The organism is Streptomyces sp. 5-10 (assembly GCF_014712245.1).
Lineage (GTDB): Bacteria > Actinomycetota > Actinomycetes > Streptomycetales > Streptomycetaceae > Streptomyces > Streptomyces violaceusniger.
Genome location: NZ_JACVYG010000021.1, coordinates 1 through 57,671, shown reverse-complemented (window position 1 = coordinate 57,671; position 57,671 = coordinate 1). Strand labels below are relative to the sequence as shown.

Genomic DNA, 57,671 nt, shown 5'->3' with positions numbered 1-57,671 from the left:
TGGGGGAGCGGCGGACAGAGCGCCTACGCGGCCGCCAACGCCTACCTGGACGCGCTCGCCGAGCACCGCGAGGCCCGCGGCCTCCCCGCCACCTCGGTGGCCTGGGGCCCCTGGGCCGACCACGGCATGATCGAGCACGGCGAGGTGGCGGATCACCTCAGCCGCCGTGGACTGCCCGCGATGGCACCGGAGTTGGCGGTGACCGCGCTGAGCGAGGCGCTGCACACCGGCGAGACCTCCCTCGTCCTCGCCGATGTGCGCTGGGACCGCTTCGTCCCCGGCTTCACCGCCGCGCGCCCCCGGCCGCTGATCGGCGAGCTGCCGGAGGTGCGCGACACCCTCGCCACCACGGCGGCCCCCGACGCCACCGGGCCGGACGACGCGGCGGACACCTTCCTGGCGAGCCTGGCGGACCTGACGGGCGAGGACCTGGACCGTGCCCTGCGGGACCTGGTGCACGCCCAGGCGGCGGCCGTACTCGGCCACTCCTCGTCCGACGCGGTCGCCGGCGGCCGCCCGTTCAAGGAGCTGGGCTTCGACTCGCTCACCGCCGTCGAACTGCGCAACCGGCTGGCCGCGGTCACCGGACTCGACCTGCCCGCCACCCTCGTCTTCGACTACCCGGCGCCCGCGCCACTGGCCGACTACCTCCGCGGCGAGCTGCCGTCGGCCCGCCCGGCGGACGCGCGCACCCTCTTCGACGACCTGGACCGGTGGGAGTCCGCGCTGCCGGAGCTGATGGCCGACGACGGGGTGCGGGAGCGGTTGACGGGGCGTCTGAACGACCTCATGGCGAAGTTGGGCGGCACACCCGGGGAACACACCGGCGGGCCGTCCCCCGACACCGACCTCCTCGCCGCTACCGCCGACGAGGTCTTCGACTTCATCGACAACGAATTCGGGGCTTCCTGATGGCGAACGAGAACGAAGAGAAACTCCTCACCTACCTCAAGCGGGTCTCCTCCGACCTCAAGCAGGCCCGTGACCGGCTGGAGCGGATCGAGGCCGACGAGCGGGAGCCGATCGCCATCGTCTCGATGGGCTGCCGCTTCCCCGGCGGTGTCCGCTCGCCGGAGGACCTGTGGCGGCTGGTGGCCGAGGGCCGCGACGCGATCTCGGAGTTCCCCGCCAACCGGGGCTGGGACGTCGATGGGCTCTACGACCCCGACCCGGGCCGGTCCGGCACCTGCAACACCCGCGAGGGCGGCTTCGTCCACGACGCCGACCAGTTCGACCCGGCCTTCTTCGGCATCTCCCCGCGCGAGGCGCTGGCCATGGACCCGCAGCAGCGGCTGCTGCTGGAGGTGTCCTGGGAGGCGATCGAACGCGCGGGCATCGACCCGCTCTCGCTGAAGGGCACCAGGGCCGGGGTCTATGTGGGGCTCGCCTCGTTCCAGTACGGCGGGGACCCGCAGTACGCCCCGCAGAGCGTCGAGGGCCATCTGCTCATCGGCAACGTCTCCAGCGTGGCCTCCGGCCGGATCTCCTACACCCTCGGCCTGGAGGGACCGGCCATCACCCTGGACACCGCATGCTCCTCGTCGCTGGTGACCATGCATCTGGCGGCCCAGGCGCTGCGCCGCGGCGAGTGCTCGCTGGCGCTGGCCGGAGGGGTGGCGGTCATGGCCACCCCGGGTGTCTTCGTCGAGTTCAGCCATCAGCGCGGGCTGGCCGCCAACGGCCGCTGCAAGTCCTTCGCCGCGGGCGCCGACGGCACCGGCTGGGGCGAGGGCGCGGGCATGGTGCTGCTGGAGCGGCTGTCCGACGCCCGCCGCAACCGCCACCCGGTCCTCGCCGTGCTGCGCTCCAGCGCCATGAACCAGGACGGCGCCAGCAACGGCCTCGCCGCGCCCAACGGCCCCGCCCAGCGCCGGGTCATCGAGGCGGCGCTGACCGCCGCCGGGCTCACGGTGGACGACGTCGACGCCGTCGAGGCCCATGGCACGGGCACCGCGCTCGGCGATCCCATCGAGGCGGGCGCGCTGCTCGCCACGTACGGCAAGGGCCGCACCTCCGGCCATCCGCTGTGGCTCGGCTCGCTCAAGTCCAACATCGGCCACACCCAGGCGGCGGCCGGGGTCGGCGGCGTCATCAAGACGGTGATGGCGCTGCGCCACGGGACGCTGCCCAAGACACTCCACGTCGAGCAGGCGTCCCCGGCCGTCAACTGGTCCTCCGGCGCGGTCGAGCTGCTGACCGAGGCCCGGGAGTGGCCCGAGCGTGGACGTCCGCGCCGCGCCGGGGTGTCCGCGTTCGGCGTGAGCGGCACCAACGCCCATGTCATCCTCGAACAGGCCCCACCCGCCGGGGAGGACGAGGAAGACGAGGCCCCCGCCCTCGACGGGACCGCGCTCGGTGGCTCCGCGATCCCCTGGGTGCTCTCCGGCAGGAGCGAAGCGGCCCTGCGGGCGCAGGCGGAGCGGCTGCTGGCGCATCTGAACGAGCGCCCCGAGGTGTCCCCGGCCGACGTCGGCCACTCGCTCGCCATCGGACGGTCGGCCTTCGAATACCGCGCCGCGGTGGTGGGCGTGGACCGCCCCCAACTGCTGGGCCGCCTGGAGGCGTTGGCCTCCGGAGGGGCGTCCGCGGGCGTGGTGCGCGGCGAGGGCGCGGCGGTGCCGGAGGCCCGTCCGGTGTTCGTGTTCCCGGGGCAGGGGTCGCAGTGGGTGGGGATGGCGGTGGAGTTGCTGGATGCTTCGCCGGTGTTCGCTGGGCGGATCGCGGAGTGTGAGGCGGCGCTTGCAGCGTTCGTCGACTGGTCGCTGACTGAGGTGTTGCGGGGTGAGGGTCCGGGGTTGGAGCGGGTGGATGTGGTGCAGCCGGCGTTGTGGGCGGTGATGGTGTCGCTGGCGGAGGTGTGGCGGGCGTGTGGTGTGACTCCCGCCGCCGTGGTGGGGCATTCACAGGGGGAGATCGCGGCGGCGGTGGTGGCGGGTGCGCTGTCGCTGGGGGACGGGGCCCGGGTGGTGGCCCTCCGCTCGCAGGCCATCGCCCGTGGCCTGGCCGGACACGGCGGCATGATGTCCGTGTCGCTCCCGGTCGAGGAGGTGCGGGAGCGGATCGCCGCGTGGGAGGGCCGTATCTCCGTGGCGGCGGTCAACGGTCCGGGCTCGATCGTGGTGTCCGGCGATCCGGAGGCGCTGCGGGAACTCCAGACGGAGTGCGAGTCGGAGAACGTCCGGGCGAAGCTGATCCCGGTGGACTACGCCTCGCACTCCGCCCAGGTGGAGCAGATCCACGACGAACTGCTGCGGATCCTCGCCCCCATCCGGCCGCGCGCCTCGCGGATCGTCTTCCACTCCACCGTCACCGGTGAACCCCTGGACACGGCTGGGCTCGATGCCGCCTACTGGGCGCGCAACCTGCGGGAGACCGTGCAGCTCGAAGCGGCCACCCGGGCGTTGCTCACCAGTGGCCACCGGCTGTTCGTGGAGGTGAGCCCACACCCCGTGCTGGCCGCCGCCATCGAGGCCACCGTCGAGGCCGCCGAGGGCTCGGCCGCCGTCATCGGCACCCTGCGCCGCGAGGAGGGCGGCCCCGAGCGGCTGTTGCTCTCGCTCGCCCAGGGCTACGTCCACGGCGCGGAGGTGGACTGGCGGGGGCTGTTCGCAGGGCGGGGCGCCAGGCGTGTCGACCTTCCCACGTACGCGTTCCAGCGCGCCCGCTACTGGGTCGAGCCCCAGGCCGGCCCCGTCGCCGAGGCGGCCACCGGCCCGGCGGAGGCGGAGTTCTGGACCGCGGTCGAGAAGGCCGACCTGGACACGCTGACGGCCACACTGGGCGCGGCCGCCGACGCACCGCTCAGCGAGGTGCTTCCGCTGCTCTCCTCATGGCGGTCCCGGCTGAGCGACCAGGCGGTGCTCGACTCGTGGCGCTACCGCATCGGCTGGCAACCGCTCGACGGCCGGCGGACCCCCACGCTCCCGGGCCGCCTGCTGGTGGCGGTGCCCGCCGAGGCATGGGCGACTGATGCCGAGGCCGTCACCGCCGGGCTCGCCGCGCTCGGCGTCGAGGTCGTCGCCGTACGCGTGGGACCGGACGACACCGACCGCGCCCGGCTCGCCGCCCGTATCACCGATTCCCTGGCGGACGCCGGGGCACCCGGCGGCGTGATGTCCCTCCTCGCTCTCGACGAGACACCGCACCCGGAACACCCCGGCGTCCCCACCGGGTTCGCCACCACCCTCGACCTGGTGCGGGCGCTGGGCGAGGCGGGCGTCGACGCGCCCCTGTGGTGTGTCACCCGCGGCGCCGTCTCGACCAGCGGCGCCGACCGGCTCGACGCCCCGGCGCAGGCCCTCGTCTGGGGCCTGGGCGGTGCGGTCGCCCTGGAACACCCCCAGCGCTGGGGCGGTCTGGTCGATCTGCCCGGGACGCTCGACGAGGGTTCCCTCCGGGCCCTCGCCAGCGCCCTGACCGGCCAGGACGGCGAGGACCAGCTGGCCATCCGCGCCTCGGGCACCTTCGCCCGGCGGCTCCGGCGGGCCGGGGCCGGCCGCTCCGCTGAGCGCTGGCAGCCTCGCGGCACCGTACTCATCACCGGTGGCACCGGAGGCATCGGCGCCCAGATCGCCCGCGGGCTGGTCGACGAGGGCGCCGCACACGTGGTGCTGGTCAGCCGCCGGGGGCCCCGGGCCCCGGGCGCGGCCGAGCTGGAGGCCGAACTGACCGAGCGCGGCGCCCGGGTGACCCTCGCCGCCTGCGATGTGGCCGACCGCGAGGCCGTGGCCCACCTGCTGGACCAGGTCACGGACAACGGCGCGGACCATCCGCTCACCGCCGTGGTGCACGCCGCGGGCGCGCTGGACGACGCCACCGTGGACGCGCTCACGCCCGAGCGGGTCGAGGCCGTGCTGCGGCCCAAGGTGGCGGGCGCGCGCCATCTGCACGAGCTCACCCGGGACGTGGACCTGGACCTCGACGCGTTCGTCCTGATCTCCTCGATCGCCGGCACCGTGGGCGCGGCGGGTCAGGGCAACTACGCGGCGGCCAGCGCGTATCTCGACGCGCTCGCCCAGCTGCGCCGCGCGGACGGCCTGCCCGCCACCTCGGTGGCCTGGAGCGCCTGGGCGGGCGGCGGAATGATCGACGGCGAGGTGGCGGACCAGCTGCGACGGCGTGGCGCGCCGCCCATCGACGGCGCACGGGCGCTGGAGCTGCTGCGGCAGACGGTGGCGCAGGGCGATGGCGTCCTCGTCGCGGCCGACATCGACTGGGGCCGTTTCGCCCCCGCCCTGTCCGCCACCCGGCCGCTGCCACTGCTCGCCGACCTCCCCGAGGCGGGCGGCACCGGGCAGGACCCGGCCGGAGCGGAGCGGGAGGAGGCCGGTGGCGGCGCCGCGCTGCGCGCGCGGCTCGCGGAGCTCGGCCCGGCCGACCGCCACACCGCCCTGGTGGAGCTGGTGAGCGAGCAGGCGGCCGCGGCCCTCGGCTACGCCGACGCGGGCGCGGTCGAGACCGGACGGGCCTTCAAGGAGCTGGGCTTCGACTCGCTCACCGCCGTCGATCTGCGCAACCGGCTGAACGCCGCCACCGGGCTGCGGCTGCCGGTCACCCTCGTCTTCGACTACCCCACCGCCGACGACCTCGCCGTGCTGCTGCGGGAGGAACTGCTGCCATCGGGCGGGGAGTCCGTGGACACCGTGGCGCTCGCCGAGCTCGACCGCGTCCAGTCCACCCTCGCCGCCCTGGAGCTGGACGACATCGAGTCGGCCACGGACGACGAGATGTTCGCGCTGCTCGACGGGGTGTTCGAGCTGCTGGGCCGGGATCTGACGGCCCCGTGAACCGCCGCGCCACCGCCCCGGCCGCCACCGACGTTCCGGCCCTCTTGAGGAGCTGACGACCATGGACAACGAGAAGAAGCTGCGCGACTACCTCAAGCGGGCCACCGGCCACCTCCGCGCCGCACACCGCCGGATCCAGGAGCTGCAGGCCCCCGAGCCCATCGCCATCGTGGCGATGAACTGCCGCTACGCGGGCGATATCCGGTCCCCCGAGGACCTGTGGCGGGCCGTGGCCGAAGGCCGGGACGGCATGGGCGACTTCCCGGCCGACCGGGGCTGGGACCTGCCGAACCTCTTCGACCCGGACCCCGACCGCGAGGGCCGCACCTACGCCCGCCAGGGCGGATTCCTCCAGGACGTGGACCAGTTCGACCCGGCGTTCTTCGGCATCTCGCCGCGCGAGGCCCTTACCATGGACCCGCAGCAGCGGCTGCTGCTGGAAGTGGTCTGGGAGACCTTCGAACGGGCCGGAATCGACCCGGGCACCCTGCGCGGCAGCGACACCGGCATCTTCATGGGCGCCACCGACTTCGACTACGCCCGCGATCTGACCGAGCTTCCCGAGGGGCTCGAAGGCCAGATGTCCATGGGCGCATCGGGCGCCATCCTCTCCGGCCGGGTCGCCTACACCCTGGGCCTGGAGGGACCGGCCGTCACGGTCGACACCATGTGCTCGTCCTCGCTGGTGGCCCTGCACATGGCGTGCCAGGCGCTGCGCCAGGGCGACTGCTCGATGGCGCTCACCGGCGGCACCACGGTGATGTCCACGCCGAGCGGGTTCATCGAGTTCAGCCGCCAGCGGGCGCTGTCCGCGTCCTCCCGCTGCCAGGCGTTCTCGTCGACGGCCGACGGCACCGCCTGGGGCGAGGGCGTCGGAGTGCTGCTGCTGGAACGGCTCTCGGACGCCCGCCGCAACGGTCACACCGTGCTCGCGGTGGTCCGCTCCAGCGCCATCAACCAGGACGGCGCCAGCAACGGCCTCACCGCGCCCAACGGCCGTGCCCAGCAGCGGGTGATCCGCCAGGCGCTGGCCAACGCCACCCTGTCCGGGACCGATGTCGATGCGGTCGAGGCACACGGCACGGGGACGTCGCTGGGCGACCCCATCGAGGCGAACGCCCTGCTGGCCACGTACGGCAGGAACCGCCCGGCCGACCGGCCGCTGTGGCTCGGCTCGCTGAAGTCCAACATCGGCCACACGGCCGCCGCCGCCGGGGTCGGCGGTGTGATCAAGATGGTGCAGGCGATCCGCCACGGCATGCTGCCCAGGACCCTGCACATCCAGGAGCCGTCGCCCAACGTGGACTGGTCCTCGGGCGCCGTCGAACTGCTCACCGAGGCCCGGCCGTGGCCGGAGACCGGGCGGGTCCGCCGCGCCGGGGTGTCCGCCTTCGGCGCCAGCGGCACCAACGCCCACGCCATCATCGAGCAGGCCCCCGAGGCCACCGGGCCCGCGGACACGTCAACCGAGGGCGTGGCGCCGGTGGGCGGCGCGGCGGTGCCGTGGGTGCTGTCGGCCAAGACCGAGTCGGGTCTGCGGGGCCAGGCGGAGCGGCTGCTGGCGCGCCTCGCGGAGGGTCCGGAGCCGTCCCCGGCGGATGTGGGCTTCTCGCTGGCCACCACCCGCGCCCGCTTCGACCACCGCGCGGTGGTGGTCGGTGGCGGCGCCGAGGACTTCCGCGCCGGGCTGACGGCGCTCGCCCGGGCCGAGCCCGGTGGCCGCGTGGCCCAGGGCGTGGCGGGCCACGCCGGGAAGCCGGTGTTCGTGTTCCCGGGGCAGGGGTCGCAGTGGGTGGGGATGGCGGTGGAGTTGCTGGATGCTTCGCCGGTGTTCGCGGGGCGGATCGCGGAGTGTGAGGCGGCGCTTGCAGCGTTCGTCGACTGGTCGTTGACCGGGGTGTTGCGGGGTGAGGGTCCGGGGTTGGAGCGGGTGGATGTGGTGCAGCCGGCGTTGTGGGCGGTGATGGTGTCGCTGGCGGAGGTGTGGCGGGCGTGTGGTGTGACTCCCGCCGCCGTGGTGGGGCATTCGCAGGGGGAGATCGCGGCGGCGGTGGTGGCGGGTGCGCTCTCGCTGGAGGACGGGGCGCGGGTCGTCGCACTCCGCTCGCAGGCCATCGCCCGTGGACTGGCGGGCCGTGGCGGCATGATGTCCGTCTCGGAGGGCGCCGACCGGGTGCGTGAGCGCATCACCGCGTGGGACGGGCGTATCTCCGTGGCGGCGGTCAACGGTCCGGGTTCGATCGTGGTGTCCGGCGATCCGGAGGCGCTGCGGGAACTCCAGGCCGAGTGTGAGGCCGAGGACGTACGGGCGAAGCTGATCCCGGTGGACTACGCGTCCCACTCGGCCCATGTGGAAGCGCTCCGCGAGGAGCTGCTCGACCTGCTCGCCCCGATCCGCCCGCGCACCTCGGACATCACCTTCCACTCCACCGTCACGGGCACACCCCTGGACACCGCGGGCTTGGACGCCGGGTACTGGTACACCAATCTGCGGGAGACGGTCGAGCTGGAGTCGGCGGTGCGGGCTCTCTCGGCCGCCGGGTTCGGCACGTTCCTGGAGACGTCCCCGCATCCGGTGCTGACGATGCCGCTCNCGCCGAGGACGCCGTGGTGGTGGGGTCGCTGCGCCGCGACGAGGGCGGTCCCGAGCGGTTCCTGGCCTCGCTGGGCGAGGCGTTCGTCCGGGGCGTGGCCGTCGACTGGGCGGCGGTGTTCGCCGGGCTGGGCGCGTCCGTGGTGCAGCTGCCCACGTACGCCTTCCAGCGGCAGCGCTACTGGCTGGAGCGGCCCACGGCGCAGGCGGCCGCCACCGGGGGCGACCCGGTGGACGCCGAGTTCTGGGACGCCGTGGAGCGCGAGGACCTGGCCGCGCTGACCGCCGCGCTGGAGGTGGACGCCGACGAGGAGCGGTCGTCGCTGCGGACCGTGCTCCCGGCGCTGTCCTCCTGGCGGCGCGGCCGCCGCGAGCGGTCCGTACTCGACTCCTGGCGCTACCACGTCACCTGGAACCGGGTGCCGGACCCGGCCTCGGCGGCCCTGACCGGCACCTGGCTGCTCGCGGTCCCGGCCGCACACCTCGTCGGACACCCCGCCGGACACCCCGCCGGACACCCCGGCACCGAGCTCATCGACGCCGTACGCGACGGTCTGGAAACCCACGGCGCCACAGTGGTCACGGTCGAGGTGGCCGAGGCCGACCGCGCCGCGGTCGCCGCGCGGCTCGCCGAGGCCACCGCCGGGGCCACCCCGGCCGGAGTGCTCTCGCTGCTCGGGCTCCCCGACGCACCGCACCCCGCACACGCGGGCGTGCCCATGGGCCTCGCCCTCACCCTCGCCCTCGTCCAGGCGCTCGGCGACACCGGGCTGGACGCCCCGCTGTGGCTGGCCACCCGTGGTGGCGTGTCCACCGGCGGCACCGACGCCCTCGACAGCCCCGCCCAGGCGGCCGTATGGGGGCTGGGCCGGGTCGCCGCCCTCGAACACCCCCAGCGGTGGGGCGGCATGGTCGACCTGCCGGACACCGTGGACGGCCGGGTGACCACCCGGCTGTGCGGCGCGCTCGCGGGCCGCCTCGACGACGAGGACCAGCTGGCCCTGCGGCCCTCCGGGGTGTTCGTCCGGCGGCTGGTACGGGCCGCGGAGCACCGGGGGAGCGGCCCCGCCTGGACGCCCGAGGGCACCGTGCTGCTCACCGGCGGCACCGGTGGCGTCGGAGCCCAGATCGCCCGCCGGCTGGCCCAGGCCGGTGCCGAACACCTGGTGCTCACCAGCCGCCGTGGCCCCGAGGCGCCCGGCGCGGACAAGCTCAGGGCCGAACTGACCGAGCTCGGCGCCAAGGTCACCGTGGCCGCGTGCGACGTGGCCGATCGCGCCGTGCTGGAGGCGCTCGTGCGGCAGGTGGAGGCCGAGGGCCCGCCGATCCGTTCCGTCCTGCACATCGCCGGTGCCGGTGTGCTCGTCCCGCTCGCCGACACCGATCTGGACGAGTTCGCCGACACGGCGGAGGCCAAGGTCGCGGGCGCCGCGAACCTGGACGCCCTCTTCGACCGCGACACGCTCGACTCCTTCGTGCTCTTCTCCTCCATCTCGGCCGTCTGGGGCAGCGGCGAACACGGCGCGTACGCCGCCGCCAACGCCTACCTCGACGGGCTCGCCGAACACCGCCGGGCCCGCGGCCTCACCGCCACCTCGGTGGTGTGGGGCATCTGGAGCCCCGAGGAGGGCGGGATGGCCGCGGGCCTCGCCGAGGAGCAACTGCGCGGCCGGGGTATCCCGTTCATGCCCCCCCGGCTCGCCATCGACGCCTTCTGGCAGGTGATGGAGCGGGACGAGACCGTGGTCGTGGTCGCCGACGTGGACTGGGAGCGGTTCGTCCCCGTCTTCACCTCGGCCCGGCCCAGCCCGCTCATCGGCCAGGTGCCCGACGTGGCGCGGATCCTCGCGGCCGACGCCGGCACCCGGGCGGACGCGACCGGCGAGTCCTCCTCGCTGCGCGACCGGCTGGCCGAGTTGGCCCCGGCGGACCGGCAGGCGGCCGTGGTGTCGCTGGTGCGCTCGCAGATCGCCACCGTACTCGGCTACCCCGGCCCCGAGGCCGTCGACGCCACGCGCGCCTTCCGCGAGCTGGGCTTCGACTCCCTCAGCGCCGTCGACCTGCGCAACCGCCTGGGCACCGCCACCGGGCTCCGCTTCCCCGTCACCGTCGTCTTCGACTACCCCAGCGCGCAGGAGCTCGCCGGGCACATCGGCGCCGAACTCTTCCCCGACGACACCGCCGCCACCGCCCTCGACCCCGAAGAGGCCGACGTCCGCCGGGCGTTGACCTCCATCCCCCTGCTCCGGCTCCGCGAATCCGGACTGCTGGACGAGCTGCTGCGGCTGGCCGGATCCCAGGGCCCCGCCACCGCACCGGCGGACGAGGAGCCCGCCGAGTCCATCGACGACCTGGACGTGGATGACCTCGTGCGCATGGCCTACGACAAGAACGACCTCTGACGAGACTCGACTGCGGAGCTGACAATGGCAAACCCAACCGACAAGATCGTTGGCGCGCTGCGGGAGTCTCTGAAGGAGACCGAACGGCTGCGCCGGGTCAATCAGCACCTCACCGCCGCCTCCCGGGAACCCATCGCCATCGTGGCGATGAGCTGCCGCTACCCCGGCGATGTGCGCGGCCCCGAGGACCTGTGGGAGCTGGTCACCGGCGAGCGCGACGCCATCTCCGGATTCCCCGGCAACCGCGGCTGGGACCTGGAGAACCTCTACGACCCGGACCCCGACCGGCAGGGCACCGTCTACGCCACCGAGGGCGGATTCCTCCACGACGCCGACCAGTTCGACCCCGCCTTCTTCGGCATCTCGCCCCGCGAGGCCACCGTGATGGACCCCCAGCAGCGGCTGCTGCTGGAAACCTCCTGGGAGGCGTTCGAGCGCGCCGGAATCGATCCGGCGGCGCTGCGCGGCAGCAAGACCGGCGTCTTCGTGGGCGCCGCCTACCAGGGCTACGTCCCCGACTGGCCCCATATGCCCGAGGGCCTTGAGGGCCACCTGGTCACGGGCATCTCCGCGAGCATCATGTCCGGCCGTGTGGCCTACACCCTGGGCCTGGAGGGCCCGGCCGTCACCATCGACACCGCCTGCTCGTCCTCGCTGGTCGCCCTCCACCTGGCCTGCCAGTCGCTGCGCCAGGGCGACTGCTCCCTCGCCCTCGCGGGCGGCGCCGCCGTGATGGGCGCCCCGATGGGGCTCATCGGCTTCGCCCGGCAGCGCGGGCTGGCGCGGGACGGCCGCTGCAAGGCGTTCGCCGAGGGGGCCGACGGCATGGGCCTCGGCGAGGGCGTCGGCATGCTGCTGCTGGAGCGCCTTTCGGACGCCCGGGCAGGCGGCCACGAAGTGCTGGCCGTCGTCCGCGGCTCGGCCGTCAACCAGGACGGCGCCAGCAACGGCCTCACCGCCCCCAACGGCCGCTCCCAGCAGCGGGTGATCCGCCAGGCGCTCGCCAACGCCGCGCTGACGGCGGAGCAGATCGACGCGGTCGAGGCCCATGGCACCGGCACCCCGCTGGGGGACCCGATCGAGGCGGGCGCGCTGCTCGCCACGTACGGGAAGGACCGCCCGGCGGACCGCCCCGTGCTGATCGGCTCGCTGAAGTCCAACATCGGCCATCCGCAGGCCGCCGGCGGGGTCGGCGGTGTCATCAAGATGGTGCAGGCCATGCGCCACGGCCTGCTGCCCAGGACACTCCACGCCGAGGAGCGCTCCTCGCGGATCGACTGGTCGGCGGGGGCGGTGGAGCTGCTGACCGAGGCCAGGGAGTGGCCGCGCGGCGAGGAGCCCCGCCGGGCCGCCATCTCGGCCTTCGGGGCCAGTGGCACCAATGTGCACACCATCCTCGAGGAGGCGCCCGAGGAGGAGCCTTCGGAGGCGGTGGCCGAGGGCATGGCACCGGTGGGCGGCGGAGTGGTGCCGTGGGTGCTGTCGGCGAAGAGCGCGGCGGGCCTGCGGGCGCAGGCCGAGCGGCTGCTGACACATGTGACCGCGCGCCCCGGGCTGTCCCCGGCCGACGTCGGCCACTCGCTCGCCACCACCCGCGGCCGCTTCGACCACCGCGCGCTGGTCCTGGGCGGCGACCGCGACGAGCTGATCGACGCGCTGGGCGCACTGGCGTCGGGCGGCGAGTCCCCGCGCGTGGTGCGCGGCGGGGGAGTGACGGCCACCGACGCCCGTCCGGTGTTCGTGTTCCCGGGGCAGGGGTCGCAGTGGGTGGGGATGGCGGTGGAGTTGCTGGATGCTTCGCCGGTGTTCGCGGGGCGGATCGCGGAGTGTGAGGCGGCGCTTGCAGCGTTCGTCGACTGGTCGTTGACCGGGGTGTTGCGGGGTGAGGGTCCGGGGTTGGAGCGGGTGGATGTGGTGCAGCCGGCGTTGTGGGCGGTGATGGTGTCGCTGGCGGAGGTGTGGCGGGCGTGTGGTGTGACTCCCGCCGCCGTGGTGGGGCATTCGCAGGGGGAGATCGCGGCGGCGGTGGTGGCGGGTGCGCTGTCGCTGGAGGACGGGGCGCGGGTGGTGGCCCTGCGGTCGCAGGCCATCGCCCGTGGACTGGCGGGCCGTGGCGGCATGATGTCCGTCTCGGAGGGCGCCGACCGGGTGCGAGGGCGGATCGTCGCGTGGGACGGGCGTATCTCCGTGGCGGCGGTCAACGGTCCGGGTTCGATCGTGGTGTCCGGCGATCCGGAGGCGCTGCGTGAGCTCCAGGCGGAGTGTGAGGCCGAGGACGTACGGGCGAAGCTGATCCCGGTGGACTACGCGTCCCACTCGGCCCATGTCGAGGAGTTGCGCGACGAACTCCTCGACGTCCTGGCGCCGATCGCCCCGCGCCGCGCCGAGGTGCCGTTCTGCTCGACGGTCACCGGCGACACCATCGACACCACCGGGCTCGACGCCGGGTACTGGTACACCAATCTGCGGGAGACGGTCGAGCTGGAGTCGGCGGTGCGGGCTCTCTCGGCCGCCGGGTTCGGCACGTTCCTGGAGATGTCCCCGCATCCGGTGCTGACGATGCCGCTCCAGGCGACCGTCGAGGACGCCGTGGTGGTGGGGTCGCTGCGCCGCGACGAGGGCGGTCCCGAGCGGTTCCTGGCCTCGCTGGGCGAGGCGTTCGTCCGGGGCGTGGCCGTCGACTGGGCCGCGGTGTGCGCCGGGGCCGCGGTCGTGGAACTGCCCACGTACGCCTTCCAGCGGCAGCGCTACTGGCTCGAAGGCTCCTCCGCACCCGCCGAAGGCGACGCGGTGGACGCGGACTTCTGGGACGCCGTGGAGCGCGAGGACCTGGCCGCGCTGGCCGCCGCGCTGGAGGTGGACGCCGAGGAGTCGTCCCTGGCCATGGTGGTTCCGGCGCTGGCCGCGTGGCGCCGGGCGCGCCGCGAGCGGTCTGTGCTCGACTCCTGGCGCTACCACGTCAGCTGGAAGCCCCTGGGCGACGCCCTCACCTCACCCCACGACCGCTCGTTGGCCGGTGCCACCTGGCTGATCGCCGCGCCCGCCGGAGCGCCGGAGGGCCCGCGCGTCGCGGAGGCGCTGCGGGAACGCGGCGCCCAGGTGCGGCTGGTGGAACTGACCGAAGCCGACGCCGTACGCGATGCGCTCGCCCGCGGGCTCGGTGAGGCCACGGCGGAGGCGCCACCACCGACCGCGGTGCTCTCGCTCCTCGCGCTCGTCGAGGACCCGTACCGCGCGGGCACGGCACAGCCGCTCGGCCTGGCCCTCAACCTCGCCCTGTTGCAGGCGCTCGGCGACACCGGCGCCGACGTCCCGGTGTGGTACGCCACGCGCGGGGCGGTGTCCGTGGGCCGCGCGGACGCGCTGGACCACCCGCTCCAGGGCCTCACCTGGGGCCTGGGCCGGATCGCCGCCGTGGAGTACCCGCGGCGCCGGGGCGGTCTGGTGGATCTGCCCGGCACCCTCGACGACCGCGCCCTCGCGCGGCTGTGCGGTGTGCTCGCGGGCCGGCTCACCGACGAGGACCAGGTCGCGGTGCGCGCCTCCGGGGTCCACGGGCGCAGGCTGGTCAGGGCCTCGGCGGCGCCGGCCGACGCCACCGCGCCGTGGCGGCCGCGCGGCACCGTGCTGGTGACCGGCGGCACCGGCGGCCTGGGCGCCCATGTGGCGCGCTGGCTGGCCCGGGGCGGCGCCGAACACCTGGTGCTCACCAGCCGCCGGGGCCCCGACACCCCCGGGGCGGCCGAACTCGCTGACGATATAAGGGAGTCGGGGGTCCGGGTGACCGTGGCCGCGTGCGACGCCGCCGACCGCGACGCGCTGGCCGACCTCCTCGCCACGCTGGACGCGGACGAGGCCCCGCTCGACGCGGTGGTCCACACCGCGGGCGTCCTGGACGACGGGGTGCTCGACACCCTCACCCCCGAGCGCGCCGACGGGGTGCTGCGCCCGAAGGTGGACGCGGCGCTCCATCTGCACGAGCTCACCCGTGACCGCGAGCTGTCCGCCTTCGTGCTCTTCTCCTCCTTCGCGGGCACGCTCGGCGGCCCCGGCCAGGGCAGCTACGCGGCCGCCAACGCCTTCCTCGACGCGCTCGCACACGCCCGCCGCGCCCAGGGCCTGCCCGCCACCTCGGTGGCCTGGGGCGCGTGGTCCGGCGGCGGACTGGTGGACGAGGCCGTCGAGGCGCGGCTGCGCGCCACCGGTATGCCCGCGATGGCGCCCGACCTGGCGATCGCCGCCCTCCAGCGCGCCCTGGACGTGGCCGACACCCATGTGGCCGTGGCCGATGTCGAGTGGGACCGGCTCATCGCCGCCACCCCCTCCCTGGAGGGGGCCGCCGTGCTCGGCGAACTCCCCGACGCCCGGCGGGCGGAGGCGGCGGCCGCCACCACGGGTGAGGAGGACACCCCGCTGGCCCAGCGGCTGGCCGGGCTGTCGCCCCAGGAGGCCGAGGAGGTACTGGCCGACCTCGTCAGCACCGAAGTGGCCGCCGCGCTCGGCTACTCCGAGACCGCGGCGGTCGAGGCCGGGCGCGCCTTCCGTGAACTGGGCTTCGACTCGCTGACCGCCGTCGACCTGCGCAACCGGCTGAACGCGGCCACCGGGCTGCGGCTGCCGGTCACCCTCGTCTTCGACTACCCGACCGTCACCGCGCTGGCCCGCTTCCTGCTCGCCGAGAGCGGCGCCGGTGAGACCGGGGCCACCGCCCCGGCGGGCCCGGTGCCCGCCGCCGTCGCGGTGGACGACGACCCGATCGCCATCGTGGCCATGAGCTGCCGCCTCCCCGGCGGGGTGACCACCCCCGAGGAGCTGTGGCGGCTGCTGATGGACGGCCGGGACGCCGTCTCGGACTTCCCCACCGACCGCGGCTGGGACATCGAGGGCCACTACGACCCCGACCCCGACAAGCCGGGCACGTTCTACGCCACCGGCGGTGGCTTCCTCCACCAGGCCGACCACTTCGACCCCGAGTTCTTCGGGATCTCGCCGCGCGAGGCGCTCGCCATCGACCCCCAGCAGCGGCTGCTGCTGGAGACCAGCTGGGAGGCGTTCGAACGGGCCGGGATCGATCCGGCCTCGGTGAAGGGCACCCAGGCCGGAGTGTTCATCGGCGCCAGCTACAACGACTACGGCTCGCGCTTCACCCGCGCGCCCGAGGAGTTCGAGGGCTATCTGGCCACCGGCAGCGCGAGCAGCGTGGCGTCCGGGCGCATCTCGTACACCTTCGGCCTCGAAGGGCCTGCGGTCACCGTGGACACCGCCTGCTCGTCCTCGCTGGTCGCCCTCCACCAGGCGGCGCAGGCGCTGCGCCAGGGGGAGTGCTCGCTGGCGCTCGCGGGCGGTGTCGTGGTGATGTCCACGCTGGACACCTTCATCGAGTTCAGCCGGCAGCGGGCCATGGCCCCCGACGGCCGCTGCAAGGCGTTCTCGGCGGACGCCGACGGCGCCGGGTGGGCCGAGGGCGTCGGCATGCTGCTGCTGGAGCGGCTGTCCGACGCCCGGGCAGGCGGCCACGAGGTGCTGGCGCTGGTGCGCGGCTCGGCCGTCAACCAGGACGGCGCCAGCAACGGCCTCACCGCCCCCAACGGTCCCTCCCAGCAGCGGGTGATCCGCCAGGCGCTGGCCGGTGCGGGCCTGTCGGCCGCCGATGTGGACGCGGTCGAGGCCCATGGCACCGGCACCCGGCTCGGTGACCCCATCGAGGCACAGGCCCTGATGGCCACCTACGGCCAGGGGCGGGACGCGGACCGGCCACTGTGGCTGGGCGCGCTGAAGTCCAACATCGGCCACACGCAGGCCGCTTCGGGTGTCGCCGGGGTCATCAAGACGGTCCTGGCACTGCGCCACGGCGTGCTGCCGAAGACCCTCCACGCCGATGAGCTCTCGCCCGACGTGGACTGGTCGGCCGGTGCGGTGGAGCTGCTGACCGAGGCCCGGGAGTGGCCCGAGACGGGACGGCCGCGGCGCGCGGGCGTGTCCGCCTTCGGCGTCAGCGGCACGAACGTGCATGTGGTGCTGGAGCAGGGCCCCGAGCACACCGCGCCGGTGGCCGAGCGGACGGTCGACTCCGATGTGGTGCCGTGGGTGCTCTCCGCGCGCGGCGAGACCGCGCTGCGGGCGCAGGCCGGGCGGCTGCGGGCCCATCTGGAGGACCGGCCGGAGCTGCGCCCGGTGGATGTCGGCTACGCGCTGGCGACGGGGCGCTCGGCCTTCGGCCACCGCGCCGTGGTCGTCGGCGCCGAGCGGGAGGAGCTGCTGCGGGGCCTGGCGGAGCTGGCCTCGGGGACGGCCCGGGAGACAGTGGCCGACGCCGGGAAGACGGCCTTCCTGTTCACCGGGCAGGGCGCTCAACGGCCGGGCATGGGGCGGGAGTTGTACGACGCCTTCCCGGTGTTCGCGGCGGCGTTCGACGCGGTGTGCGCGGAGCTGGACCGCCATCTGGACGGCTCGGTGCGGGAGGTGGTCTTCGGCGAGGACGCGGAGCCGCTGAACCGGACCGTGTTCACCCAGACCGGGCTGTTCGCCCTGGAAGTGGCGCTGTTCCGGCTGGTGGAGTCCTGGGGTATCGCGCCGGACTTCCTGGTCGGGCATTCGGTGGGGGAGTTGGCGGCCGCCCATGTGGCGGGGGTGTTCTCGCTGGAGGACGCCTGTGCGCTGGTGGCCGCCCGGGGCCGGCTGATGCAGGCGCTGCCGGAGGGCGGTGCGATGGTCTCGCTCCAGGCGGCCGAGGCCGAGGTGGAGCCGCATCTCGAAGGCCACGAGGACCGGGTCAGCGTGGCGGCGGTCAACGGGCCGCGGGCGACCGTCATCTCCGGTGACGAGGACACCGTCCTGCGGATCGCTGAGGCGGTCGGGGCCAAGAGCAGGCGGCTCACCGTGTCCCACGCCTTCCACTCGCCGCTGATGGACGCCATGCTCGCCGAGTTCGGCACGGTGGCCGCCGGGATCGGCTACTCCGCGCCGCGCATCGCGGTGGTCTCCAACGTCACGGGTGAGGCGGCGGGCGAGGAGCTGTGCTCGCCGGAGTACTGGGTGCGCCACGTCCGCCGGGCGGTGCGCTTCGGGGACGGCATCCGCTTCCTCGCCGAGCGGAATGTGACCCGCTTCGTCGAGATCGGCCCCGCCGGTGTGCTCTCCGCCATGGGCCAGGAGTGCCTGGCCGACGCCGACGCCGACGCCGATACCGAGATCGAGACCGACACCGACGCCGCGTTCGTCCCGCTGCTGCGCAAGGACCGCGGCGAGGCCGCGTCCCTGCTGGCCGGGGTGGGCCGGGTGCACGCCCATGGCGGCGCGGTGGACTGGGAGAAGGTGTTCGCGGGCCGTGGCGCCCGTAGGGTGGATGTGCCCACGTACGCCTTCCAGCGGCAGCGCTACTGGCTGGACGCGCCCGCCACCGTGGGCGATGTGGCCTCGGCCGGTCTCGGCCCGGCCGGGCATCCGCTGCTGGGCGCCGCCGTCGAACTCGCCGACAGCGACGGGCTGGTGCTCACCGGGCGGCTGTCCACGCGCGGCCAGCCCTGGCTGGCCGACCACGCGGTCTCCGGTGTGGTCCTCTTCCCGGGCACCGCCTTCCTGGAGCTCGCGATCCAGGCCGGTGACCGGGTGGGCTGCGACCGGGTCGACGAGCTGACCCTCCAGGCACCGCTCATCCTCCCCGAGCGCGGCGCCATCACCCTCCAGCTGGTGGTGGACCCGCCCGAGGAGGACGGCCGGCGCGCCCTGAACGTCTACTCCCGCCCCGAGGACGCGGACCGCGAGCAGCCGTGGACCCGGCACGCCACGGGGGTGCTGGCGGCCGGTGCCGCCGAGGGCTCGTACGACCTGGGCGGGGCGTGGCCGCCGCCGGGCGCCGAGCCGATCGAGGTCGGGGACCTGTACGAGCGGTTCGCCGCGGGCGGCTTCGGCTACGGCCCGTCGTTCCAGGGGCTGCGCGCGGCCTGGCTGCGCGGCGACGAGGTGTTCGCCGAGGTACGGCTGGCGCAGGAGCAGCAGTCCGCCGCCACCGCCTACGGACTGCACCCGGCCCTGCTGGACGCCGCGCTGCACACCATCGCGCTCGGCCCGATGCTCCAGGCGGGCGAGGGCCGGTTGCCGTTCTCCTGGACCGGGGTGACGCTGCACGCCTCCGGGGCCGGTGAGGTACGGGTGCGGCTCACGCCCAGCGGCACCGACACGGTGGCCCTGACCGTGGCGGACACCATCGGACGGCCGGTGGCCACCGTCGAATCGCTGGTGCTGCGCAAGCGGCCCGAACGGCTCGGCGACGCCGCCACCGGCGGCGACTGGCTCTACCGGCTCGACTGGGTGGCCGCCGACACCTCCGCGGCCACGCCCGAACAGCCCTCCGGGCACTGGGCCCTGCTCGGCGACGACGACTTCAAGCTGGTCGGACTCGATGTGCACACCTACCCGAGCCTGGAGGCGTTGCCCGCCGACCCGGCCGCCGTGCCCGCCACCGTACTGGTGCCCTGCGCACCGGAGCCCCAGGGCGTGGCCGACGCCGTACGGGCCGCGACCCACCGGGCGCTGGCGCTGCTCCGGGCCTGGCTGACCGAGGACCGGTTCGCCGACTCCCGCCTGGTGTTCCTCACCCGGGGCGCGGTGGCCACCGCGCCCGGCGCGGACGTACCCGATCTGGCGCACGCCGCCGTCTGGGGTCTGGTGCGCTCCGCGCAGTCGGAGAACCCCGACCGGTTCGTGCTCGTCGACCTCGACGAGCACGAGGAGTCGGCGCTCGCCCTGCCGACCGCGCTCGCCCTGGACGAGCCGCAACTGGCCGTGCGCCAGGGCGACATCACCGTGGCCAGGCTCGCCACCACCCCCGTCCCCGACACCGCACCCCCCGCCTGGGACCCCGGCGGCACGGTGCTGGTCACCGGGGCCACCGGCACCATCGGCGGGGTCATCGCCCGCCATCTGGTGGCCGAGGGCGGTGTGCGGCATCTGCTGCTCACGAGCCGCCGTGGCCCGGACGCCGAGGGCGCGGCCGAACTCCACGCCGAACTGGCGGATTTGGGCGCCGAGGTCACCCTCGCCGCTTGCGACGTGGCCGACCGGGAGGCGCTGGCCGCGCTGCTCGCCACCGTCCCCGCCGCCCATCCGCTGACGGCCGTCGTGCACACGGCGGGCGTCCTGGACGACGGTGTGGTCTCCTCGCTCACCCCCGAGCGGATCGACCGGGTGCTGCGGCCCAAGGTCGACGCCGCGCTCACCCTGCACGAGCTGACCTGCGGCCTGGACCTGTCCGCGCTCATCCTGTTCTCCTCCATCGCCGGCACCTTCGGCGGGATGGGCCAGGGCAACTACGCGGCGGCCAACGCCTTCCTCGACGCCTTCGCCCAGCACTGCCGCGCCCAGGGCCGGCCCGTCCAGTCACACGCGTGGGGGCTGTGGGCCCAGCGCAGCGAGATGACCGGCAAGCTGGCGGGCGCCGATCTCAACCGGCTGGCGCGCGGTGGCATCGTCCCGTTCTCCTCGCAGGACGGCGCCGGGCTCTTCGACGCCGCACGCGCCGTGGACACCGCCGTCGTGCTGCCGATGCGGCTCGACGCCGCGGCGCTCGGGGCGCGGTCCGGTGACGTACCGGCGCTGCTGCGCGGGCTGGTGAGGGCCGGGCCCGCCACCAGGCCCGCCCGGCGGACGGCCGCCGGAGCCGGGGCCGCGCCCGCGCGGCCCGACGGGCTCAAGCAGCATCTGACGAGCCTGCCGGAGGCCGAGCGCGGGCGGTTCCTGCTGGACCTGGTCCGCACCACCGTGGCCGGGGTGCTGGGCTTCGACTCGGTGGCGGCCGTCGAGGCGGAGCGCGGTCTGCTCGACCTCGGCTTCGACTCGCTCACCGCGGTCGAACTCCGCAACCAGCTCGGCAAGGCCACCGGCCGGCGACTGCCGGTGACCCTGCTCTTCGACTACCCCACCTCCACGGCGATCGCCGCGTACCTGGAAGCGGACATCGCCCCGGAGGCATTCACCGCCGCGTCGATGACCTTCCCGGAACTCGACGCCCTGGAAAGCAACCTGGCCGAGGTGGCCGCCGACGACGAGGCGCGCACCACGCTCGCCTCGCGCCTGCAAGACCTGCTGGTACGGCTCGGCCAGGGCCCGGAGGACGCGGAGGACGCGGTCGCCGGCCGCATCGACGCCGCCTCGGACGACGAGATCTTCGACTTCATCGAGAACGAACTCGGCCTGTAGTGCACGGAGTTGGAATTCACAGAGATGGGCGGTAAACGGTGAGCGAGGCAAAGCTCCGCGACTACCTCAAGCGAGTGACCACGGATCTGCACCGTACTCGCCAGCGCCTCCAGGAGGCCGAGGCAAAGGACCACGAGCCCATCGCCATCGTCGGGATGGCCTGCCGCTACCCCGGTGGCGTGGCCTCGCCGGAGGACCTGTGGGAGCTGGTGGCGAACGGCCGCGACGCGGTCACCGAGTTCCCCGCCGACCGGGGCTGGGACCTGGAGGCCCTGTACGACCCGGACCCGGACAAGCCGGGGACGAGCTATGCGCGCGAAGGCGGCTTCGTCACCGACGCCGACCACTTCGACCCCGCGTTCTTCGGCATCTCCCCGCGCGAGGCCCTGGCCATGGACCCGCAGCAGCGGCTGCTGCTGGAGACCGCGTGGGAGGCCATGGAGCGGGCCGGGGTCGACCCGGCCACGCTGCGCGGCAGCCGCACCGGCGTCTTCGCGGGGGTGATGTACCAGGACTACGCGACCCGGCTGCGCCAGGTTCCCGACGATGTCGAGGGGTACGTGGGCAGCGGTGGCTCCGGCAGCATCGCCTCCGGCCGTATCGCCTACACCTTCGGTCTCGAAGGGCCCGCGGTCACCGTGGACACCGCCTGCTCGTCCTCGCTGGTGGCCCTGCACCTCGCCGCGCAGGCGCTGCGCCGCCGGGAGTGCACCCTTGCCCTGGTCGGCGGGTCGATGGTGATGTCCACACCGGTGGCCTTCGTGGACTTCAGCCGCCAGCGCGGGCTCGCCTCCGACGGCCGCTGCAAGGCGTTCGCCGCGTCCGCCGACGGCACCGGCTGGGGCGAGGGCGTGGGCATGCTGCTGGTGGAGCGGCTGTCGGACGCGCGGGCAGCCGGACACCAGGTGCTCGCGGTCGTCCGCGGCTCCGCCACCAACCAGGACGGCGCCAGCAGCGGGCTCACCGCCCCCAACGGCCCCTCCCAGCAGCGCGTCATCCGGCAGGCACTGGCCGACGCCGGGCTGACCCCGGCCGATGTGGACGCGGTCGAGGCCCACGGCACCGGCACCCCGCTCGGCGACCCCATCGAGGCGGGCGCGCTGCTCGCCACCTACGGCCAGGACCGCCCCGAGGACCGGCCGCTGTGGCTCGGTTCGCTGAAGTCCAACATCGGCCACACCCAGGCCGCCGCGGGCGTCGGCGGGGTCATCAAGACGGTGCTGGCGCTGCGCCACGGCGTCCTGCCCAAGACCCTGCACGCCGAGGAGCCGACGCCCAACGTGGACTGGGAGTCGGGCTCGGTACGGCTGCTGGCCGAGGCCCGGCCGTGGCCCGAGCCGGAGGCGGCACGGCCGCGCCGCGCCGCCGTGTCCGCCTTCGGATTCAGCGGTACCAACGCCCATGTGATCCTGGAGCAGGCCCCCGCCGAGGAGACCGCGGAGGAGGCCGCCGACCAGACACCGGCCGACCAGACACCCGCCGACCAGACACCGGCCGACCAGACACCCGCGGACACCGCGCCCGCCGCCGTGTCGTCCGACCTGGTGCCGTGGCCGCTGTCGGGGCGGACCGAGGAGGCCCTGCGGGCCCAGGCCGCGCGGCTGCGGTCCTACGTGGCGGGCGCCCCCGGGCCGTCCCCCGTGGACATCGGCTACTCGCTGGCGCTCACCCGCTCCGCCTTCGCCCACCGCGCGGTGGTCGTGGGTTCGGACCGTGCCGAACTGCTCGGCGAACTCGACCAGTTGGCCTCCGGCGTCACCCCCGGCGCGGTGGCCGGTGCGGGCACGACGGCGTTCCTGTTCACCGGGCAGGGCGCACAGCGGCTCGGCATGGGACGCGCCCTGCACACCGCCTTCCCGGTCTTCGCCGCCGCGTTCGACACCGTCTGCGCCGAGCTCGACCGCCACCTGGACGGCCATGCCGGGCACGCGGTGCGCGAGGTGGTCTTCGGCGAGGACGCCGAGCTGCTGGACCGGACCCTCTACACCCAGGCCGGTCTCTTCGCCGTCGAGGTGGCGCTGTACCGGCTGCTGGAGTCCTGGGGCGTGACCGCGGACTTCCTGGTCGGCCACTCGGTGGGCGAGCTGGCGGCGGCCCATGTGGCGGGCGTGTTCTCGCTGGAGGACGCGTGCGCGCTGGTCGCGGCCCGGGGCCGGCTGATGGACGCGCTGCCCGCCGGAGGCGCGATGGTCTCGCTCCAGACCGGCGAGGCCGAGGTGCTGCCCCATCTGGAGGGCCAGGAGGACCGGGTGGTCCTGGGCGCGGTCAACGGCCCGGCCGCCACGGTGATCTCCGGTGAGGAGACGGCCGTCCTGAGGATCGCGGAAGCGGTGGGCGTCAAGAGCAAGCGGCTGCGGGTCGGCGTCGCCTCCCACTCGCCGCTGATGGATCCCATGCTGGAGGAGTTCGCCAAGGTCGCCGGTGAGCTGACCTACGCCACCCCCCGGATCGCGGTGGTCTCCAACGTGACCGGCGAGGCGGCGGCCGAGGAGCTGTGCTCGCCCGAGTACTGGGTGCGCCATGTGCGGCAGCCGGTGCGGTTCCAGGACGGGATGCGGTTCCTCGAGGACCAGGGCGTGACCCGCTATGTGGAGGTCGGCCCGTCCGGTGTGCTGTCCGTGATGGGGCAGGAGTGCGTCGCCGCCCCCGACGCCGCCGCGTTCATCACCCTGCTCCACAAGGACCGCGACGAGGCCGCGTCGCTGCTGGCCGGGGTGGGCCGGGTGCACGCCCACGGTGGCGCGGTGGACTGGGAGAAGGTGTTCGCGGGCCGTGGCGCCCGTAGGGTGGATTTGCCCACGTACGCCTTCCAGCGGCAGCGCTACTGGCTGGACGGCCAGGACCGGGCGGGCGATGTGGCCTCGGCGGGGCTGGGATCGGCCGGGCATCCGCTGCTGGGCGCCGCCGTCGAACTCGCCGACACCGACGGCCTGGTGCTCACCGGGCGGCTGTCCCTGGCCGCCCAGCCCTGGCTGGCCGACCACGCCGTCTCCGGCACGGTCCTCTTCCCCGGCACCGCGTTCCTCGAGCTCGCGATCCAGGCCGGTGACCAGGTCGGCCGCGACCAGGTCGAGGAGCTGACCCTCCAGGCGCCGCTGATCCTCCCCGCCCGTGGCGCGCTCACCCTCCGGGTGACCGTGGGCGAACCCGACGAGAGCGGACGGCGCCCGCTGAACGTCCACTCCCGCCCCGAGGGCGCCGGGTTCGGCGAGCCGTGGACCCCGCACGCCACCGGCACGCTCGCCACCGCCACACCTGCTGCCCCCGCCGAGCTGACCGCGTGGCCTCCGGCGGACGCCACCGAACTCGACGTCAGCGACATGTACGAGCGGTACGCGGCGGGTGGCTTCGGCTACGGCCCGGCCTTCCGGGGCCTGCGCGCCGCCTGGCTGCGCGGCGACGAGGTGTTCGCCGAGGTGCGGCTGGCCCAGGAGCAGCGGCCGGCCGCCGCCGGGTACGGGATCCACCCGGCCCTGCTCGACGCCTCCCTGCACGGCATCGCGCTCGGCACCCTCTTCGCCGGGGAGGACCCCGAGACGGCGCAGGGGCGGCTGCCGTTCTCCTGGACCGGGGTGTCGCTGCACGCCGCCGGGGCCGACGAGGTGCGGGTGCGGATCTCCCCGGCCGGGGAGGACACCGTGGCGCTCGCGGTGGCCGACCCCACCGGCCGCCCGGTGGCCACCGTCGAGGGCCTGCGCTTGCGCAAGATGACCGGCGATCAGCTCAGCGGCGCCCGCGCCGCGAGCAGCGAGTCGCTGTTCCAGCTCGACTGGCCCGCGCTCGCGGGCGCGGGCCGGCCCACCCCGCTGACCCGGGCCGCGCTGGTCGGTGACGACGGACTGGAGGTCACCGAGAGCCTCTTCGCGGCCGGGGTCCACCTGGAGTCGTATGTGGACCTGGAGTCGCTGGGCGCGGCCGTCGACGCCGGTACGGCCGCCCCCGCGGCGGTCCTGGTGTCCTGTGCCGCCGGGCCCGGCGCACCGGCCGACGCGGTGCGGGACTCCCTGCGCACCGCCCTGGAGCTGGCCCGGAAGTGGTCGGCCGATGAGCGGTTCACCGACTCCCGGCTGGTGTTCGTCACCCGTGGCGCGGTGGCCACCGCGCCCGGCGTGGAGGTCACCGATCTGCCGGGCGCCGCCGTCTGGGGCCTGGTGCGCTCGGCGCAGTCGGAGAACCCCGACCGGTTCACCCTCCTCGACCTCGACGAGCACGAGGAGTCCGTACGCGCCATCCCGGCGGCCCTCCCCTCCGGGGAGCCGCAGCTCGCGCTGCGCGCCGGACAGGCACACACCCCGCGGCTCGCCCGCGCCCAGGGCGCCACCGGCGCCACCCGGGCCCTGGACCCCGAGGGCACCGTGCTGATCACCGGCGCCACCGGTACGCTCGGCGGGCTGCTCGCCCGCCACCTGGTGACCCGCCACGGCGTCCGCCATCTGCTGCTGACCAGCCGCCGGGGACCGGCCGCCGAGGGGGCCGGGCGGCTGTGCGAGGAGCTGACCGAACTCGGCGCGACCGTGACCGTGGCCGCGTGCGACACCGCCGACCGGGACGCCGTGGCCGCCCTGGTGGCCCAGGTGCCCGCCGACCACCCGCTCACCGGGGTGTTCCACACCGCCGGGGTGCTGGATGATGGGGTGATCTCCTCGCTCACCCCCGAGCGGCTGGACACCGTGCTGCGTCCCAAGGTCGACGCCGCGCTCCACCTCCACGAGGCCACCCGGGAGCTGGACCTGGCCGCGTTCGTGCTGTTCTCCTCGGCCGCCGGTGTGCTCGGCGGCGCGGGCCAGGGCAACTACGCGGCCGCCAACGGCTTCCTCGACGCCTTCGCCCAGGCCCGCCGGGCGCAGGGGCTGCCCGCCCACTCCCTCGCCTGGGGGCTGTGGGCGCCGACCAGCGCGATGACCGGTACGGCGGACACGGCCGGGGCCGCCCGCTCGGGCGTGGCCGCGCTCTCCTCCGAACAGGGCATGGAACTGCTCGACACCGCCCTCGCCCTGGACACCCCACTGCTGATCCCGATGCGGATCGACCTCGCGGCGCTGCGCGCGGGCGCCGGATCCGGCTCGGTGCCGCTGCTGCTGCGCGGGCTGGTGCGGACACCGGCGCGCCGGGCGGGCGCGGCCACACGCGGTGGCTCGCCGGGCGGCGGCTCCGCGCTGCGGGAACGGCTCGCCGCGCTGTCCGAGGCCGAACAGGACGCCGTACTGGTGGAGTTGGTGTGCACGCAGGTGGCCACCGTGCTCGGCCACCCGGACCCGTCCGCCATCGGCCCGGCCCATGAGTTCGTGGACTCCGGCTTCGACTCGCTCACCGCGGTCGAACTGCGCAACCGGCTGAACGCGGCCACCGGGCTCAGGCTGCCCGCCACGCTCGTCTTCGACCACGAGACGCCCACCGATCTGGCCGCCCGGCTCCGCTCCGAACTGGCCGCGGCCCGGCAGTCGGGCCCGTCCGAGCGGACGCCCGCGGGCGCGGCGCCCGCCGCGGCGGGGGAGTCCACCACGCTGAGCACGCTGTACACCGAGGCGTTCGAGACCGGGAAGTGGAAGGAAATCTTCGATCTGCTGCACGCCACGGCGGCGCTGCGGCCCCGGTTCAGCGCCCCTTCCGACCTGGAGAAGCTGCCGATGCCGGTCCGGCTCAGCAAGGGCCCGGCCGAGCAGCACATGTTCTGCTTCTCCTCGTGCCTGGCGGTCGCGGGCATCCACCAGTACGCGCGGTTCGCGGCCTCGCTGCGGGGCCGGCGCGATGTGTCGGCCCTCGCGCTGCCGGGCTTCGGCCGCGGCGAGCCCCTTCCGGAGACGGCGGACGCGGTGGTGGCCGCGCAGGCCGAGGCGGTGGCGAAGGCCGCCGACGGGCAGCCCATCGTGCTCCTGGGCTCCTCGGCGGGCGGCTGGTTCGCCCACGCGGCGGCGGGACACCTGGAGCGGATGGGCATCCGGCCGACCGCGGTGGTCCTGGTGGACACCTACGTGCCCAAGAGCAGCATCCTCAACCAGTTCGGGCTCTCGCTCATGGACGGGATGACCGAGCGCGAGGGCGTGTTCGTCACCATGGACGACGCCCGGCTGTCGGCCATGGGCTGGTATCTCAACCTCTTCGGCGGCTGGGACCCCGAGCCGATCGAGACCCCCACCCTCCTGGTGCGCGCGCTGGAGCCGCTGTCCACCGGATCGCTGAAGCTGGAGGAACTGCCCGACTGGCGGTCCTTCTGGGAGCTGCCGCACGACATCGTCGATGTCCGTGGCAACCACTTCACCATGATGGAGGACCACTCCCTCCCCACCGCCCAGGCCATCGAGGACTGGCTGGAGCGACTGCCGCGCGACGGCGCCTGACCCCGCGCCTGACCCCGCTCCCGACCCCCGCCCGGACACCCCGCTTCAGACGCCCCCCGCATCAGACAAGGAACGACGACCATGGCGTTGCCCGTCACCGATGAGAGCCTGTGGTTCCGCAGGTTCCATCCGCGCCCGGAGGCCGAGGTCAGCCTGGTCTGCCTGCCGCACGCGGGGGGAGCCGCCAGCTTCTACTTCCCGATCTCCGAGCTGCTGCCGCCGACCGTGGAGGCGCTGGCCGTCCAGTACCCGGGGCGGCAGGACCGCCGCCATGAAGCGCCCATCGAGGACATCCACGAGATGGCGCGCGAGATCTACGAGGCGCTGAAGCCGCTCACCGCACACCGGCCGATCGCGCTGTTCGGCCACAGCATGGGCGCGAGCGTCGGGTTCGAGCTGGCCAGGCTGCTCGAAGGGGAGCTGGGGACCGTGCCCGTGGCGCTCTTCGCCTCGGGCCGGCCCGCGCCCTCCCACCACCGCAGCCTCGGCATCCACCGGCGCGACGACGCCGGGCTCATCGCCGAGCTGCGGCTGGTCAGCGGAACCGACTCCCGGATCCTCGGCGACACCGAACTGCTGCGGCTGGCCCTGCCCGCCATCCGCAGCGACTACAAGGCGGCCGAGACCTACGCATACCGGCCCGGCGCCCGGCTGGCCTGCGACATCGTGGGGCTCACCGGTGACAGCGACATCCGCGTCACCGCCCGGGAAGTGGCGGGCTGGCGGGAGCACACCTCGGGCCCCTTCCGGCTGGAGGTCTTCTCCGGCGGCCACTTCTACCTGGGTGAGCAGAAGGCAGCGGTGGCCGGAGTCATCACGGACACCCTGCGGGCGGCCACCGCCCGCCCCCGACGACCCATCGACTGAGAGAGAAACCGACGATGCGTATCCTTTTCGCTACGGTGTCCGAGAAATCACACCTGTTCACCATGGTCCCGCTCGCCTGGTCGCTGGCCGCGGCCGGCCATGAGGTGCATGTCGCCAGCAACCCCGCGCTGACCGAGTCCATCAAGAGCACCGGTCTGACGGCCGTCTCCGTCGGCAAGGACCACAATCTCCACGAGATGCTGACACAGAACCGCGAGTCGCTGGAGAACCCGCTCTCCGACTGGTCCACCCCGGAGCTCGATCAGCACTCCTGGGAACAGGTGCTGATGAAGTTCAAGGTCAGCGTGATGTTCGCGTACCAGACCTACAACGACTGCATGGTGCACGAGCTGGTGGACTACGCCCGCCACTGGCAGCCCGACCTGGTCATCTGGGACCCGGTCAGCTACGCGGGCCCGGTGGCCGCCCGCGTCGTGGGCGCCGCCCACGCCCGGCTGCTGTGGTGCATCGACATCTACGCGAAGATGCGCGAGGTGTTCCTGGCCCGCCTCGCCGAGCAGCCCGAGGAGCGCCGCGAGGACCCGATGGCCGACTGGCTCGGTGGCATCCTCGGCCGATACGGCCGCACCTTCGACGAGGAGGTCGTGGTTGGCCAGTGGACCATCGACCAGATCCCCACCAGCCTCCAGCTCCCGCTGTCCCTCCAGCGGGTCCCGGTCCGCTATCTGCCCTACAACGGCCCCTCCGACATCCCGGACTGGCTGCGCGAGACCCCCGAGCGGCCACGGGTCGTGCTGACCTCCGGGGTCTCGGCACGGGCGGCCCTGGGCGGCACCTTCATGCCGGTGGCCGACATGATCGACACCCTGGGGAGCATGGACATCGACGTGGTGGCCGCACTGCCGCCCGAGGAGGTCGAGGCGCTGGAGAAGGTCCCCGCCAACACCCGCATCGTCGACTTCGTCCCGCTGCACGCCCTGCTGCCCGGCGCCTCGGTCCTCATCCACCACGGCGGCTTCGGCTCCTGGGGCACCGCCTTGGCGGGCGGCGTACCGCAGTTCATCCCCACCATCCGCTACGCCGACTGGTGGAACAAGGGGACCAGTCTGCACGAGGCCGGTGCCGGACTCGCCGTCCACGCCTCGGAGTTGACCGCCGAGGTGCTGCGCGAGGGCGTCGAGCGGCTGCTGAAGGAGGCGTCGTTCAAGGAGGCCGCCGAGCGGCTGCGCGCGGAGAACCAGCGCACCCCCACCCCGCACGACGTGGTGCCGGTGCTGGAGAAGCTCACCATGGAGCACGGCCGATGAAGGTGCGCGAGCTGGCGGTGTCCGGCGCCTACGAGTTCAGCCCGGACGTCCACCGCGACGAGCGCGGCGCGTTCGTCGCCCACTACACCGACTCGGCCTTCTCCGCGGCCGTCGGCCATCACTTGCGCCTGGGCCAGAACCACCACAGCGTCTCCCGGCGCGGCACCGTCCGCGGGGTGCACTACGCGGACGTACCCCCCGGCCAGGCCAAGATGGTGACCTGTGTCAGCGGCGAACTCCTCGATGTGGTGGTGGACCTGCGGGTGGGCTCGCCCACCTTCGGCCGCTGGGACAGTGTGCGTCTTGACCCCGTCTCGTACCGGGCGGTCTATCTGGAGGAGGGCCTGGGCCACGCCTTCATCGCGCTGCGTGACGACACCGTGGCCGCCTACCTCAACTCGGAGGAGTACAACCCGGGCGCCGAGCACGAGATCGACCCCTTCGACCCGGCCCTCGGCCTGCCCTGGCCCAAGGACCTGGAGTACCTGGTCTCCGAGCGCGACCGGAACGCCCCGCGGCTGGCCGAGGCCGAACGGGCCGGTCTGCTGCCGTCCTACGAGGTCTGCCGGGCGCTGCACCCCCGGCGCTGACCCGGCCCGGCGTACCCCCGTCCACCGATCGGTTGATGCGGCCGATCGGCCGGCCGGTGGAGGGAGGATCAGCCCGGTGGGCAGCCGATGAGCCGATCCGCGGGGGATATCCGCTCCCTACGGTGGAAGAGTGAAGAACAAAAGCGAGGAGGACCCGGGCCGATGCCGCTGATCGAGGTCAGTAACCTGCGCAAGGAATACCGCAATCACGTGGCGGTACAGGACGTGTCCTTCTCCGTGGAGGAGGGCGAGATCTTCGGCATCCTCGGCCCCAACGGGGCGGGCAAGACCACCGCCGTGGAGTGCATCGAGGGCATGCGCAAGCGCGACGGCGGCGAGATCTCCGTGATGGGTCTCGACCCGCTGAAGGACAAGGACCTCGCGGAGCTGCGCGAGTCCATCGGTATCCAGCTCCAGCAGAGCGAACTGCCGCCCAAGATGAAGGTGTGGGAGGCGCTCGAGCTCTACAGCACCTTCTACCGCGACCCCGTCGACTGGCGCGAGCTCATCAAGGACTGGGGCCTGTCGGGCAAGGCCGACACGGCCTACGGATCGCTGTCCGGCGGCCAGCAGCAGCGGCTGTCCATCGCGCTGGCCCTCGTCGGCAAGCCCAGGATCGCCGTCTTCGACGAGCTGACCACCGCGCTCGACCCGCACGCCAGGCGCGAGACCTGGAAGCTGATCGAGAAGGTCCGGGAGCAGGATGTGACCGTGCTGCTGGTCACCCACTTCATGGAGGAGGCCGAGCGGCTCTGCGACCGGATCGCCATCATCGAATCCGGCCGGGTCGTCGCCCTCGACACCCCCTCCGGACTGGTGTCCCGGGTCGATGAGCAGCAGATCATCCGCTTCAAGCCGTCCGTCCCGATGGACGACGAACTGCTCACCTCGCTGCCCGAGGTGAGCAGTGTGACCCGGTCCAAGTCCCAGGTGACGGTGGTCGGCAAGGGCAATGTCGTCTACGCCGTGATCTCCGTCCTGGCCCGCAATCAGATCGTGGCGAACGAACTCCGCCTGGAGCAGGCGAGTCTCGATGACGCCTTCGTCGCCCTGACCGGCTCCAAGCCCGCCAACTAAAGCCGCCGAGGAGACTTCTGCCATGTCCGGGCGCACCAAGCTCACCTACGTCGAGAGCAAGCTGTTCCTGCGCGATCCCACCGCGGTGTTCTTCGTCATCGCGCTGCCGATCATGCTGCTGGCCATCTTCCACTTCGTCACCACCAAGTCCGACGACGACGCCGCCACCAAGGCGTCGATGGCCGCGTTCGTCCCCGCGATGGCCATGTCGCTGTGTCTGACGATGCTGGCCCTCAACCTGCTGCCCACGACCCTGGCGACCTACCGGGAGAAGGGCATCCTGCGGCGCATGGCCGCGAGCCCCATCCACCCGGGGAACCTGCTGCTCGCCCAGCTCTTCATCAACCTGGTCACCGCGGCGGTCTCCGCGGTGCTGGTGCTCATCGTCGGCAAGACCGCCTTCGACACCAAGCTGCCCGGTGACGTCCCCGCCTTCCTGGTGAGCTTCGTCCTGGGCACCTGGGCGCTGTTCTCCATCGGCCTGGTGATCGCGGCCGTGGCGCCGAGCAGCAAGTCGGCCACCGCGATGGGCCTGTCCCTGCTCTTCCCCAGCCTCTTCTTCGGCGGCGCGTTCCTCCCCAAGGAGGATCTGCCGGAGACGGTGTCCACCATCGGCGACTACACCCCGCTGGGCGCCGCGCTCCAGGCGCTGCGCGACTCCTGGGAGAACCAGTGGCCGCAGACGCTGCACCTGACCGTCCTCGGAGTGATCGCGGTGGCCGCCACCGCGGCCGCGGCCAAGCTGTTCCGCTGGGAGTGAGGTGAGCGCGTCCAAGGACGACGGCGGACGGTGGGAGCGGCACTCCGACATCCTGTTCGGAGGGCTGCCCTACCTTCTGCTGTTTCTGTCCACGGCCCTGAGCGTGGTCCACGGCCCGCCACCGGCCCGGCGGCTGCTCACCACGCTCGGCCTCGCGGCCGTGGCCGCCGCCTGGATCCTGGGCACCTACACCCTGCCCACGGGCCGCCGCAGCAGACAGCCGTACGGCACGGTGCGCACGGCCGTCTACTTCGCCGGGCTGCTCGCCCTCTCCGCCGCGCTGATGGCGCGGGACCAGGTGTTCATGCTGTTCGCCGCCACCGGGTTCCTCCAGGCGCTGGTGCTGCTGCCGACCGTCTGGGCGCTGGTGTCCGTGGCGGCCACCTCCTTCGTCGTCAACACCGTGCCGGACGGCTTCCCCCGGCCCACGACCGGCGCGGTGGTCGGCTATCTCGCCGCCATCGCCTTCCAGACCGTGGTGATCGGCTGGATCAACCTGCTGTCGAGCCGGCTCAACGAACAGCACCAGCGGCGCAAACGGACCGTGGCCGAACTCCGCTCGGCGCTCGCCGAGAACGCCGGACTCCACGCCCAGCTGATCACCCAGGCGCGTGAGGCCGGAGTGCTCGACGAGCGCCAGCGGATGGCGGGGGAGATCCATGACACCCTCGCCCAGGGGCTGGCCGGCATCATCCGGCAGCTGGAGGCCGCCGAACACGCCGAGGGCGACCGCGAGGTGTGGCGCCGCCATCTCGTGGCGGCCAAGGACCTGGCCCGGGACAGCCTCGCCGAGGCGCGCCGCTCGGTCCAGGCGCTCCGCCCCGAGCAACTGGAGTCCCGGACCCTGCCGGACGCCCTGGAGTCGCTGGTCGAGGGGTGGGCACGGGCGCGGGAGCCGAAGGCCGCGTTCGCGACGACCGGGACCGCCGTCCCGCTCCACGCCGAACTGGAGGCCACGCTCTACCGGGTGGCGCAGGAGGCCCTTGCCAACATCGCCAAGCACGCCCGGGCGTCGAAGGTGGGCATCACCCTGTCGTACATGGAGGACGTGGTGGTCCTCGACGTACTCGACGACGGCGTCGGATTCGACCCCGCGGCCGCGGAGGCCGAGGCCGGCACCTCCGGCGGCCACGGCCTCGGGCTGGTGGCGATGCGGCGCCGACTGGACCGGGTGGCCGGTACGTTGGACATCGAAAGCGCCCGTGGCGAGGGCACCGCCATCAGCGCGGCCGTCCCCGTGATCCCCCAGGAAGCCGGTGCATGAGCGGAAACACCCATGGCGGCAACACCTCGAGCCCCATCCGCATCCTCATCGTCGACGACCATCCCGTGGTCCGCGACGGGCTGCGCGGAGTGCTGGAGCGGGACCCCGACTTCACGGTGATCGGCGAGGCCGGTGACGGTGCCGAGGCCGTCGAACTGTACGAGCGGCAGCCGGCCGATGTGGTCCTGATGGATCTGCGCATGCCCCGGATGGGCGGCGTGGAGGCCATCAAACGGCTGCTGCGCGGCGACCCCGAGGCCCGGATCCTGGTGCTGACCACCTATGACACCGACAGCGACGTCATGGGCGCCCTGGCCGCCGGGGCGACCGGCTATCTCCTCAAGGACACCCCGCGCGAGGAGCTGACCCGCGCCGTGCGGTCCGCCTCCTCGGGCCAGTCCGTCCTCTCGCCCGCGGTCACCGGACGCGTTCTCGGTCAGGTCCGCAAACCCACTCAGGGCCCGCTGAGCGACCGTGAACTCCAAGTGCTCCGGCTTATCGCGGACGGGGCCACGAATCGACAGGCCGCGGCGGCATTGTTCATCAGCCAGGCGACCGTCAAGACGCATCTTCTGCATGTCTACGAGAAACTCGGGGTGAAGGATCGCGCGGCGGCGGTCAGCGAGGCCCATAAACGACATCTATTCGAATGACACCGCAGGTCGGGGCCGTGATAGGGGTGGCCGATAGGGGTGGACGAGGGTAGGGGTTGTTCCGCTCGAAGCGGCGCCAATACGGTGGCGATATGGGCCACATCCGAGATCGGCAAGCCGTTGTCATCGGCGGCACCGGATTCATCGGGCGACATATCTGCAGAGCTCTCGCCAAGCGCCGATATGACGTCCTGGCAATCGCGAGAAAACCCGCCGAACCCATTCCCGGAGTCTCATTTCTGGCACTGGACGCGGTATCCGCGCCGAGCGAGGACATCGTCCGGGCCGCACGGTCCGCCGATCTCGTCGTCAACGCGGCGGGCGACAGCTGGGAGGGCGACGAGGCCGGCATGACGGCCTCGCACATCCCCCTTGTGGACCGGCTGGTGGACGCCGTGGCGGCCCTCCCCAGGCGGCCGCGGCTGGTGCATCTGGGCTCGGTGCACGAGTACGGCCCCGTCCCCGACGGCACGGCCATCGCCGAGGACCACCCCACCGCCCCCCGCACCCCCTACGCCCGCACCAAGCTCGTCGGCAGCCGGATCGTGCTGGGCGCCACGGACGCAGGACGCGTCGACGGCTGCGTCCTGCGCGTCACCAACGTCTGCGGACCGGGCACCCCCCGGGGCAGCTTCCTCGGCGGGCTCGCCCACCGGCTGCGCCACACCACCGAGGACGCTCCGCTCGCCGTCACCCTCGTCGACGACCGGCGCGACTTCATCGACGTCCGCGATGTCGCCGAGGCCGTGGTGCTGGCCGCGAGCAGCCCGGTGACCGGCCGGGTGCTCAACATCGGGCAGGGCGACGCCTTCAGCATGCGCGAACTGGCCTGGCTGCTGATCTCCGCCTCCCAGGTCCCCGACCGTCTGGTGCGCGAAGAGAGCGGCGCCGTGCACAGCAAGGGCGGCAGCTGGACCCAGGCCGACATCCGCCTCGCCCGGCGGCTCATGGGCTGGTCCCCGAAGGTGGCCCTCAAGGAATCCCTCCACGACCTGTGGGCCGCCTCCGCCACCCCGAGCCGACCGGCTGCCGAGGCGGCCCGTACCGAAGGACACTGATGCAGTACAGCTATCTCGGCCGCACCGCCCTCAAGGTGAGCCGACTGTGCCTGGGCACCTTGAACCTCGGGGTCAGGGCGAGCGACGAGGAGAGCCACGCGATCCTGGACACCGCCCTGGACCGCGGGGTCAACTTCATCGACACCGCCAACCAGTACGGCTGGCAGAAGCACAAGGGCTACACCGAGGAGTTCCTCGGCGGCTGGTTCGCCCAAGGCGGCGGCCGGCGCGAGAAGGTCGTGCTGGGCACCAAGGTCTTCAACCCGATGACCGACTGGCCCAATGACTCGGGGCTGTCCGCCCGGCACATCATCGCCTCCTGCGAGGACTCGCTGCGCCGGATGGGCACCGACTGGATCGACCTGTTCCAGATGCACCACATCGACCGCCACGCCCCCTGGGAGGAGGTGTGGCAGGCGATGGAGACGCTGACCCGGCAGGGCAAGGTGCGCTACGTCGGCTCCTCCAACTTCGCCGGCTGGCACATCGCCGAGGCCCAGGAGGCCGCGGCCCGCCGCCACTTCCTCGGCATCGTCTCCGAGCAGAGCGTGTACAACCTCGTCACCCGCCATATCGAACTGGAGCTGATCCCCGCCGCCCAGCGGTACGGCGTCGGGGTGCTCGCCTGGTCGCCGCTGCACGGCGGGCTGCTCAGCGGGGCGCTGCGCAAGCTGGCCGAGGGCACCGCGATGAAGACCGCCCAGGGCCGGGCCGCCCAGGCGCTGGAGGTCCACCGGGACGCCGTCGCCGCGTACGAGAAGCTGTGCGACGGCCTCGGCGCCGACCCGGCCGAAGTGGGTCTTGCCTGGGTGATGGCACGCCCCGGCATCACCGCGCCGGTCATCGGGCCGCGCAGCCTGGACCAGCTGGAAGGGGCCTTCACGGCCATGGAGCTGACGCTGTCCGACGAGGTGCTGGCCGAGCTGGACCGGCTGTTCCCGCCGATCGGCAACGGCGGCCCCGGACCGGAGGCGTGGGCGTGGTGAGCACGCTCCAGGAGCGGCTGGTCCGCTCCGCCGCCACCGTCGACAGCTCGGTGACCCTGCTCGCCGACTTCCAGCGCTGGTTCCGCGAACGCGTCGACGCCGACGAGTCCCGGATCGAGATCATCCCGTTCGAGGCGATGCGCGGCTGGGACTTCGCGCCGGACACCCACAACCTCGTCCATGAGACCGGCCGGTTCTTCACCGTCGAGGGCATCCGGGTGCGGATGCCCGGGGCCCCGGTGGAGGAGTGGAGCCAGCCGATCCTCCACCAGCCGGAGATCGGCATCCTGGGCATCCTGGTCAAGGACTTCGACGGCGTACCGCACTTCCTGATGCAGGCCAAGATGGAGCCCGGCAACCACGGCGGGCTGCAGCTGTCCCCCACCGTCCAGGCCACCCGCAGCAACTACACCCGGGTGCACAAGGGCCGGGCCGTGCCGTATCTGGAGTACTTCCAGCGGATGGAGCGGCACCGGGTGCTCGCCGACGTCCGCCAGTCGGAGCAGGGCAGCTGGTTCTTCCACAAGCGCAACCGCAACATGCTGGTCGAGGTGGCGCCGGAGACGGACGTCGAGGTGCGCGACGGCTTCCGCTGGCTGACGCTCGGCCAGCTGCACCATCTGCTGGCCGTGGAGGACCTGGTGAACATGGACGCCCGCAGCGTCCTGGCCTGTCTGCCGCACTCCCCGCTGGACCCCGGGGAGACCTTCCCGGCCGCCGGACCACACGGGACCGCGGAGCCGGAACGGCAGGGGCGGCACACCCTCCACCGCGACGCCGACATCCTCAGCTGGATCACCGGACTGCGCACCGAGCGCGAGGTGTTCACCGAGCGGATACCGCTGCGGGAAACCACCGGCTGGCACCGCAACGCCCACCGCATCTCCCACGAGAGCGGGCGCTACTTCAGCGTGATGGCCGTGGACGTGACCGCGGGCGGCCGCGAGGTGGGCGGCTGGACCCAGCCCATGATCGAGCCCCACGGACCGGGCGTGGCGGCCTTTCTGCTGGCCTACGCCGACAAGGTGCCGCACGTCCTGGTGCAGGCCCGCGCCGAACCCGGCTACACGGACGTGGTGGAGCTGGCCCCCACCGTGCAGTGCACCCCGCGCAACTACACCCATCTGCCCGAGGGGGCCACCCCGCCGTTCCTCGGGGACGTGGTGGAGGCACCGGCCGACCGGGTGCGGTTCGACACCGTGCTCTCCGAGGAGGGCGGCCGCTTCTTCCACGCCTTCAACCGCTATCTCGTCGTGGAGACGGAGATGAGCGCCGTCCCCCAGGAGCCGCCGAACTACCGCTGGATGGCCGTGCGTCAGCTGCTCGACCTGATGCGCCACAGCCATTACGTCAACGTCGAGGCCCGCACGCTCATCGCCTGTCTGCACTCCCTGGCCGTATAGGGGACTAGGGGGGCGCGACCCGGGCGGAGCTAGGGGTTAATTCGGATCGTGGCCGCTTCCATAGCCTCCGGGACACACAGGTGCCCGGAGCGGTACATCGGAGGACATGTCATGCAGGACATCATCAGCGCCGTGCTGGCGCAGGACGCGGTGGCCGCGGACTTCGCCGCCTTGGACCTTCCCGAGTCCTACCGGGGCGCGGTGATCCTCAAAGAGGAATCCGAGATGTTCGTGGGCATGGCCACCAAGGACAAGGACCCCCAGAAGTCGCTCCACATCCGCGAGGTGCCCACGCCCGAACCGGGCCCGGGCGAGGCGGTGGTCGCGGTCATGGCCAGCGCGATCAACTACAACACCGTCTGGAGCGCCATCTTCGAGCCGCTGCCGACCTTCGGCTTCCTGGAGCGCTACGCACGCACCGACGACCCCGGAGCGGCCCGCCACGACCAGCCCTACCACGTGCTCGGCTCCGACCTGGCCGGTGTGGTGCTGCGCACCGGGCCGGGGGTCCGCCACTGGAAGCCGGGCGACCGGGTGGTGGCCCACTGCCTGTCCATCGAACTGCGCTCACCGGACGGCCATGACGACTCCATGCTCGACCCCGAGCAGCGGATCTGGGGCTTCGAGACCAACTACGGCGGGCTCGCCGAGCTCTCGCTGGTCAAGGCCAACCAGCTGATGCCGATGCCCGCCCACCTCACCTGGGAGGAGGCCGCCTCCTCTGGCCTGGTCAACTCCACCGCGTACCGGCAGCTCGTCTCCCGCAACGGCGCCCAGATGAAACAGGGCGATGTGACCCTCGTCTGGGGCGCGGCCGGTGGCCTCGGCTCGTACGCGACCCAGCTGGCCGTCAACGGCGGGGCGGTCCCGGTGTGTGTGGTCTCCGGGCGGCGCAAGGCCGAACTCGTCCGCTCCATGGGGGCCGAGCTGGTCATCGACCGGGCCGAGGAGGGCTATCGCTTCTGGAAGGACGCGACCACGCCCGACCCCAAGGAGTGGAAGCGCTTCGGGTCCCGGATCCGCGAACTGACCGGCGGCGACGACCCGGACATCGTCGTGGAGCACCCCGGCCGGGAGACCTTCGGCGCCAGTGTGTACGTGGCGCGGCGCGGCGGAACGATCGTCACCTGCGCCTCGACGTCCGGCTACCGCCACGAGTACGACAACCGCTACCTGTGGATGGCGCTCAAGCGGATCATCGGCACCCACTTCGCCAACTACCGGGAGGCATGGGCGGCCAACCGGCTGATCGAGAAGGGGATGGTGCACCCCACGCTCTCCAAGGTCTATCCGCTCGATGCGGTCGGCACGGCCACCCAGGACGTCCACCGCAACCGCCACTCCGGGAAGGTCGGCGTGCTGTGCCTGGCCCCGGAGGAGGGGCTGGGGGTGCGCGACCCGGAGCTGCGCGAGCGCCATCTGCCGGCCATCAACCGCTTCCGCCAGGACTGAACCGGTTCGGGCCCGGGTGGCCCGCACCCCCTCCTCGCCGGAGAAGTCCGTGGCCACCGTGCGGCCTTCGCCCAGCCCCGACTCCCGTACGGCGGCCCCGAAGGCGGCCTCGCGGATCGTGGTGTGCCCCAGCCCGGGGGCGCCGCCCACCCGGGCGATCCGGCGGTGGCCCAGCGCCGTCCGTCCCCTGTGGACCGCCACACGATAGCGCGTCGGTAAACCGGTCCAGTGGGGTGCGGCCCGCTCGGAGCGCCCGGGGCCGGCGGTCAGGACAGGGGCGGCGTCACCGGCCGTCAGGGCGCGAACGGACTCGCCACCCGCGGCCTCTCCCCGGCCGGGGCGGGGCGCCGCGGCGCCTCGGGTTCGTCGTCCCCCTCGACGAGGCCCAGCCGGCGCAGCGTCCGGCCCAGCGCGGCCGGGTTGAGCAGCCCCAGCGGGGCCGGCAGCCGGTGCCAGGGCACACAGCGGTCGACCAGGCCGAAGGCGGCGCGCACCGGGAGGTCCAAGGCCGCCCGCACCGGCAGGTCGAGGGCGGCGCGCACCGGGACGGGCAGCAGCGTGGTGGGCCGCTGCTCGGCGGCGGGGAAGCGCAGGCCGAGCCGGTGCGCGGCGGCGGCCTCGTACGCGGCCTTGCGGGCCCGGTTGAGACTGCCGAGCGGACGGAACTCCTCGGTGGTGTGCCAGGGGTTGAACGCCAGCTGCTCGACCCGGCGCGCCGCCGACCGGGCCCGGGCGCCGTCCAGGTCCTGGCACGGCACGGTGAGCACCGCGACCGGGACGACCGGCGTGTCGCTCTCCCGCCACTCCACCGAGCCGTCCTCGACCGGGGTGCGGCGGTCGTCCAGATAGCGCTGTACGCACAGCTCGAAGGCGATGTCGCCGGTGGACAGCCGCATCGCCAGCTCACGGTGGAGATAGTCGGGGTCGCCGCCGTCGGGCGGGGGAGCGGGGGTGCCGCCGGGCGCCGGACGCAGCTGGTAGCGCACCGGACCGGCCGGGCCCCACAGGATCGCGCCCCGGCTCCAGAAGGTCTCACGGGCCAGCGAGCCCACCGTGTGGCGGGTGGCGATCCGCAGGTTGCGGCGCATCCGGTCGGCGGTGGCCCAGCCCACCGCCAGCGGCAGCCGGACGAAGAGCCCGAACGCCCTCTCCACGGTGCTCCCCGCGCCCGCCGTGGCCTTGGCGAAGGCGACGAACTCGTGCGCGTCGGCGGCATGGGACACCGGGAAGCTGGTGGCCAGCAGGTCGTGGGTCTCCTCCGGACCGGCCTGCACCCGCACCGCCAGCCGCCGCAGATCGGGCGTGGCGCCGTACCCCTCGGAGCCGCTCGCGCTGGACAGCCGCACCACGGCCGGGTACTCGGCGCCCGGCCGGGCGTACCCCACGCACAGCTCGGGCGGAAGGTCGTCACGGAACCGCAGCCGGGCGTTCTCCACGCCCAGCGCCGCCTCGCCGCGGAAGGCGCGCAGCGGCCGCGGGGCGCCCGAGCCGTCGGTGCCGTCGGAGTACCGCTGCATCCGCATCAGCTCGTGCGTCAGCTTCTGGAAGCGCAGCCGCTCGGCCTCGGGGCTGCCGCCCTCGTACGCCTCATAGCCCTCGTACGGCGCGCCTGCCGTCCCGCCCGCCACCCCGTGCCGTGCCGCCTCGCTGCGTACGGACTGCTGTCCGGTGTCGACCATGGGGAACGCTCCGTACGGGGCAGGCGGGGACGATGGGGAACAAATGGGACGCTAGGGGAGAGTGTGCGGGGCCGCAGCCCGGAGTGGTGCACCGGGGGGAATCGGTCACCCGGACCGCCGCGGGTGGTTCCGCTCCGGCCTGCGGCACACTGGTGGCATGCCGGAGCTGCCCGAGGTGGAGGCCCTGACCGGGATCCTGGCCGAGCGCGCCGCCGGCCGGGAGATCGCCCGTGTCCTCCCCGTCGCGGTGAGCGTCCTGAAGACCTACGACCCGCCGCTGAGCGCGCTCGAAGGCCGCACCGTCACGGCGGCGGCCCGCCACGGCAAGTTCCTCGACCTGGCCACCGACGGCCCCCATCTGGTGATCCACCTCGCCAAGGCGGGCTGGCTGCGCTGGCGGGACGGGCTCCCCGAGACCCCGCCCCGGCCCGGCAAGGGCCCGCTCGCGCTGCGGCTGCTCCTGGCCGGGCCGGAGCGCTCCGGCTTCGACCTCACCGAGGCCGGGACGCGCAAGGGGCTCGCGGTGTACGTGGTGCGCGACCCGGGGGAGGTCCCGGGGATCGCCCGGCTGGGCCCGGACCCGCTGGACGACTCCTTCACGCTGGAGGTGTTCGCCGGGCTGCTGCGCGGTGTGCGCCACCGGATCAAGGGGGTGCTGCGCGACCAGAGCGTCATCGCCGGGATCGGCAACGCCTACTCCGACGAGATCCTGCACGCCGCCCGGATGTCGCCCTACCGGCTCGCTTCGGACCTCACCGAGGCGGAGATCGCCGGGGTGTACGAGGCGATGGGCGCCACGCTGCGCTCCGCCGTCGAGCGCTCCCGCGGCCTGGCCGCCACCGACCTCAAGGGGGAGAAGCGCGGCGGCATGCGGGTGCACGGCCGCACCGGGCAGCCGTGCCCGGTGTGCGGGGACACCGTCCGCGAGGTGTCCTTCCGCGACTCCTCGCTGCAGTACTGCCCCACCTGCCAGACCGGTGGCAAGCCGCTCGCCGACCGGCGGCTGTCCCGGCTGCTCAAGTAGCGTACCTGCCGGGTTCCGCCCCACATGCCGCCCACCGCCCGGTAGTTGACGTCCCGCTCTTGACCCGGGGAGCTCCGGACCGCCATATGGTGCTGTCGCAATCCCACGACACGACACCCCACGCCACGTCACGGAGCACCATGACCACAGCCCTGATCATCGGTGGCGGCATCGCCGGCACGGTGACCGCGATGGCCCTGCGGAAGGCCGGCATCGACGCGGCCGTCTACGAGACGTACCCCACGGACGCCATCGACACCGGTGCGTTCCTCGTCGTCGCCGCCAACGGCCTGGAGGCACTGCGCACCATCGACGCCCATGAACCCGTGCTGAAGAACTCCTTCCCGGCCGGCCGCGTCGACTTCATCAGCAACACCGGCAAGCGGCTCGGCAACCGTCCCATGTCCGGATCGCGGGACGGTGGCCTCGGCCCCGTGACGCTCAAGCGCGCCACCCTCGCCCGGGTGCTGCGCGAGGAGGCGGTGCGCCGCGGTGTGCGCGTCGAGGGCGGCAAGCGGCTGCTCGCCGCCCACACCAGCCCCGACGGCCGGATCGTCGGCTCCTTCGCCGACGGCGGCCGCGCCGTGGGCGATGTGCTGATCGGCGCCGACGGCATCCACTCGCTCGTCCGCAGGACGATCGACGCGGGCGCGCCCCGGCCCCGCTACACCGGACAGCACACCGTCTGTGGCTACACCCGCGACGCCGACTCGCCCCCGGACCCCGACGCCTACACGATGATCTTCGGCAAGCAGGCTTTCTTCGGCTGCACCACCGCACCGGACGGCGAGGTCTGGTGGTTCTGCAACGCCCCGGCCGAGGAGATGTCCAAGGCCGAGCTCGCCGCCGTCACCTCCGAGCAGTGGCGGGAGCGGCTGCTGACGCTCTTCGCCGAGGACAACACCCCCGCCGCCGACCTGGTCCGCGCCACCGGTGACACCATCGTGGCCACCGCCGCCTACGACATCGTCTCCACTCCCACCTGGTCCGAGGAGGCCATGGTCATCGTCGGCGACGCCGCGCACGCCTGCGCGCCGGGCGTCGCACAGGGCGCCTCGATGGCCATCGAGGACGGCGTCGTGCTCGCCAAATGCCTGCGCGATCTGCGCACACCCCAGTCGGCCTTCGCCGCGTACGAGGCGCTGCGCCGGGAGCGGGTCGAGAAGGTCGCCGCGGCCGGCGCGGGCATGGCCCGCCGCACGGCGCCGGGGCCCGTGGCGCGCGCCCTGCGCGATGTCACCATGCCGCGCAAGCTGGACCGGGCGGGCAACGGCGCCTCGGACTGGCTGACCGGCTACCGCATCGACTGGGACGAGCGGATCGACGCGCAGACGGCCCGCCGGCGCCGCTGACGTCCGCGCGCCGCCCACGTACGCGTACCCCTGACGTACGCCCCGTGACGTACGCCCCGTGACGTACGCCCCGTGACGTGCGCGCGCTTCCGAGGTACGCGCGCCCCTGAAGCACCCCGCCCCCCGCCCCCGTGACCGCGACCGGGAACCGCCCGGAACACGGCCCCGGGGGCGGGGCCGACCGGGCCCCACGTTTGGTCCGGGCTCTCACGGGCACTTGGAGCTCCCTGGCCCCGTATGCCCGGGAGATTCGCGTGAGCCCAGTACGCATAGTGATCGTCGGTGCCGGATTCGCCGGTTATCAGGCCGCCCGTACGCTCTCCCGCACCCTGCGCGGCGCGGCGGACATCGTCCTGATCAATCCCAATGACTACTTCCTGTATCTGCCCCTGCTGCCCGAAGTGGCGGCCGGGGTCCTGGAACCCCGGCGCGTCTCGGTCTCCCTCACCGGCACCCTGCCGCATGTCCGGCTGGTGCTGGGCGAGGTCCACGGCGTCGACCTGGACGCCCGCAAGATCTCCTGGCGGGACCCGGACGGACGGTCCGGCGAGATGGACTACGACCGGCTCGTCCTCTCCGTGGGCAGCGTCAACAAGCTGCTGCCGATCCCTGGCGTGGCCGAGCACGCCCACGGCTTCCGCGGTATGCCCGAGGCGCTCTTCCTGCGCGACCACATCACCCGCCAGATGGAGATGTCCGGCACCGCCGCCGACCCCCGGGAGCGGGAAGCCCGCCGCACCTTCGTGGTGGTCGGCGCCGGCTACACCGGCACCGAGGTGGCCGCCCACGGGGTGCTCTTCACCGACTCGCTCGCGCGGCGGAACCACTCGCTGCGCGATGCGCCGCGGCCCCGCTGGATGCTGCTCGACATCGCCCCCCGGGTCCTTCCCGAGCTGGACAAGAAGCTGTCCCGCACGGCCGACCGGGTGCTGCGCAAACGGGGTGTCGAGGTCCGCACCGGCACCACGGTCAAGGAGGCCACCTCGGAGGGGGTGCTGCTGGACGACGGCGAGTGCGTCGACACCCGGTCGCTGATCTGGTGCGTCGGGGTGCGCCCCGACCCGCTGGTGGAGCAGCTCGGGCTGCCGACCGAACGCGGCCGGCTCAGGGTCGACCAGTATCTGGCCGTACCCGGCTATCCCGACGTGCTGGCCTGCGGGGACGCCGCCGCGGTGCCCGATCTGACCCGGCCGGGCCAGTTCACCCCGATGACCGCGCAACACGCCCACCGGCAGGGCAAGGTCGCGGGCCACAACCTGCTGGCCTCCCTCGGGCGCGGCACCGCCAAGCCGTACAAACACCACGACCTGGGGTTCACCGTCGACCTCGGCGGGGTGCAGGCCGCCGCGGACCCGCTGCACATCCCGCTGTCCGGGCCGATCGCCAACGCCGTCACCCGCGGCTACCACCTGATGGCGATGCCGGGGAACAGGGTCCGGGTCGCCGCCGACTGGCTGCTCGACGCGGTGCTGCCACGCCAGGGGGTGCAGCTCGGGATGATCCCGCCCTGGGCGGTGCCGCTGGACACCGAGTCGCCCGAGGTCGCGCAGACCGCCCGGGCGCGGACGGGCGGCGGCTGACCGCCGGCGAAACCTGGAAGGAGAACAATGCGACACGAACAGCTCAGCGAGCTCGGGCAGCAGCTCCGTGTGGACTCGGTGCGTGCCGCCGCGGCCGCCGGGTCCGGCCATCCCACGTCGTCGATGTCGGCGGCGGACCTGATGGCCGTCCTGATGGGAAACCATCTGCGCTATGACTTCGAGCAGCCCGACCACCCGGGCAATGACCACCTCATCTTCTCCAAGGGCCATGCCTCCCCGCTGCTCTACTCGGTGTACAAGGCGGCCGGGGCCCTCCGCGACGAGGAGTTCATCACCTTCCGCAAGCGCGGCAGCAGGCTGGAGGGCCACCCCACCCCCCGGCTGCCGTGGGTGGACGTGGCCACCGGATCGCTCGGGCAGGGCCTGCCGTACGGCGTCGGCACGGCGCTGAGCGGCAAGCGGCTGGACCATGTGCCCTACCGCGTCTGGGTGCTGTGCGGCGACAGCGAGATGGCCGAGGGGTCGATGTGGGAGGCGTTCGAGCACGCGGGCTACGAGCGGCTGGACAACCTCACCGCCATCATCGATGTCAACCGGCTCGGCCAGCGAGGGCCCACCCGCCACGAATGGGACCTGGACGCCTACGCCCGGCGCATCCGCGCCTTCGACTGGCACACCATCGAGATCGACGGCCATGACATCGAGGCCATCGACCGCGCCTACGGCGAGGCGCTGTCCACCGTCGGCCGCCCCACCGCCATCATCGCCCGCACCATGAAGGGCCGCGGCGTAGCCTCGGTGGAGAACCGCGAGGGCATGCACGGCAAGCCGCTGAAGAACGCGGACGAGGCCATCGCCGAGCTCGGCGGCGTACGCAACATGGCCGTCCCCGTTCTCGGCCCGCCCTCGGTGACCCCCACCCGGCCCGCGTCCGAGGGCCCGCTGGCGCTGCCGCGCTACAACACCGGCGACTCGATCCCCAGCCGTGACGCGTTCGGCGAGGCGGTGGCCGCCATCGGCACCGCCCGCGGCGATGTGGTGGCGCTCGACGGCGAGGTGGGCGACTCCACCCGCCTGGAGTACTTCCACAAGGAGCACCCCGAGCGGTACTTCGAGTTCTTCATCGCGGAGCAGCAGCTGGTGGCCGCGGCCGTCGGCATGCAGACCCGCGGCTGGAACCCGTACGTCGCCACCTTCGCGGCCTTCTTCACCCGGGCCTACGACTTCGTCCGGATGGCCTCCATCAGCGACGCCGACCTCAACCTCATCGGCTCCCACGCCGGGGTGGCCATCGGTGAGGACGGACCCTCGCAGATGGGCCTGGAGGACCTGGCCGCCATGCGGGCGGTGCACGGCAGCACGGTGCTCTACCCGTGCGACGCCAACCAGACCGCCCAGCTGACCGCCGCCATGGCCGAGGCATCCGGCATCCGCTATCTGCGCACCACGCGCAGCGGAACGCCGGTCATCTACCCGCCCACCGAGAGCTTCCCCATCGGCGGCTCGAAGGTGGTGCGCTCCAGCGACGACGACCGGGTCACCCTGGTCGGCGCCGGGGTCACCCTGCACGAGGCCGTCGAGGCCGCCGACCGGCTCGCCCAGGAGGGCATCCCGGCCCGGGTCATCGACCTGTACTCGCTCAAGCCGGTGGACGCCGAGACGCTGCGCGCCGCCGCCGAGGCGACGGGCCGGCTGGTCACCGTGGAGGACCACCACCCCGAGGGCGGACTGGGCGACGCGGTGCTCGACGCGTTCGGCGACGGCCGTCCGGTGCCCCGGATGATCCGGCTCGCGGTGCGCATGATGCCGGCCTCCTCGACCCCCGCCGAGCAGCTGAGCGACGCGGGAATCGACGCGGACGCGATCGTCGCGGCCGCGCGGCAGTTGGTCGGCGAGGGCTGAAAGGCGGGCCGCGCTGAAACCAGGGCTGAAACCAGCTCCGGAACCAGCTTCACAACAGGTCCGAAACCGGGACGGCTGAGGACACGACGCTGCCGGAAGGAGCGGGCACATGGGTGTCAAGCACGGAATGCGCGTGGTGGTGGTCGGGGCCACCGGAAACGCCGGTACGAGCGTCGTCCGCGCGCTCGGCGAGGCGCCGGACGTCGAGTCGATCGTGGGCGTCGCCCGCAGGGTGCCCAGCTGGTCGCCGCCGAAGACCACCTGGGTACGCGCGGACATCGGGCGGGACGCCGGTGAGGAGGCCGGCCTCGTACGGCACTTCGAGGGTGCCGACGCGGTCATCCACCTCGCCTGGCTGATCCAGCCCAGCCACCGGCCCGCCGTCACCTGGGCCACCAATGTCCTCGGCAGCAAGCGGGTCTTCGAGGCGGTGGCACGGGCCGAGGTGCCGGTGCTGGTGTACGCCTCCTCGGTGGGCGCCTACTCGCCCGGCCCCGAGGACGGCCGCCCGGTGGACGAGTCCTGGCCCACCGACGGCTGGCCGGAGGCCGCGTACTGCCGGGAGAAGGCGTATGTGGAGCGGATGCTCGACGCCTTCGAACGGGAGCATCCGCAGGTCCGGGTGGTGCGGATGCGGCCCGGCTTCCTCTTCAAGGAGGAGGCGGCGGCCGAGCAGCGCCGGCTGTTCATGGGCCCGTTCCTGCCCCGGCGGCTGGTCCGCTCCGCCTTCCTGCCCGCCGTCTTCGACCTGCCCGGGCTGCGGCTCCAGGTCCTGCACACCGACGACGCCGCCGAGGCGTACCGGCTGGCGCTCGGCCGGCAGGTGCGCGGCGCCTTCAACCTCGCGGCCGAACCGCCGGTGGACGGCGAGACGCTGGCCAGTCTGCTGGACGCGCGGACGATGCGGATCCCGCGCTTCGCCGCCCGCTCGGCCATGGCCACGGCCTGGCATCTGCATCTGCTGCCGCCCTCGCCCCACCTGTTCGACGCCGCCCTGCGGCTCCCGCTGATGGACACCACCCGCGCCCAGGAGGAACTGGGCTGGCGGCCCCGGCACACCGCAGTCGAGACGCTCCAGGAGTTCCTCACCGGGTTGCGGCGCGGCACCGGAATGGACCAGACCGCGCCACTGGCTCCCAGCCCGCCCGGCGGACGGGTGCGCGAGGTCGCGACGACCGGCGTGGGGGAGCGGCCCTGACCGGGGGCCGCCCCCTGAACGACCCCAGCCGTGTGAGACGCGGCACAGACGCGGCACATGAGACGGGCTCAGCGGCAGCACACCGCCGGGCCCGTACCGCTGTGACCCATGACCCCTCGTAACCCATGACGCGACTCCCGTACGCTTCTGCCCAGTTGGTCGGGACATCGACGAGGGTGGGGACACATGGGCAGGGTGGGGAGTCCGGCGCGCGGTCATGCCCGGCGCACGGGAACGGTGGCGGTCGCCGCGGCGGCCGCCGCACTGTGTCTGACGGCACCGGCCGAGGCCCGGCCCGCCACCGCGGACGACCCGTCCTACTCCGCCACCACCTCGGTGGGGGTGCACAACGCCTACGAGAAGGCCAAGTACCCCTACTTCGCCGACGCGCTGGACTCCGGGGCCTCGCTCCTGGAACTCGATGTGTGGACCAACGCCTTCGGCGCCGGCTGGCGGGTCTCGCACTCCAACCCGCTGGGCAACGACAACAACTGCGAGAACGCCGGGGGCCCCGGCGAGCTGCGCACCAAGCCCCGCGACCAGAGCCTGGCCGGCTGCCTCGCCGACATGCGGGCCTGGCACCAGGCCCATCCGGGGCACCGACCCATCCTCGTCAAGGTGGAGATGAAGGACGGCTTCAACGGCAAGAAGGGCCGCGGCCCGGCCGACCTCGACGCCCTCCTCGGCGCCACCCTGGGCGACGCGGTGTTGCGCCCGGCGGATGTGGTGGGCGGCCGTGCCACCCTCGACGAGGCGGTTCAGGCGGGCGGCTGGCCGTCCCGCCCGGCGCTCGCGGGCAAGTTCATCGTCGAGCTCATACCCGGCACGGTCGAGGAGAACAACCCCCTGGACACGCTGTGGACCGACCGTGAGTACGCCACCCATCTGCGGGACCTGTCCGCCGCCGGGAGGCTCGGTCAGGCCGCCGCCTTCCCCGCCGTCCACGGCGCCGCCTCCGGCGACCCGCGCACCCGCTACACCGACGCCGCCCTCCGGCCGTGGTTCGTGCTCTTCGACGGGGACGCGTCCACATATGTCACCAGCGGTATCGACACCGCCTGGTACGACGACCGCCACTACCTGCTGATCATGACGGACGCGCACAACGTGGCGCCCCCGATCGACGGCACCAAACCCACCGAGACCCAGGCACGGGACCGGGTCTCCGCACTCGCCGCCCGGCACGCCAGCTTCGCGACCGCCGACTGGTATCCGCTGCCGTCCGTGCTGTCCACCGTCGTGCCCCGTGGCTGAGCCGGGGTCAGCCGGCCCGGTCCCCGGAGCCGGCGTCGGGGTCCTCGAGCCGGAATCCGACCTTCAGCCCCACCTGGTAGTGCGCGATCCGGCCGTTCTCGATATGCCCGCGCACCTGGCCGACCTCGAACCAATCGAGATTCCGGAGCGTCTTCGAGGCACGGCCGATGGCGGAGCGGATCGCGTCGTCGACGCTCTCGCTGGAGGAGCCGACGATCTCGGTCACCCGGTAGGTGTGGGCCATGGCAGTCTCCCCGGTCCGTGGGGTGGTCCGTTCGCTCCTCCCACGGTGCCTCACCGCGCCGGGCTCCGCGAGCCGGACGGACGGCCCCTACGGCACCACGGTCACCGGCCAGCGCCCGGCCTTGACCAGCCGTACGGCCACCGAGCCGATGAAGCGGTGCCCGGCCTGCTCGGAGGCGCCCACCACCACGGCGTCGGCCTTCAGCTCATCGGCCGCCTGGGCCAGACCGTTGTACGGATCGCCCCGGAAGGTGTGGAACTCCCAGCGCACCTCGAAGACCCCGCGCAGCCGCTCGGTGGCCTCCCGCATCTCCCGCATCAGCTCCTCGGCCACCTCACCCGTGGTGTCGGCCACCGAGGCCCCGAGCGCCGCCCCCGCGGCCAGCACCGGCTGGATGTAGACCACGACCAGCAGCGCCTTCTGCCGTCTGGCCAGCCCGGCGGCGTAGGCCGTGGCGCGCCAGGAGGATTCGGAACCGTCCAGTCCGGCCACGATGACCTTCGGTCCGTCGGTTCCCCGTTCAAAAGACGGAGGGAGTTTGTCCACCACATCTGCGAGGCTAGCGCCAGGGACGGTCCGGTGATCACCCGGCCCGTCCCGCGGTGCCCGCGCACCGCGACCGCGTCATGACCGCCACCGTACGACAGGAGAGACAATGGGCGGCACCCACGGGGGCGAACTCCTCGCCATCAGCGACCTTCATGTGGCCTATCCGGAGAACCGGGCGATCGTGGAGCGGCTGCGGCCCGGCTCCGACGACGACTGGCTGATCGTCGCGGGGGACGTCGGCGAGGTCTTCTCCGAGATCGAGGAGGTCCTCGGCCTGCTGAGCGAGCGCTTCGCCAAAGTCATCTGGTCACCCGGGAACCACGAGCTGTGGACCCATCCCAAGGACCCCTTGGAGGTCCGGGGGGTGGCGCGCTACGAGGCGCTGGTGGAGATGTGCCGGGCGAAGGGCATCGTCACGCCCGAGGACCCCTACCCGCTCTGGGAGGGCATCGGCGGGCCGCTGGTCATCGCCCCGCTGTTCCTGCTCTACGACTACACCTTCCGCCTCGACGGCCTGGCCACCAAGGAGGCCGCGCTGGCCCACGCCCACGAGGCGGGGGTGGTCTGCACCGACGAGCACTTCCTGCACCCCGACCCCTACCCCACCCGCGACGCGTGGTGCCGGGCCCGGGTCGCCGAGACCGAGGCGCGGCTGGCGGCCGTCGACCCGGAGCTGCGAACCGTGCTCATCAACCACTGGCCGATGACCCGGCTGCCCACCCGGGTGCTGCGCTACCCCGACTTCGCGCTGTGGTGCGGCACCGAGCTGACCGCCGACTGGCATGTGCGGTTCCGGGCCGAGACGGTCGTCTACGGCCATCTGCACATCCCCCGGACGACGGTGGAGGACGGGGTGAAGTTCCAGGAGGTCTCGGTCGGCTACCCCCGGGAGTGGAAGGCCCACGGCCGACTGCCGGAGGACCCGCTGCGCCGGATCCTCCCGGTGCCGGTGGGGTAGGGGCCGCGCGGTGACCGGTGGGCTCGGGGGGGCCGGTGGCTCAGGGCGTCGTGATGAGCGGGGCGCCTTGACGGGCGGGGCGTCGTGATGGGCAGGGCCTCGTGATGGGTAGGGCCTCCTGACGCGCGGGGCGTCTTGACGGGCCCGGAGGGCGGCGCCGTACGGTCTCGGCTGTGAACCCTGTCGAGGCGTTCCTCCCCGAGACCTACACCGTCGGTGTCCCGTACGCCCTGTTCCGCGCACTGCGGGCCACCCGCCCCGTCTGCCGGATCGACGAGCCCGCGGTCGGGGCCTGGGCGGCCGGCCCCGGCTTCTGGGCGGTGTTCCGGCACGCCGACGTCAAACACGTCCTGCGCACCCCCGAGGTCTTCTCCTCCCACCTCGGGGCCACCCAGATCCGCGACCCCGACACGCCCGCCGATCTGGAGTTCGTGCGGGCGATGATGCTCAACCAGGACCCGCCCGACCACTCCCGCAGCCGCCGCATCGTCGCCGCGGCCTTCACCCCGCGCGCCGTACGGGAGCTGGAGGCGGTCATCGAGGAGCGCGCGGCGGCGCTCGTGGATTCGGTGGCCGGGCGCGGCGAGGCCGACTTCGTGGAGCTCGCCGCCGATCTGCCGGTCTGGACCCTCGCCCAGGTGATGGGCGTCCCCGAGGGCGACCGGCGGCTGCTGTTCGACTGGGCCGGCAGGGTCATCGGATACCAGGACGCCGACTACGCCGCATTGTCCACCGCGGCCCGCGAGGAGCTGAGCCCCATCGGGCGCGCCGCCCTCGCCCACCGCCCGGCCTCGGCGCCGCGCCGCCCCGACGGCCGGCCGATGAACCCGCGCTCCCGCGAGGCCCTGGCCGATATGTTCGCTTATGCCCACGCACTCGCCGAGCGGCCGCGGCCGGGCAGTGTGATGGCGCGGATGCGGGAGGGCGGGCTGAGCCGGGATGAGTTCGAGAACATGTTCTTCCTCTTCGCCGTGGCGGGCAACGAGACGCTGCGCAACGGCATCCCCGGCGGGCTGCTCACCCTGCTCGACCACCCCGAGAGCCTGCGGCTGCTGCTCGACCGGCCCGAGCTGACCGGCTCCGCGGTGGAGGAGATGCTGCGCTACTGGCCGCCCGTCATCGACTTCCGGCGCACCGCCACCCGCGATGTGGAACTGGGCGGACAGCTCATCCGGCGCGGTGAGAAGGTCGTCGTCTTCCACGCCTCGGCCAACCGCGACGAGACGGTCTTCGCCGACCCCGACCGGTTCGACATCACCCGCGCCCCCAACGACCATCTGAGCTTCGGCTTCGGACCGCATGTCTGCCTGGGCGCGCATCTGGCCCGGGTCCAGATGCGGGCCATGCTGCGCGCCGCCCTGGACCGGCTGCCGGGGCTGCGCCGGGCGGGTGAGCCGGTGCGGCTCACCTCCAACTTCCGACACGGCCTCAAGACCCTCCCCGTGCGCTGGGGAACAGATCGGTGAAGGCCGTGGTCGAGTCGCCGACCGACCGTCCGAAGGGCTCGTCGAAGTCCCACACCAGGAAGAGCAGGAAGACGATGAGCGCGGTGAACATCACCGCGAGCATCAGCTCCCGGGGCGAGCGGCGGATCTGCAGGGTGAAGACCAGTCCGATCACCAGCGCCGCGCCCAGCACCAGCCCGAACCAGACCAGCGGGGGCATCGTGGACCCCGCGCTCTGCTGCCGGGCGTTGCGCGCGTCGTCCACGGCTGCCACCTGATCCACCATCGGCTGATACGCCTGCGACTGGAGGTCGCTGTGCGGGGCCGCGAGGGTGACATCGCGGCGCAGGGTGGTCAGCAGCTTGGTGCCGCGGTCGGTGAGCTCGCCCTTGTCGATCATCACCTTCCACTCGGTGTGCACCACATGGTCCACATACGCGTTCACGTCGTCGCGGATGCGATCGCGCACCGGGGCGGGGTAGACGCTCGCCTGCTCGGTCACCTCGTGCAGCGCCTGTGCCTCCGTACGGACCCCGTCCTGTGCGGCGGAGCGGGCCTCCCAGACACCGGCGATGGCCAGGCCCAGCACGATCGCGTAGACCACGCCGATCATCATGATCATGTAGTCGAGGACATCGGGGGTCTCGTCCGGATCGTCGTCATCCCCGAGTCTGCGAGAGTTGAGGACCGCCCCGGTCACCACGACCGCGCAGGTCCCGGCCATCACCAGGGTCATAATCAGCCATTCGGGCATGGATGAACCTCCCAAGCGGTTCGGCGGTGGGCCGTCAGCCGCGCCGCCCGCCGCGCGCGCCGGAGCGCGAACGCGGACGGAGAGCGGCGGCCGCGAGGACCGCGGGCGCGGTGAGCAGCAGGGTGAAGGTGACCAAGGAGGTCCCGTTGCCGGGCTTCTCGCGCGCGGGTTTCTCATACGCGTGCATCTCGACGGCACGGGTCCTGGTCGGTGCGGGAGCCGGCGCGGGGGGTGATGCCGGAGGCTGGGTGCGCGAGGGCGGGGGCGGCGGCAGCGGAAGCGCGGGCGCGCGGGTGGGCCCCGGCGCGGGGAGCCGCGGAGCGGGCGTGGGGGAGGGGGCCCGCGGCGTCGGGGTGGGCGTGGGCGTGGGGCTCTGGGACGGTGTGGGCGTACGGCTCGGCGTGGCCGACGGGCTGGGGGTGGGTGTCGCGGACGGCGTCGGCGTCGGGGTGGGTGTAGGAGTCGGCGACGGCGTGGGGGTGGGCGTGGGCGTCGGCGTGGGGGTCGGTGTCGGCTTGGGTGGCTTGGGTGGCTTGGGCGGTTTGGGGCACCAGCCGTACCGGGCGACGAGGCCGACCGGGCCCGCCGAGGCGGCGACGCACACACACAGGCCCGGACCGATCCGGATCCGCAGCGAGGTGAGCGGTCCGTCGTCCGGGCCCCCGGCCCGGGACCGGGTATCGGCCGTCGGCCGAGGGGAGGCGTGCGCGGTCGCCGGACCGTCACCGTCCCCGTCGGCCAGGGCTGTCGCCCCCGCCGAGGTGAGGACAAGGGCAGTGGCCAGGGCCCCCGCACGCCATACGCGCTGCCATCGCTTCACGAGGAGATGTTCCGCCGAACGGGCGCCCGCCAGCCGTGTGACCATCGAAATTCCCCCGAATAGGGGAATGGGTAGTGCTGACATTGGCGCATCGAGGTTGAGTCGAGGACGTTCCCCTCATACGTGCTCGGCTGACCGAAGGCGCGTACCGGCCGCGTCCGCCGTCCCGCCCGCGTCGGACGCGCCGTCCGTGGGTGTCATCGCGCGTCCTTCGGGTGGGCCCGCTCCAGGATCGGGCCGGTGTCGGTGCCGGGCGGCAGGGTGCCGAAGGCGTGCCCCCAGTCCCCGTCGAGCCGCGAGGCGCAGAACGCGTCGGCGACCGCCGGATGGCTGTACCGCACCAGCAGGCTGCCCTGGAGCACCAGTGTCATCTGCTCGGCCAGCCGGCGCGCCAGCAGCTGTGCCCGCTCGGGGTCGGTGAGCCGCGGCAGCAGCCCGCGCAGCCGGTCCACGGCCGCGTCCAGCCGGGCGTCGGCCCCGGCCGCGGCGTCGACCTCGGCGAGGAACGCCTCCAGGGCGCCGTTCTCCCGGCCCAGTGCGCGCAGTACGTCGAGCGCGGCGACGTTACCCGAGCCCTCCCAGATCGACAGCAGGGGCGCCTCGCGATACAGACGGGGCATCCCGGACTCCTCCACATAGCCGTTGCCACCCAGGCACTCCAGGGCCTCGGCGGCGTGGGTGGCGCCGCGCTTGCACACCCAGTACTTGCTCACCGCGAGCCCCAGCCTGCGCAGTGCCGCCTCGCCCTCGTCCCCGGCCTCCGCGCGGTCCAGGGCGGACGCGAGCCGCATCGCGAGGGTGGTGGCCGCCTCCGACTCGACCGCCAGATCGGCGAGCACATTGCGCATCAGCGGCTGGTCGACCAGCTCGGCGCCGAACGCCCGGCGGTGCTCGGCGTGGTGCAGCGCCTGCCGCAGCCCGGCCCGCATGCCCGCCGCCGAGCCGATGACGCAGTCCAGCCGGGTGACGTTGACCATCTCCACGATGGTCCGCACCCCGCGGCCCGGTTCGCCGACCCGCCAGGCCAGGGCGGACTCGTACTCGATCTCGGCCGACGCGTTGGAGCGGTTGCCCAGCTTGTTCTTCAGCCGCATCAGCCGCAGCGGGTTGCGGCTGCCGTCCGGCAGCACCCGGGGCACCAGGAAGCAGGTGACCCCCTCCTCCGTCCGGGCCAGCGTGAGAAAGACATCGCTCATCGGCGCGGAGGTGAACCACTTGTGGCCGGTGAGCAGGTAGCGGCCCTCGCCGTCCGGTACGGCCCGGGTGGTGTTGGCGCGGACGTCCGAGCCGCCCTGCTTCTCCGTCATCGACATGCCCGCGATCAGGCCCCGCTTGCCGAGTGGCGGCCGCAGCCCGAAGTCGTAGCTGCGGGCGGCCAGCAGCGGCTCGTACACGGCGGCGAGCTCCGGCTCGGCGCGCAGCGCCGGGACCGCGGCGTACGTCATGGAGATCGGGCAGCCATGGCCGGGCTCGGCCTGTGCGAAGGCGTAGAACTTGGCCGCGCGCACCAGGTGGGCGCCGGGGCGGGTCTCGCTCCACGCGGCCGCGTGCTGGCCGCTCTCCACGGCGACGCCCATCAACTGGTGGTAGGCGGGGTGGTACTCGACCTCGTCGACGCGGTGGCCGTAGCGGTCGTGGGTGTGCAGCACCGGGGGGTGCTCCTCGGCCATCCGCGCCCAGTCCTGCACCTCGGCGGAACCGGCCCGCGCGCCCAGGTCCCGCACCTCCTGTTCGCCCCAGCCGCCGCCGTGCCGCCGCAGGGCCTCCAGCAGGGCGGGGTCGTCCGCGGTGCTGAAGCCGATGAGCGGCGGGGCCTGGTTGAGGACCTCGTGCGTGGCGCTCATGGCAGACATCTCCTCGTTCGCGGTGGTCCCGGGCCCGGCCGGGCCTTACACTTCCAGTATGCGCGACAGAGAACTGTAATGGGTAGGGTTTCGCGTAACCATGGACGACACCGGAACGCTCACCCTGCGGCCGCTGACCGCGCGCTCGGTCGTGCTCAGCACCCTGCTGGGCCTCCACCCGCCCCAGCTGCCCGCCCGCGCGCTGGTGCGCGTCGGCGCGCTCTTCGGCACCGCCGAGGGCACCATCCGGGTCGCGCTCACCCGGATGGTCGCGGCCGGTGACCTGGAGCAGAGCGATGGCATCTACCGGCTCACCGACCGGCTGCTGGCCCGCCAGGCGCGGCAGGACGAGAGCCGGGCCCCGCGCACCCGGCGCTGGGGCGGCGCGTGGGAGATCGCGATCGTCACCTCCGACCGGCGCGAGGCGGCCGAGCGCGCCGCCCTCCGCCAGGCCATGGCCACCCTGCGCCTGGCCGAGCTGCGCGAGGGCACCTGGATGCGCCCCGCCAACCTCGTCCACCCGCGCCCGGACGTCGCCGCCGAGCAGTGCGGCTGGTTCACCGGCGCGCCGGAGGGCGATCCGGCCGAGCTCGCCGCGCGCCTGTGGGACCTGGACGGCTGGGCCCGCCAGGCCCGGCTGCTCGGCGCGGCCCTGGAAGGCGCGGAGGAACCGGCCGACCGCTTCACCGTCGCGGCCGCCGCCCTCCGCCACCTGCTCGCCGACCCCGTCCTCCCCGACCGGCTCCTGCCCAAGGACTGGCCGGGTACGGAGCTGCGCCGCCGCTACGACGCGTTCGAACGCGACTTCCGGGCATGGCTGCCGCGGTACGCGGGCGCCTGACCGCCTGGGCGTCCCCGGTTACGCCGATTCGCGGATCACCAGCTCCGTGGGGAGGACCAGCGCCGGCTCGATGGTCTCTCCGGCGGTCAGGCGCAGCAGTTGGCGGGCCAGGCGGCGGCCGATGCCGCCTATCGGCTGGCGGACGGTGGTCAGCGGGGGCTCGGTGTAGCGCGCGGGCTCTATGTCGTCGAAGCCGACCACCGCCACGTCGTCCGGCACCCGCCGGCCCGCCCGGCGCAGCGCCCGCAACACCCCGATCGCCATCAGGTCGGAGGCCACGAACACCCCGTCCAGCCGCGGCTCCCGGTCCAGCAGCTCCCGCATCGCGACCGCCCCTGACTCCTGAGTGAAGTCCCCGACCGCGACACACGCCGCCAGCCGCGCCCCGTCCAGCGCCGCCCGGTAGCCCGAGAGCCGGTCCATCCCGGCCACCATGTCCTGCGGGCCCGCGACGGTGGCGATACGGGTGCGCCCGGAGCGGATCAGATGCTCCACGGCCAGCGCCGCGCCCGCCGCGTTGTCCACCCCCACGTACGGCGGCGACGCCGGGCCCGGCACCCGCTCGTTGCAGACCACCGGGATGCCCATCCGGGCCAGCGCGGCGGGCAGCGGATCGGCGCCGTGCATCGACGCGACCATGACCCCGTCCACATGGCGGGCCAGCGCGAAGCGCTCGATGCGGTCGCGGCTGGCGGCGGATCTGGCCATCATCAGCACCAGCTGCTTGTCCGCACCCTCCAGCTCCTGGCTCACCCCGCGCACCACGCCCGGGAAGAACCGGTCGTCGGAGAAGACCCGGCCCGGCTCCTCGGGGAGCACCAGCGCGAAGGAGTCGGTGCGCTGGGTGACCAGGCTGCGGGCCGCCTGGTTGGGGATGTAGCCCAGCTCCTGGATGGCGCTCAGGACCGCCTCACGGCTGTCCTCGCCGACCTTGGTCGAGCCGTTGACGACACGGGAGACGGTGGCGCGCGAGACACCCGCGCGCCGCGCCACGCTCTCCAGGGTGGGCCGGGGCCGGTGCATCCGCGCATACCTCGCTGTTCGCTCAACCATGGGTCGATACAGCATGGATCAAGACCGGTCAGGGCGCGAGGACGCGGGCGCGGCAAACCGACGGGGAGCCCCAGGCGGAGCGCAGGGCGCGGGCCTTGCGGATCCACAGCGAGAGGTCGTACTCATCGGTGTAGCCGAGCGCGCCGTGCAGTTGGAGGGCGGTGCGCGCCGCCGTGTACGCGGCCTCGCCGGCGGCCACCTTCGCCGCGGCGACCTCCGCGCGGGCGTCGCCCGCGGGCCCGGACGCGAGCGCGCCGCCCCAGGGCCCCGACGCGAGCGCCACCGCGGCCCCGTACAGCAGCGGCCGGGCGAACTCCAGGCCGATGAGCGCGTCCGCCAGCCGGTGCTTCACCGCCTGGAACGAGCCGATCGGGCGGCCGAACTGGGTGCGCTGCCCGGCGTACGCCGCGGTGCGCTCCACCAGCGCGAGCCCGGTGCCGAGCGAGAGCGCGGCCGTGGCGAAGGCGGCCCAGTCCGCGGCGCGCGCGGCGGCCGCGGCCACGGCCGGGCCCCGGGCGA

33 protein-coding genes and 2 pseudogenes (1 of these 35 running past the window's edge) are annotated in these 57,671 nt (G+C 73.5%); 26 read left to right on the top strand and 9 right to left on the bottom strand.

The window, feature by feature from the left end; all coding sequences use genetic code 11:
- The 17 genes and pseudogenes from IEJ02_RS51400 to ccrA form a co-directional block, all read left to right on the top strand.
- Nucleotides 1-663, top strand: a pseudogene (locus tag IEJ02_RS51400) (SDR family NAD(P)-dependent oxidoreductase) (its annotated part extends 6,641 nt beyond the left edge of the window); the annotation flags it as partial.
- 233 nt (nt 664-896) lie between these two features.
- Nucleotides 897-5,786 carry a type I polyketide synthase gene (locus tag IEJ02_RS23165; protein ID WP_498067095.1) on the top strand — a complete coding sequence of 1,630 codons (4,890 nt, stop codon included), beginning with the start codon at nt 897-899 and terminating at the stop codon, nt 5,784-5,786.
- A gap of 61 nt (nt 5,787-5,847) precedes the next feature.
- Nucleotides 5,848-8,316 (top strand): annotated as a pseudogene (locus IEJ02_RS51105) (type I polyketide synthase); the annotation flags it as partial.
- A gap of 80 nt (nt 8,317-8,396) precedes the next feature.
- Entirely contained in the window at nt 8,397-10,781 is a 2,385-nt protein-coding gene (locus IEJ02_RS51100; RefSeq protein ID WP_498067093.1) for an SDR family NAD(P)-dependent oxidoreductase, read from the top strand.
- Nucleotides 10,782-10,805: 24 nt separating this feature from the next.
- A complete protein-coding gene (locus tag IEJ02_RS23155) occupies nt 10,806-20,978 on the top strand; it encodes a type I polyketide synthase (protein ID WP_191066615.1) in 10,173 nt (3,390 codons plus the stop codon).
- Between the two features lie 38 nt (nt 20,979-21,016).
- Nucleotides 21,017-27,316 carry a type I polyketide synthase gene (locus tag IEJ02_RS23150; protein WP_191066614.1) on the top strand — a complete coding sequence of 2,100 codons (6,300 nt, stop codon included), beginning with the start codon at nt 21,017-21,019 and terminating at the stop codon, nt 27,314-27,316.
- 81 nt (nt 27,317-27,397) lie between these two features.
- Nucleotides 27,398-28,183: a thioesterase II family protein gene (locus tag IEJ02_RS23145; protein ID WP_191066613.1), complete on the top strand. Its 786-nt coding sequence runs from the start codon at nt 27,398-27,400 to the stop codon at nt 28,181-28,183.
- A 35-nt stretch (nt 28,184-28,218) separates the two neighbouring features.
- Nucleotides 28,219-29,451: an activator-dependent family glycosyltransferase gene (locus tag IEJ02_RS23140; protein WP_317985884.1), complete on the top strand. Its 1,233-nt coding sequence runs from the start codon at nt 28,219-28,221 to the stop codon at nt 29,449-29,451.
- On the top strand, nt 29,448-30,041 hold the full coding sequence (locus tag IEJ02_RS23135) for a dTDP-4-dehydrorhamnose 3,5-epimerase family protein (RefSeq protein ID WP_191066611.1): 594 nt from the start codon (nt 29,448-29,450) through the stop codon (nt 30,039-30,041). The genes IEJ02_RS23140 and IEJ02_RS23135 overlap by 4 nt, the downstream gene beginning before the upstream one ends.
- A 162-nt stretch (nt 30,042-30,203) precedes the next feature.
- Entirely contained in the window at nt 30,204-31,118 is a 915-nt protein-coding gene (locus IEJ02_RS23130; protein ID WP_020866317.1) for an ABC transporter ATP-binding protein, read from the top strand.
- 22 nt (nt 31,119-31,140) lie between these two features.
- A complete protein-coding gene (locus IEJ02_RS23125; protein WP_037962594.1) occupies nt 31,141-31,878 on the top strand; it encodes an ABC transporter permease in 738 nt (245 codons plus the stop codon).
- A 1-nt stretch (nt 31,879) separates the two neighbouring features.
- A complete protein-coding gene (locus IEJ02_RS50440; protein WP_317985882.1) occupies nt 31,880-33,142 on the top strand; it encodes a sensor histidine kinase in 1,263 nt (420 codons plus the stop codon).
- Entirely contained in the window at nt 33,139-33,795 is a 657-nt protein-coding gene (locus IEJ02_RS23115) for a response regulator (protein WP_137981398.1), read from the top strand. The genes IEJ02_RS50440 and IEJ02_RS23115 overlap by 4 nt, the downstream gene beginning before the upstream one ends.
- Before the next feature lie 92 nt (nt 33,796-33,887).
- Entirely contained in the window at nt 33,888-34,853 is a 966-nt protein-coding gene (locus tag IEJ02_RS23110) for an NAD-dependent epimerase/dehydratase family protein (RefSeq protein WP_223864283.1), read from the top strand.
- Nucleotides 34,853-35,839: an aldo/keto reductase gene (locus IEJ02_RS23105; RefSeq protein ID WP_191066610.1), complete on the top strand. Its 987-nt coding sequence runs from the start codon at nt 34,853-34,855 to the stop codon at nt 35,837-35,839. The genes IEJ02_RS23110 and IEJ02_RS23105 overlap by 1 nt, the downstream gene beginning before the upstream one ends.
- The gene (locus IEJ02_RS23100; RefSeq protein WP_191066609.1) at nt 35,833-37,242 is read left to right on the top strand and encodes an NDP-hexose 2,3-dehydratase family protein; all 1,410 of its coding nucleotides are present in this window, start codon (nt 35,833-35,835) and stop codon (nt 37,240-37,242) included. Before IEJ02_RS23105 ends, IEJ02_RS23100 begins: the two co-directional genes overlap by 7 nt.
- Before the next feature lie 111 nt (nt 37,243-37,353).
- Nucleotides 37,354-38,694 carry a crotonyl-CoA carboxylase/reductase gene (gene ccrA / locus IEJ02_RS23095; protein WP_191066608.1) on the top strand — a complete coding sequence of 447 codons (1,341 nt, stop codon included), beginning with the start codon at nt 37,354-37,356 and terminating at the stop codon, nt 38,692-38,694.
- 293 nt (nt 38,695-38,987) lie between these two features.
- Here the strand turns inward: ccrA and IEJ02_RS23090 are convergent, their stop codons facing one another.
- Nucleotides 38,988-40,373 (bottom strand): catalase family protein, encoded by a 1,386-nt coding sequence (locus tag IEJ02_RS23090; protein WP_191066607.1) that lies wholly within the window; start codon nt 40,371-40,373, stop codon nt 38,988-38,990.
- Nucleotides 40,374-40,530: 157 nt separating this feature from the next.
- Here IEJ02_RS23090 and IEJ02_RS23085 point away from each other — a divergent pair, with 157 nt between their 5' ends.
- From IEJ02_RS23085 to IEJ02_RS23060, 6 genes are all read left to right on the top strand, one after another.
- Nucleotides 40,531-41,397, top strand: coding sequence for an Fpg/Nei family DNA glycosylase (locus IEJ02_RS23085; protein WP_191066606.1), 867 nt, complete (start codon nt 40,531-40,533; stop codon nt 41,395-41,397).
- Between the two features lie 140 nt (nt 41,398-41,537).
- Nucleotides 41,538-42,749, top strand: coding sequence for an FAD-dependent monooxygenase (locus IEJ02_RS23080; protein WP_191066605.1), 1,212 nt, complete (start codon nt 41,538-41,540; stop codon nt 42,747-42,749).
- Nucleotides 42,750-43,003: 254 nt separating this feature from the next.
- The gene (locus tag IEJ02_RS23075; protein WP_191066604.1) at nt 43,004-44,329 is read left to right on the top strand and encodes an NAD(P)/FAD-dependent oxidoreductase; all 1,326 of its coding nucleotides are present in this window, start codon (nt 43,004-43,006) and stop codon (nt 44,327-44,329) included.
- A gap of 27 nt (nt 44,330-44,356) precedes the next feature.
- On the top strand, nt 44,357-46,192 hold the full coding sequence (locus IEJ02_RS23070) for a transketolase (protein ID WP_191066603.1): 1,836 nt from the start codon (nt 44,357-44,359) through the stop codon (nt 46,190-46,192).
- A gap of 109 nt (nt 46,193-46,301) precedes the next feature.
- Complete coding sequence (locus IEJ02_RS23065) at nt 46,302-47,390, top strand: NAD-dependent epimerase/dehydratase family protein (RefSeq protein WP_191066602.1); 1,089 nt, start codon at nt 46,302-46,304, stop codon at nt 47,388-47,390.
- A 186-nt stretch (nt 47,391-47,576) separates the two neighbouring features.
- Complete coding sequence (locus IEJ02_RS23060) at nt 47,577-48,644, top strand: phosphatidylinositol-specific phospholipase C domain-containing protein (RefSeq protein WP_191066601.1); 1,068 nt, start codon at nt 47,577-47,579, stop codon at nt 48,642-48,644.
- A gap of 7 nt (nt 48,645-48,651) precedes the next feature.
- Here IEJ02_RS23060 and IEJ02_RS23055 read toward each other — a convergent pair whose 3' ends face one another.
- Both IEJ02_RS23055 and IEJ02_RS23050 read right to left on the bottom strand, forming a co-directional pair.
- Nucleotides 48,652-48,888 (bottom strand): dodecin, encoded by a 237-nt coding sequence (locus IEJ02_RS23055; protein WP_191066600.1) that lies wholly within the window; start codon nt 48,886-48,888, stop codon nt 48,652-48,654.
- A gap of 87 nt (nt 48,889-48,975) precedes the next feature.
- Nucleotides 48,976-49,437: a universal stress protein gene (locus IEJ02_RS23050; RefSeq protein ID WP_137981408.1), complete on the bottom strand. Its 462-nt coding sequence runs from the start codon at nt 49,435-49,437 to the stop codon at nt 48,976-48,978.
- A gap of 106 nt (nt 49,438-49,543) precedes the next feature.
- On the opposite strand from IEJ02_RS23050, the gene IEJ02_RS23045 reads away from it, so the two are divergent.
- On the top strand, nt 49,544-50,395 hold the full coding sequence (locus IEJ02_RS23045) for a metallophosphoesterase family protein (RefSeq protein ID WP_191066599.1): 852 nt from the start codon (nt 49,544-49,546) through the stop codon (nt 50,393-50,395).
- A 173-nt stretch (nt 50,396-50,568) separates the two neighbouring features.
- Nucleotides 50,569-51,861, top strand: coding sequence for a cytochrome P450 (locus IEJ02_RS23040; protein ID WP_191066598.1), 1,293 nt, complete (start codon nt 50,569-50,571; stop codon nt 51,859-51,861).
- Here the strand turns inward: IEJ02_RS23040 and IEJ02_RS23035 are convergent.
- The 4 genes from IEJ02_RS23035 to IEJ02_RS23020 form a co-directional block, all read right to left on the bottom strand.
- The gene (locus IEJ02_RS23035; RefSeq protein ID WP_191066597.1) at nt 51,824-52,594 is read right to left on the bottom strand and encodes a bestrophin-like domain; all 771 of its coding nucleotides are present in this window, start codon (nt 52,592-52,594) and stop codon (nt 51,824-51,826) included. The genes IEJ02_RS23040 and IEJ02_RS23035 overlap by 38 nt on opposite strands.
- A gap of 34 nt (nt 52,595-52,628) precedes the next feature.
- Nucleotides 52,629-52,781, bottom strand: a complete 153-nt coding sequence (locus IEJ02_RS23030; RefSeq protein WP_191066596.1) for a hypothetical protein — start codon at nt 52,779-52,781, stop codon at nt 52,629-52,631.
- A complete protein-coding gene (locus IEJ02_RS23025; protein WP_191066595.1) occupies nt 52,768-53,145 on the bottom strand; it encodes a hypothetical protein in 378 nt (125 codons plus the stop codon). Before IEJ02_RS23025 ends, IEJ02_RS23030 begins: the two co-directional genes overlap by 14 nt.
- A 466-nt stretch (nt 53,146-53,611) precedes the next feature.
- Complete coding sequence (locus IEJ02_RS23020) at nt 53,612-55,258, bottom strand: acyl-CoA dehydrogenase family protein (RefSeq protein WP_191066594.1); 1,647 nt, start codon at nt 55,256-55,258, stop codon at nt 53,612-53,614.
- A gap of 100 nt (nt 55,259-55,358) precedes the next feature.
- Here IEJ02_RS23020 and IEJ02_RS23015 point away from each other — a divergent pair, with 100 nt between their 5' ends.
- On the top strand, nt 55,359-56,099 hold the full coding sequence (locus IEJ02_RS23015; RefSeq protein ID WP_191066593.1) for a PaaX family transcriptional regulator C-terminal domain-containing protein: 741 nt from the start codon (nt 55,359-55,361) through the stop codon (nt 56,097-56,099).
- An 18-nt stretch (nt 56,100-56,117) separates the two neighbouring features.
- On the opposite strand, the gene IEJ02_RS23010 is transcribed toward IEJ02_RS23015, so the two are convergent.
- On the bottom strand, nt 56,118-57,122 hold the full coding sequence (locus IEJ02_RS23010; RefSeq protein ID WP_191066592.1) for a LacI family DNA-binding transcriptional regulator: 1,005 nt from the start codon (nt 57,120-57,122) through the stop codon (nt 56,118-56,120).
- Nucleotides 57,123-57,180: 58 nt separating this feature from the next.
- A partial coding sequence (locus tag IEJ02_RS23005; RefSeq protein ID WP_263407968.1) for an acyl-CoA dehydrogenase family protein occupies nt 57,181-57,671 on the bottom strand: 491 nt, incomplete at its 5' end.

What these genes read in the sequence shown, in the direction of transcription:
- IEJ02_RS23155 (WP_191066615.1), top strand. Translation starts at nt 10,806, where the DNA reads ATGGCAAACCCAACCGACAAGATCGTTGGCGCGCTGCGGGAGTCTCTG.
- IEJ02_RS23145 (WP_191066613.1), top strand. Translation starts at nt 27,398, where the DNA reads ATGGCGTTGCCCGTCACCGATGAGAGCCTGTGGTTCCGCAGGTTCCAT.
- IEJ02_RS23135 (WP_191066611.1), top strand. Translation starts at nt 29,448, where the DNA reads ATGAAGGTGCGCGAGCTGGCGGTGTCCGGCGCCTACGAGTTCAGCCCG.
- IEJ02_RS23130 (WP_020866317.1), top strand. Translation starts at nt 30,204, where the DNA reads ATGCCGCTGATCGAGGTCAGTAACCTGCGCAAGGAATACCGCAATCAC.
- IEJ02_RS23125 (WP_037962594.1), top strand. Translation starts at nt 31,141, where the DNA reads ATGTCCGGGCGCACCAAGCTCACCTACGTCGAGAGCAAGCTGTTCCTG.
- IEJ02_RS23115 (WP_137981398.1), top strand. Translation starts at nt 33,139, where the DNA reads ATGAGCGGAAACACCCATGGCGGCAACACCTCGAGCCCCATCCGCATC.
- IEJ02_RS23110 (WP_223864283.1), top strand. Translation starts at nt 33,888, where the DNA reads ATGGGCCACATCCGAGATCGGCAAGCCGTTGTCATCGGCGGCACCGGA.
- IEJ02_RS23105 (WP_191066610.1), top strand. Translation starts at nt 34,853, where the DNA reads ATGCAGTACAGCTATCTCGGCCGCACCGCCCTCAAGGTGAGCCGACTG.
- ccrA (WP_191066608.1), top strand. Translation starts at nt 37,354, where the DNA reads ATGCAGGACATCATCAGCGCCGTGCTGGCGCAGGACGCGGTGGCCGCG.
- IEJ02_RS23090 (WP_191066607.1), bottom strand. Translation starts at nt 40,373, where the DNA reads ATGGTCGACACCGGACAGCAGTCCGTACGCAGCGAGGCGGCACGGCAC.
- IEJ02_RS23085 (WP_191066606.1), top strand. Translation starts at nt 40,531, where the DNA reads ATGCCGGAGCTGCCCGAGGTGGAGGCCCTGACCGGGATCCTGGCCGAG.
- IEJ02_RS23080 (WP_191066605.1), top strand. Translation starts at nt 41,538, where the DNA reads ATGACCACAGCCCTGATCATCGGTGGCGGCATCGCCGGCACGGTGACC.
- IEJ02_RS23070 (WP_191066603.1), top strand. Translation starts at nt 44,357, where the DNA reads ATGCGACACGAACAGCTCAGCGAGCTCGGGCAGCAGCTCCGTGTGGAC.
- IEJ02_RS23065 (WP_191066602.1), top strand. Translation starts at nt 46,302, where the DNA reads ATGGGTGTCAAGCACGGAATGCGCGTGGTGGTGGTCGGGGCCACCGGA.
- IEJ02_RS23060 (WP_191066601.1), top strand. Translation starts at nt 47,577, where the DNA reads ATGGGCAGGGTGGGGAGTCCGGCGCGCGGTCATGCCCGGCGCACGGGA.
- IEJ02_RS23055 (WP_191066600.1), bottom strand. Translation starts at nt 48,888, where the DNA reads ATGGCCCACACCTACCGGGTGACCGAGATCGTCGGCTCCTCCAGCGAG.
- IEJ02_RS23045 (WP_191066599.1), top strand. Translation starts at nt 49,544, where the DNA reads ATGGGCGGCACCCACGGGGGCGAACTCCTCGCCATCAGCGACCTTCAT.
- IEJ02_RS23035 (WP_191066597.1), bottom strand. Translation starts at nt 52,594, where the DNA reads ATGCCCGAATGGCTGATTATGACCCTGGTGATGGCCGGGACCTGCGCG.
- IEJ02_RS23030 (WP_191066596.1), bottom strand. Translation starts at nt 52,781, where the DNA reads ATGCACGCGTATGAGAAACCCGCGCGCGAGAAGCCCGGCAACGGGACC.
- IEJ02_RS23020 (WP_191066594.1), bottom strand. Translation starts at nt 55,258, where the DNA reads ATGAGCGCCACGCACGAGGTCCTCAACCAGGCCCCGCCGCTCATCGGC.
- IEJ02_RS23015 (WP_191066593.1), top strand. Translation starts at nt 55,359, where the DNA reads ATGGACGACACCGGAACGCTCACCCTGCGGCCGCTGACCGCGCGCTCG.
- IEJ02_RS23010 (WP_191066592.1), bottom strand. Translation starts at nt 57,122, where the DNA reads ATGCACCGGCCCCGGCCCACCCTGGAGAGCGTGGCGCGGCGCGCGGGT.